Origin of the sequence: Paracoccus sigandri (assembly GCF_003709565.1) — a bacterium.
GTDB classification, from domain to species: Bacteria; Pseudomonadota; Alphaproteobacteria; order Rhodobacterales; family Rhodobacteraceae; genus Paracoccus; species Paracoccus siganidrum.
Window position 1 is genome coordinate 56,929 of sequence record NZ_QNRC01000011.1, and the last position, 55,942, is coordinate 112,870.

At 67.6% G+C, this 55,942-nt stretch carries 51 protein-coding genes and 2 pseudogenes (2 of these 53 running past the window's edge); 22 read left to right on the forward strand and 31 right to left on the reverse strand.

Annotated features, from left to right (window positions below; translation table 11 throughout):
• The 3 genes in view from tkt to C9E82_RS11810 are tightly spaced (at most 20 nt apart) and all read right to left on the reverse strand, a layout consistent with a single transcriptional unit that may run on beyond the window.
• Positions 1-1,059 carry the 5' portion of a transketolase gene (gene tkt / locus C9E82_RS11800; protein ID WP_205962162.1) on the reverse strand. It extends 948 nt beyond the left edge of the window, so 1,059 of the gene's 2,007 nt are visible here — the first part of the coding sequence; it begins with the start codon at positions 1,057-1,059; its stop codon lies beyond the left edge, outside the window.
• 20 nt (positions 1,060-1,079) lie between these two features.
• Positions 1,080-1,958 carry a phosphoribulokinase gene (locus C9E82_RS11805; protein WP_119897998.1) on the reverse strand — a complete coding sequence of 293 codons (879 nt, stop codon included), beginning with the start codon at positions 1,956-1,958 and terminating at the stop codon, positions 1,080-1,082.
• A gap of 18 nt (positions 1,959-1,976) precedes the next feature.
• Positions 1,977-2,975 carry a class 1 fructose-bisphosphatase gene (locus C9E82_RS11810; RefSeq protein ID WP_119897999.1) on the reverse strand — a complete coding sequence of 333 codons (999 nt, stop codon included), beginning with the start codon at positions 2,973-2,975 and terminating at the stop codon, positions 1,977-1,979.
• A gap of 102 nt (positions 2,976-3,077) precedes the next feature.
• On the opposite strand from C9E82_RS11810, the gene cbbR reads away from it, so the two are divergent.
• Positions 3,078-3,998 (forward strand): LysR family regulator CbbR, encoded by a 921-nt coding sequence (cbbR, locus tag C9E82_RS11815; protein ID WP_119898000.1) that lies wholly within the window; start codon positions 3,078-3,080, stop codon positions 3,996-3,998.
• 43 nt (positions 3,999-4,041) lie between these two features.
• Here cbbR and C9E82_RS11820 read toward each other — a convergent pair whose 3' ends face one another.
• Together C9E82_RS11820 and C9E82_RS11825 are read right to left on the reverse strand one after the other, a co-directional pair.
• The gene (locus C9E82_RS11820) at positions 4,042-4,704 is read right to left on the reverse strand and encodes a flagellar hook capping FlgD N-terminal domain-containing protein (protein ID WP_221035984.1); all 663 of its coding nucleotides are present in this window, start codon (positions 4,702-4,704) and stop codon (positions 4,042-4,044) included.
• An 11-nt stretch (positions 4,705-4,715) separates the two neighbouring features.
• A complete protein-coding gene (locus C9E82_RS11825) occupies positions 4,716-5,756 on the reverse strand; it encodes a flagellar hook-length control protein FliK (protein WP_170162063.1) in 1,041 nt (346 codons plus the stop codon).
• A gap of 104 nt (positions 5,757-5,860) precedes the next feature.
• Between C9E82_RS11825 and C9E82_RS11830 the strand changes: the two genes are divergently transcribed.
• The 6 genes from C9E82_RS11830 to C9E82_RS11855 all read left to right on the forward strand — a co-directional run bounded on the left by C9E82_RS11830 (position 5,861) and on the right by C9E82_RS11855 (position 9,077).
• Positions 5,861-6,109 (forward strand): hypothetical protein, encoded by a 249-nt coding sequence (locus tag C9E82_RS11830; RefSeq protein ID WP_119898003.1) that lies wholly within the window; start codon positions 5,861-5,863, stop codon positions 6,107-6,109.
• Complete coding sequence (locus C9E82_RS11835) at positions 6,109-6,423, forward strand: hypothetical protein (protein ID WP_119898004.1); 315 nt, start codon at positions 6,109-6,111, stop codon at positions 6,421-6,423. Before C9E82_RS11830 ends, C9E82_RS11835 begins: the two co-directional genes overlap by 1 nt.
• A 175-nt stretch (positions 6,424-6,598) precedes the next feature.
• Positions 6,599-7,453: a flagellin N-terminal helical domain-containing protein gene (locus C9E82_RS11840; protein ID WP_119898005.1), complete on the forward strand. Its 855-nt coding sequence runs from the start codon at positions 6,599-6,601 to the stop codon at positions 7,451-7,453.
• A 66-nt stretch (positions 7,454-7,519) separates the two neighbouring features.
• Positions 7,520-7,891, forward strand: a complete 372-nt coding sequence (gene flaF / locus C9E82_RS11845) for a flagellar biosynthesis regulator FlaF (protein ID WP_240643518.1) — start codon at positions 7,520-7,522, stop codon at positions 7,889-7,891.
• Positions 7,888-8,292, forward strand: coding sequence for a flagellar biosynthesis repressor FlbT (gene flbT / locus C9E82_RS11850; protein WP_119898006.1), 405 nt, complete (start codon positions 7,888-7,890; stop codon positions 8,290-8,292). The genes flaF and flbT overlap by 4 nt, the downstream gene beginning before the upstream one ends.
• Entirely contained in the window at positions 8,289-9,077 is a 789-nt protein-coding gene (locus C9E82_RS11855; RefSeq protein WP_119898007.1) for a DUF1217 domain-containing protein, read from the forward strand. The genes flbT and C9E82_RS11855 overlap by 4 nt, the downstream gene beginning before the upstream one ends.
• A gap of 260 nt (positions 9,078-9,337) precedes the next feature.
• Here the strand turns inward: C9E82_RS11855 and C9E82_RS11860 are convergent.
• The 4 genes and pseudogenes from C9E82_RS11860 to C9E82_RS24785 all read right to left on the reverse strand — a co-directional run.
• Positions 9,338-9,457 (reverse strand): annotated as a pseudogene (locus tag C9E82_RS11860) (IS5/IS1182 family transposase); the annotation flags it as partial.
• A gap of 26 nt (positions 9,458-9,483) precedes the next feature.
• Positions 9,484-10,106, reverse strand: a pseudogene (locus tag C9E82_RS11865) (transposase); the annotation flags it as partial.
• Positions 10,107-10,440: 334 nt separating this feature from the next.
• A complete protein-coding gene (locus C9E82_RS11870) occupies positions 10,441-10,905 on the reverse strand; it encodes an META domain-containing protein (RefSeq protein WP_119898008.1) in 465 nt (154 codons plus the stop codon).
• Between the two features lie 18 nt (positions 10,906-10,923).
• Positions 10,924-11,112, reverse strand: a complete 189-nt coding sequence (locus C9E82_RS24785; RefSeq protein ID WP_122449281.1) for a hypothetical protein — start codon at positions 11,110-11,112, stop codon at positions 10,924-10,926.
• Between the two features lie 208 nt (positions 11,113-11,320).
• Here C9E82_RS24785 and C9E82_RS11880 point away from each other — a divergent pair, with 208 nt between their 5' ends.
• The 4 genes from C9E82_RS11880 to C9E82_RS11895 all read left to right on the forward strand — a co-directional run bounded on the left by C9E82_RS11880 (position 11,321) and on the right by C9E82_RS11895 (position 14,413).
• Positions 11,321-11,878 (forward strand): DJ-1/PfpI family protein, encoded by a 558-nt coding sequence (locus tag C9E82_RS11880; protein WP_119898009.1) that lies wholly within the window; start codon positions 11,321-11,323, stop codon positions 11,876-11,878.
• A gap of 25 nt (positions 11,879-11,903) precedes the next feature.
• Entirely contained in the window at positions 11,904-12,266 is a 363-nt protein-coding gene (locus C9E82_RS11885) for a ribbon-helix-helix domain-containing protein (protein ID WP_119898010.1), read from the forward strand.
• A gap of 97 nt (positions 12,267-12,363) precedes the next feature.
• On the forward strand, positions 12,364-13,113 hold the full coding sequence (locus C9E82_RS11890; protein ID WP_119898011.1) for an alpha/beta hydrolase: 750 nt from the start codon (positions 12,364-12,366) through the stop codon (positions 13,111-13,113).
• A 1-nt stretch (position 13,114) separates the two neighbouring features.
• On the forward strand, positions 13,115-14,413 hold the full coding sequence (locus C9E82_RS11895; protein WP_119898012.1) for a glycoside hydrolase family 15 protein: 1,299 nt from the start codon (positions 13,115-13,117) through the stop codon (positions 14,411-14,413).
• Here the strand turns inward: C9E82_RS11895 and C9E82_RS11900 are convergent.
• The 3 genes from C9E82_RS11900 to C9E82_RS11910 are packed head-to-tail and all read right to left on the reverse strand — an operon-like array spanning position 14,389 to position 19,811.
• Positions 14,389-15,645, reverse strand: a complete 1,257-nt coding sequence (locus tag C9E82_RS11900; RefSeq protein WP_119898013.1) for a glucoamylase family protein — start codon at positions 15,643-15,645, stop codon at positions 14,389-14,391. The genes C9E82_RS11895 and C9E82_RS11900 overlap by 25 nt on opposite strands.
• Positions 15,633-17,876: a glycoside hydrolase family 3 N-terminal domain-containing protein gene (locus C9E82_RS11905; RefSeq protein ID WP_119898014.1), complete on the reverse strand. Its 2,244-nt coding sequence runs from the start codon at positions 17,874-17,876 to the stop codon at positions 15,633-15,635. Before C9E82_RS11905 ends, C9E82_RS11900 begins: the two co-directional genes overlap by 13 nt.
• A gap of 24 nt (positions 17,877-17,900) precedes the next feature.
• On the reverse strand, positions 17,901-19,811 hold the full coding sequence (locus C9E82_RS11910; protein WP_119898015.1) for an ATP-binding cassette domain-containing protein: 1,911 nt from the start codon (positions 19,809-19,811) through the stop codon (positions 17,901-17,903).
• Between the two features lie 657 nt (positions 19,812-20,468).
• On the opposite strand from C9E82_RS11910, the gene C9E82_RS11915 reads away from it, so the two are divergent.
• From C9E82_RS11915 to C9E82_RS11925, 3 genes are all read left to right on the forward strand, one after another.
• Positions 20,469-21,515 carry an AI-2E family transporter gene (locus C9E82_RS11915; protein ID WP_119898031.1) on the forward strand — a complete coding sequence of 349 codons (1,047 nt, stop codon included), beginning with the start codon at positions 20,469-20,471 and terminating at the stop codon, positions 21,513-21,515.
• Between the two features lie 134 nt (positions 21,516-21,649).
• Positions 21,650-22,147, forward strand: a complete 498-nt coding sequence (locus C9E82_RS11920) for a peptidase associated/transthyretin-like domain-containing protein (protein ID WP_119898016.1) — start codon at positions 21,650-21,652, stop codon at positions 22,145-22,147.
• Positions 22,148-22,178: 31 nt separating this feature from the next.
• Positions 22,179-22,814, forward strand: coding sequence for a ferric reductase-like transmembrane domain-containing protein (locus C9E82_RS11925; RefSeq protein ID WP_240643519.1), 636 nt, complete (start codon positions 22,179-22,181; stop codon positions 22,812-22,814).
• A gap of 30 nt (positions 22,815-22,844) precedes the next feature.
• Here C9E82_RS11925 and C9E82_RS11930 read toward each other — a convergent pair whose 3' ends face one another.
• The 8 genes from C9E82_RS11930 to ampC all read right to left on the reverse strand — a co-directional run bounded on the left by C9E82_RS11930 (position 22,845) and on the right by ampC (position 31,589).
• Positions 22,845-24,389: an aldehyde dehydrogenase family protein gene (locus C9E82_RS11930; protein WP_119898018.1), complete on the reverse strand. Its 1,545-nt coding sequence runs from the start codon at positions 24,387-24,389 to the stop codon at positions 22,845-22,847.
• A gap of 10 nt (positions 24,390-24,399) precedes the next feature.
• The gene (locus C9E82_RS11935; protein ID WP_119898019.1) at positions 24,400-25,263 is read right to left on the reverse strand and encodes an NAD(P)-dependent oxidoreductase; all 864 of its coding nucleotides are present in this window, start codon (positions 25,261-25,263) and stop codon (positions 24,400-24,402) included.
• A gap of 63 nt (positions 25,264-25,326) precedes the next feature.
• Positions 25,327-26,262: a LysR family transcriptional regulator gene (locus C9E82_RS11940; RefSeq protein ID WP_119898020.1), complete on the reverse strand. Its 936-nt coding sequence runs from the start codon at positions 26,260-26,262 to the stop codon at positions 25,327-25,329.
• A gap of 32 nt (positions 26,263-26,294) precedes the next feature.
• Positions 26,295-27,449, reverse strand: coding sequence for a M20 aminoacylase family protein (locus tag C9E82_RS11945; RefSeq protein WP_119898021.1), 1,155 nt, complete (start codon positions 27,447-27,449; stop codon positions 26,295-26,297).
• The gene (locus C9E82_RS11950; RefSeq protein WP_119898022.1) at positions 27,449-27,946 is read right to left on the reverse strand and encodes a hypothetical protein; all 498 of its coding nucleotides are present in this window, start codon (positions 27,944-27,946) and stop codon (positions 27,449-27,451) included. The genes C9E82_RS11945 and C9E82_RS11950 overlap by 1 nt, the downstream gene beginning before the upstream one ends.
• Positions 27,947-27,950: 4 nt before the next feature.
• Positions 27,951-28,766: a DUF3100 domain-containing protein gene (locus tag C9E82_RS11955; RefSeq protein WP_119898023.1), complete on the reverse strand. Its 816-nt coding sequence runs from the start codon at positions 28,764-28,766 to the stop codon at positions 27,951-27,953.
• 167 nt (positions 28,767-28,933) lie between these two features.
• Positions 28,934-30,010 (reverse strand): ABC transporter substrate-binding protein, encoded by a 1,077-nt coding sequence (locus C9E82_RS11960; protein WP_119898024.1) that lies wholly within the window; start codon positions 30,008-30,010, stop codon positions 28,934-28,936.
• 412 nt (positions 30,011-30,422) lie between these two features.
• Positions 30,423-31,589 (reverse strand): class C beta-lactamase, encoded by a 1,167-nt coding sequence (gene ampC, locus C9E82_RS11965; protein ID WP_240643520.1) that lies wholly within the window; start codon positions 31,587-31,589, stop codon positions 30,423-30,425.
• A 130-nt stretch (positions 31,590-31,719) separates the two neighbouring features.
• Between ampC and C9E82_RS11970 the strand changes: the two genes are divergently transcribed.
• Together C9E82_RS11970 and C9E82_RS11975 are read left to right on the forward strand one after the other, a co-directional pair.
• The gene (locus tag C9E82_RS11970) at positions 31,720-32,622 is read left to right on the forward strand and encodes a LysR family transcriptional regulator (RefSeq protein ID WP_119898026.1); all 903 of its coding nucleotides are present in this window, start codon (positions 31,720-31,722) and stop codon (positions 32,620-32,622) included.
• Between the two features lie 57 nt (positions 32,623-32,679).
• Entirely contained in the window at positions 32,680-34,038 is a 1,359-nt protein-coding gene (locus tag C9E82_RS11975) for an esterase-like activity of phytase family protein (protein ID WP_119898027.1), read from the forward strand.
• 39 nt (positions 34,039-34,077) lie between these two features.
• Here the strand turns inward: C9E82_RS11975 and C9E82_RS11980 are convergent, their stop codons facing one another.
• The gene (locus C9E82_RS11980) at positions 34,078-34,251 is read right to left on the reverse strand and encodes a hypothetical protein (RefSeq protein ID WP_183154069.1); all 174 of its coding nucleotides are present in this window, start codon (positions 34,249-34,251) and stop codon (positions 34,078-34,080) included.
• Positions 34,252-34,419: 168 nt separating this feature from the next.
• On the opposite strand from C9E82_RS11980, the gene C9E82_RS25265 reads away from it, so the two are divergent.
• The 3 genes from C9E82_RS25265 (at position 34,420) to C9E82_RS24500 (ending at position 43,755) form a co-directional block, all read left to right on the forward strand.
• Positions 34,420-34,545, forward strand: coding sequence for a hypothetical protein (locus C9E82_RS25265; protein WP_276312091.1), 126 nt, complete (start codon positions 34,420-34,422; stop codon positions 34,543-34,545).
• A 440-nt stretch (positions 34,546-34,985) separates the two neighbouring features.
• On the forward strand, positions 34,986-38,378 hold the full coding sequence (locus tag C9E82_RS11985) for a type 2 periplasmic-binding domain-containing protein (protein ID WP_122449283.1): 3,393 nt from the start codon (positions 34,986-34,988) through the stop codon (positions 38,376-38,378).
• 46 nt (positions 38,379-38,424) lie between these two features.
• The gene (locus tag C9E82_RS24500) at positions 38,425-43,755 is read left to right on the forward strand and encodes a DUF7379 domain-containing protein (RefSeq protein WP_183154070.1); all 5,331 of its coding nucleotides are present in this window, start codon (positions 38,425-38,427) and stop codon (positions 43,753-43,755) included.
• A 28-nt stretch (positions 43,756-43,783) separates the two neighbouring features.
• Here C9E82_RS24500 and C9E82_RS12005 read toward each other — a convergent pair whose 3' ends face one another.
• The 6 genes from C9E82_RS12005 to C9E82_RS12030 all read right to left on the reverse strand — a co-directional run bounded on the left by C9E82_RS12005 (position 43,784) and on the right by C9E82_RS12030 (position 50,720).
• A complete protein-coding gene (locus C9E82_RS12005) occupies positions 43,784-44,809 on the reverse strand; it encodes an ABC transporter ATP-binding protein (RefSeq protein ID WP_119900201.1) in 1,026 nt (341 codons plus the stop codon).
• On the reverse strand, positions 44,806-46,395 hold the full coding sequence (locus C9E82_RS12010) for an ABC transporter permease (protein ID WP_244936019.1): 1,590 nt from the start codon (positions 46,393-46,395) through the stop codon (positions 44,806-44,808). Before C9E82_RS12010 ends, C9E82_RS12005 begins: the two co-directional genes overlap by 4 nt.
• An 82-nt stretch (positions 46,396-46,477) precedes the next feature.
• Entirely contained in the window at positions 46,478-47,464 is a 987-nt protein-coding gene (locus C9E82_RS12015) for an iron ABC transporter substrate-binding protein (protein ID WP_119900203.1), read from the reverse strand.
• Between the two features lie 250 nt (positions 47,465-47,714).
• Complete coding sequence (locus tag C9E82_RS12020) at positions 47,715-48,374, reverse strand: response regulator (RefSeq protein WP_119900204.1); 660 nt, start codon at positions 48,372-48,374, stop codon at positions 47,715-47,717.
• Positions 48,371-49,741 carry an ATP-binding protein gene (locus C9E82_RS12025; RefSeq protein ID WP_119900205.1) on the reverse strand — a complete coding sequence of 457 codons (1,371 nt, stop codon included), beginning with the start codon at positions 49,739-49,741 and terminating at the stop codon, positions 48,371-48,373. The genes C9E82_RS12020 and C9E82_RS12025 overlap by 4 nt, the downstream gene beginning before the upstream one ends.
• Positions 49,742-49,919: 178 nt before the next feature.
• Positions 49,920-50,720: a crotonase/enoyl-CoA hydratase family protein gene (locus tag C9E82_RS12030; protein WP_119900206.1), complete on the reverse strand. Its 801-nt coding sequence runs from the start codon at positions 50,718-50,720 to the stop codon at positions 49,920-49,922.
• Between C9E82_RS12030 and C9E82_RS24995 the strand changes: the two genes are divergently transcribed.
• Positions 50,697-51,344, forward strand: a complete 648-nt coding sequence (locus tag C9E82_RS24995) for a DUF6636 domain-containing protein (protein ID WP_244936020.1) — start codon at positions 50,697-50,699, stop codon at positions 51,342-51,344. The two genes, C9E82_RS12030 and C9E82_RS24995, sit on opposite strands and share 24 nt — an antisense overlap.
• A gap of 60 nt (positions 51,345-51,404) precedes the next feature.
• Here the strand turns inward: C9E82_RS24995 and dapD are convergent, their stop codons facing one another.
• The gene (gene dapD, locus C9E82_RS12040) at positions 51,405-52,226 is read right to left on the reverse strand and encodes a 2,3,4,5-tetrahydropyridine-2,6-dicarboxylate N-succinyltransferase (protein WP_119900208.1); all 822 of its coding nucleotides are present in this window, start codon (positions 52,224-52,226) and stop codon (positions 51,405-51,407) included.
• Positions 52,227-52,340: 114 nt separating this feature from the next.
• Here dapD and C9E82_RS12045 point away from each other — a divergent pair, with 114 nt between their 5' ends.
• Positions 52,341-53,165 (forward strand): LOG family protein, encoded by an 825-nt coding sequence (locus C9E82_RS12045; RefSeq protein ID WP_119900209.1) that lies wholly within the window; start codon positions 52,341-52,343, stop codon positions 53,163-53,165.
• Positions 53,166-53,222: 57 nt separating this feature from the next.
• Here C9E82_RS12045 and C9E82_RS24095 read toward each other — a convergent pair whose 3' ends face one another.
• A complete protein-coding gene (locus C9E82_RS24095) occupies positions 53,223-53,531 on the reverse strand; it encodes a hypothetical protein (RefSeq protein ID WP_147393128.1) in 309 nt (102 codons plus the stop codon).
• A gap of 400 nt (positions 53,532-53,931) precedes the next feature.
• On the opposite strand from C9E82_RS24095, the gene C9E82_RS12050 reads away from it, so the two are divergent.
• On the forward strand, positions 53,932-54,381 hold the full coding sequence (locus C9E82_RS12050) for an energy transducer TonB (RefSeq protein WP_119900210.1): 450 nt from the start codon (positions 53,932-53,934) through the stop codon (positions 54,379-54,381).
• A 147-nt stretch (positions 54,382-54,528) separates the two neighbouring features.
• Here the strand turns inward: C9E82_RS12050 and rlmN are convergent, their stop codons facing one another.
• Together rlmN and C9E82_RS12060 are read right to left on the reverse strand one after the other, a co-directional pair.
• Positions 54,529-55,701, reverse strand: coding sequence for a dual-specificity RNA methyltransferase RlmN (gene rlmN / locus C9E82_RS12055; RefSeq protein ID WP_119900211.1), 1,173 nt, complete (start codon positions 55,699-55,701; stop codon positions 54,529-54,531).
• A gap of 152 nt (positions 55,702-55,853) precedes the next feature.
• Positions 55,854-55,942: the 3' end of an invasion associated locus B family protein gene (locus C9E82_RS12060; protein WP_119900212.1), read on the reverse strand. 433 nt of this gene lie beyond the right edge of the window; only the last 89 of its 522 coding nucleotides appear in the window; its start codon lies beyond the right edge, outside the window — the gene reads right to left on this strand; the stop codon is at positions 55,854-55,856.

Below are 55,942 nucleotides of genomic sequence, written 5' to 3' on the forward strand. Positions count from 1 at the left end.
GGCGAGGCCGGGGCGTTCGGCGGCGATCTTCGCGCAATGATTGGCGATGGCGCTGCGCAGCGCGCCTGCGTCGGGACGGTCCTGCGCCTTGAGGAAGGCGGTGCGATGGTCCGAGCCGTCCAGCCGCGCCTGCCATTCGGCCCGCGCCTGCGCGCCGCGCCGGGCGATGGCGGCCCAGGCGGCGCTGACATCCTCGGGCAGGGTGAAGGGGTCGTAGGGCCAGTCCAGCGCCTTGCGCGCGGCGGCGATCTCTTCCGGCCCCAGCGGCGCGCCATGCACGTCATGGCTGCCCTGCTTGGTCGGCGCGCCGAAACCGATGACGGTCTTGCAGGCGATCAGCGAGGGGCGGTCGTCGGCGCGCGCCGCCTGAATGGCCGCCGCCACCGCCTCGCGGTCATGGCCGTCCACCGCCTGCACATGCCAGCCGGCGGCGGCGAAGCGCGCCTTCTGGTCGGTCGAGCTGGACAGCTCGGTGCCGCCGTCGATGGTGATGCCGTTGTCGTCCCACATGACGACCAGCCGGCCCAGGCGCAGATGGCCGGCGATGTCGATGGCCTCGTGGCTGATGCCCTCCATCAGGCAGCCGTCGCCGGCGATCACATAGGTCCAGTGATCGACCAGATCATCGCCCCAGCGGGCATTGGCCATGCGCTCGGCCAGCGCCATGCCGACGGCGGTGGTGATGCCCTGACCCAGCGGGCCGGTCGTGGTCTCGATCCCCTGCGCATGGCCATATTCGGGATGGCCCGCCGTGCGCGACCCCAGCTGGCGGAAGCGGCGCAGCTGGTCCATGTCCATGTCGCCGTAGCCCAGCAGGTGATTGATCGCATAGACCAGCATCGAGCCATGCCCCGCCGACATCACGAAACGGTCGCGGTCGGGCCAGCGGTGATCGGCCGGGTCCAGCCGCATGAAGCGGTGAAACAGCACCGTCGCCACGTCGGCCATGCCCATCGGCGCGCCGGGATGGCCGGATTTCGCAGCCTCGACCGCGTCCATGGCCAGCGCGCGGATGGCATTGGCCATGCGGGTCTCCAGCGCGGGGTCGATTCGTGTCATCTGGTTCATCTGTTCCTCCGTCAGGCGCGTTTCGATTCGCTGACCAGCCGGTTCACCATCGGGGTCAGGATCAACTGCATCGCCAGGTCCATCTTCGGGCCCGGAATGACGATCGAATTGGCGCGGCTCATCCACGAGCCGTCGATCATCGCGGTCAGGTAGGGAAAATCGATGCCGCGCGGATTGCGGAAGCGGATCACCACCAGGCTTTCGTCCGGCGTCGGTATCCAGCGGGCGATGAACGGGTTCGAGGTGTCGACCACCGGGACGCGCTGGAAATTGATGTCGGTTTCGGTGAATTGCGGGCAGATCACATGGGTATAGGCATGCATCCGGCGCAGGATCGTGTCGGTGACCGCCTCGGTCGAATAGCCGCGCGCGGCCTTGTCGCGATGGATCTTCTGGATCCATTCCAGGTTGATGACCGGCACGACGCCGATCTTCAGGTCGGCATGGCGCGCGATGTCGATGCCGCTGGCCGGGTCCGCCACCGCGCCGTGCAGCCCCTCGTAGAACAGCAGGTCCGAGCCGTCCTCGAAGGCCTGCCAGGGCGTGAAGGTGCCGGGGGCGGCGCCCCATCTCTCGGCCTCCTGCTCGTCATGGACATAGTGGCGGGTCTCGCCGCTGCCGGTCTCGCCATAGATGCGGAAGACCTCTTCCAGCTTGGCCAGCTCGTTCGCGTCGATGCTGAAATGGCTGAAGGTGTGGTCGCCCGCCTCTTGCCGGCGGGCCAGTTCGGCCTTCATGGCGGCGCGGTCGAAGCGGTGGAAGGCGTCGCCCTCGATGCTGACCGCGCTGATCCCCTCGCGCCGGAAGATCTGGTCGAAGGTGTTCTTGATCGTGGTCGTGCCCGCGCCGGAACTGCCGGTGACCGAAATGATGGGGTGTTTCTTGCTCATGTCGCTTTTCCGAAAGATTCAGGCGCGGAACAGGCCGCGATTGCCGAAAAGGGCCGAGACCTCGCCCTCGGGCAGGTCGTGATAGGCGGCGACGCGGTCGACCTTCTCGGAGGATCCGAAGACCAGCGGCGTGCGCCCGTGCAGCTGCGTGATCGTCGCGTCCAGGATCGGCAGCGCCCCGTCGGTCGCGCGGCCGCCCGCCTGCTCGATCAGCATGGCGATGGGCGCGCATTCATAGAGCATCCGCAGCCGGCCGCGCTCGTATCCCTTCCGGGCGTCGGCGGGATAGAGGAAGATCCCGCCGCGCATCAGGATCCGATGCGCCTCGGCCACCAGCGAGGCGATCCAGCGCATGTTGAAATTATGCGCGCGCGGCCCGTCCAGCCCGGCCAGGCAATCGTCGATATAGGCCCGGATCGGGCGCGGCCAGTGGCGGTAGTTCGAGGCGTTGATGGCGAATTCGAAGGAACAGTCGGGCAGGGTGACGCGCGGATCGGTCAGGTCAAAACAGCCGGTATCGGGGTTCAGCGTGTAGAATTGCGTGCCCTCGCCGAAGCTGACCACCAGGCAGCAGCGCGGCCCGTAGATGATATAGCCCGCCGCCAGGATGTCGCGGGCGGGGCGCAGGAAGCTGGCCTCGGCCGGGCCGCTTTCGGCGGGATAGACGGCGAAGATCGTGCCGACCGAGACGTTGGTATCGATGTTGGACGAGCCGTCCAGCGGGTCGATGGCCAGGGCCATGGTCCCTTCGTCCTGCATCGGGACGGGATCTTCCTGCTCCTCGCTGGCATACCAGCGCAGGCCTGCGCCTTTCAGCGCATCCCGGAACAGGGCATCGGCCTGGACGTCCAGCCTCTTCTGGCCGTCGCCGTCGCTGTTCGTGCCGACCTCCGCGCCCAGATTCGCCCCGCCGCGGCGGATCACCGAGGCCAGGGCGGCACCGCCGCGGGCCAGCGCCAGCATCAGCGGATGGAAATCCCGCGGGATATGCATGGTATCGATGCCTGGCACGCTCATCGGTCCCTCCCCTGGCGACAGCACGGCTTGAGAGGGACCTTGACAGGTGAGGCGCTTCGATAAAATTTAATAATCTGAAAATGAAATTCAGGAATTCTTAATATGCGTCTGGATGCCCTGACCCTGCGCCAGCTGCGCGCCCTTCGCGCCGTGGCCGATAGCGGCAGCCTGACGGCCGCCGCCGCCACGCTGGGCCTGACGCCGCCGGCGGTTCACGGCCAGCTGAAGGCGCTGGAGGACCTGGCCGGCTGCGCCCTTGTCACGCGGGGCGAGCATGGCGCCTTCCACCCGACCTCGGAAGGCGGGGCGCTGCTGGCCGCCGAGGCGCAGATCCAGACCGCCCTGGCCCGCGCCGGACGCGAGATCCGCGCGCTGCGCCAGGGTCGCATCGGCAATGTGGTCCTGGGGGTGGTCTCGACCGGAAAGTATTTCGCCCCAAGCCTGGTGGCGCGCCTGCTGCGGCGGCTGCCGGATATCGAGGTCACGCTGCGCATCGGCAATCGCGATTCGATCATCTCGGCGCTGGGCGGGGATGAGCTGGACCTGGCGATCATGGGGCGCCCGCCGCGCGAACCGGCGGTGATCGCCGAGCCGATCGGCCCGCATCCGCATATCATCGTCGCCGCGCCCGACCACCCGCTGGCGAAGGCGGATCCGGTCACGCCGGGCGATCTGCTGGAGCAGACCTTCCTGTCGCGCGAGGAGGGATCGGGAACGCGCATCCTGATGACCCGTTTCCTCGACCGCATCGGCGAGGGCATCCCCTGGCGCGCGGTCGAGATGGGCACGAACGAGACGATCAAGCAGGCGGTCATGGCCGGGTTGGGAATCGCGCTGATATCCCAGCACACCGTGACCGAGGAGTTGCGCGCCGGACGGCTGGTGGCGCTGAACGCCATCGGCCTGCCGATCCAGCGCAGCTGGTACCTGATGCACCGCACCGATCGCGAGATGAGCCCCGCGACCGCCCGCATCCATGCCGAGATCCAGTCGATGCGCGGCGCCTTCCTTCCGGTGGCCTGACTGCCCGGTCGGCCCCTTCGCGGCCCATGGCACACCGCCATTCCTATGGCGCCTCGCGCAGGGCCTCGACGGCATTCGCTGCGACCGGAACCCCGCCCTGGAGGATCAGCGTCACGCCATTCGCGCCCGTCTCGGCCTCGGTGATCCGGGAATAGACCCCGACCGCCTGTTCCGAGATCACCTGGCCATTGAAGGAGCTTTCCGTCCGGAAGGAATAGCGCCCGTCGGCAAGCTTTTCGCCATGGGCGTCGCGCCCATACCAGTCGACCTGCCCCGAGCCCGGCCCGATCTCCTCGCGCTTCACCTCCAGACCCGAGGCGTCCAGCGTGACCAGGGTCACGCTGTCGGCGCGGCTGTCCGGGGCGACATCCAGCGTCAGCGCGGCATTCCCGAACCAGACCGGCCCGGATGTCCGGGCTTCCTTGCCGATCCAGTCGGCCACCTGTCCCAGCCCCGAACCGCCAAGCTGCGCAATCATCTCGTTCAGCAGCTTGTTTGTCTGCGCCTGCTGTTCGACGCTGGAAAATGTCGCCAGCTGCACCGCGAATTCCGTGCTTTCCATCGGGTTCAGCGGGTCCTGGTTCTGCATCTGCGTGGTCAGCATGCGCAGAAACGCGTTGAAGTCACTGCTGATTTCCTGCGCCTTTGAAATCGCCCCACTGCCCATGCTGCGGTCCGCCGGGCTGTTTCCAACTGCTGAGATCATCCTGTTGCCTTTCAAACTCTGATATCGATCCGGCGGTCGCCGCCAAGCCGGCCGAAGCCGTCCGCAGAAGCGGTGACGGCGGTAACGATCCGGGGCGGATCGGAGTGTTCCTCGGGTGATTCGGAGGCCTGGGACGGGTTTGCCTCGTCCTGCGGGCCGTCGCTCGTGAAGGTCAGCGAAGGCGACCCCGTTCCTTCCTCGCCGAAATATTCCAGCAGAAGATCGGCGTTGCGGCGCATCAGCTCCAGCACTTCCGGGCGTTCCGCCCAGACCAGGATATGCGGCGCGCCGTTCTGGCGGCTCAGGACCAGGCGCAGGCGCCCCAGCTCCTCTGGCGAGAGCGCGATTTCCAGCCGGTCGCCCTGCATCCTGACCAGTGCCTCGGCGACCTGCTGAATCGCGGCGGTTCCCTGCTGCGCGGGCAGCCGATTCGCGAGAGAATGCTCCGCGATCGCGGTCGAATCGCGAGCGGCTGTCTGGAGATGGATTTGCTGCGACGATTCGGCACCCTCGACGACAGGGCCATCGGTCCCCATCGTCGCCTGCAACGGAATGTCCTTTGGAATCGGGGCAGGTTCTTCTACACCGACAGATGCCATCCGCGTCATCGTCGGCGATCCGGGCGCTTCCCTCGCGGCCTCGATCCCGGTTGCGGTGGCCCTGCGCGCCGTCTCTCCGTCCAGGATGCTGCCGTCAGCCTCCTCTTCCGGCAGCGCGCCGGAAATTCCGGTCCAGGCCTCCATGATGTCGGCGAGGGGATCCTTCACCGCACCGTCCCCGGAAGGCCGCGGTTCTTCGATATCGATTCGGATCGACCCATCTTCAACGAGAAGGGGCAGCTCCTGGTGTCCCTCATGGACGAGCTGTGCCTCAAGGCTGTCGCTCTCACGAGAAAACGCGTCACCGGCATCACTCGCGACGCGCTGCGTTTCTTCGGAGGCATTGTGATCCGGGGTGTTGCGGCTGGGCATATGGCCACGGCCTGCCCCGTTCGAGGCAGCCACGTCCCGGCCGGTTTCGGGAAAGCCAAAGAAAGCATGAACCGAACTCATGATCGCTCCTGTCGACATGCTTCATGATTAGCCTTTAATCCTTACCAATTATTTACTGATAACATGTATGAGTGAATTATTCCCATCCGATTGGAGAAAATTCTATGCAAATCGCGAAACTGCATCCGGGATTGGTCCAGCCACATCCGGATCGCGCCGCCATCGCCCAGCTGGAACAGGCGTTTCTGGAGGAAATGCTGAAATATTGCGGCCCGAAACCGATGGCCGGCGCCTTTTCGGGGGGCGCAGGCGAGGATCATTTCGGCAGCTTTCTGGTCCAGCACCAGGCGGCGATCCTGTCCAGCGCGATCGATTTCGGACTGGCAGCACGGCTGGATGGAGGGAGAGGATGATGGACAGGATCATGCGGAATCTGGAGGATGCGAAAGCGGCGGTCATGTGCGCGAATCCATCTGATGCCACTGTTCATATTGAGAAAATGGTGGAAAACCTGGAGCGCGAAGGCCTTTCGCCCGCGCAGCGGGAGCGCCTGGAGCCGCGCCTGGCCGAACTGCGCGAGCTTGCCGTGGCGGCATTGTCGGGCGCGAAGCAGGCCGTCGATCATGTTCAGGCTGTCCTCGAGGCGGCGAGATCGCTGCAGACTTATGACAGCGACGGGCGGCGGCATGTTGCACCCGTAACGGATCGAGAGCCCAGGCGCTTTTGAATAAAATCTTACAAGAGGAATGTTTGGCAGGAATCACCTCGTTCAGTATTTGTCAATTGCCTGCCGATAGGAAGGTGATCGCACCAGACGGTGCACGGGACGGAAACGTTCCGGGGGGTCAGAAGGCCGATCTTTGCAAACGCGGGCGCAAAGCGCCCATTCACAGGAGGACAATATGTCCAGCATTCTGACCAATAACAGCGCGCTTGTCGCCCTGCAGACCCTGAAGTCCATCAACTCGAACCTGGCCAAGACCCAGAACGAGATCTCCACCGGCAAGTCGATTGCCACGGCCAAGGACAACGCGGCCATCTGGGCGATCTCGAAGGTGATGGAAACCGACCAGTCGGCCTTCAAGACGATCCAAAGCAACCTGAACGTCGCGGATGCGGTTGTCGAAACCGCGCGCAGGGGTGCCGAAGATATCACCAAGCTGCTGCAGGAGATGAAAGATCTGGCGCTTGGCGCGACCAGCGACACCGCGGATTACGCCACGATCTGGGACGACATCGCCCACAAGAGGGACCAGATCACGTCGATCATCAATGCTTCCCAGATCAATGGCGTCAATCTGCTGAGGACCAACGTGGTCGGTACCGAAACCGATTTCGTGGTGCTTGCGTCGCTCGATCGCACCTTCGGGGCTCATCAGACCGACAAGACCAATACGATTACGGTCGCATCGGTGGATTTCGAGGCTGGACTGCAGGCGGATCTTGCCGCCCTCACCCAGTTCACGGATCGGAGCGAGGTGACCGCTTTCATCACCTCCATCGAGGATGCGATCGACGAGGCGACTGCAGGAGCGGCCACGCTGGGTGCTGCCGGGAAACGGATCACCGACCAGGCGAACTTTGTCTCGAAACTGGCGGATTCGCTGACCAGCGGCATCGGTGCGATGGTCGACGCCGACATGGAGGCCGCTTCGGCGCGCCTTCAGGCGCTGCAAACCCAGCAGCAGCTGGGTATTCAGTCGCTGTCGATTGCGAACCAGGCCCCCGCCGCGATCCTGTCGCTGTTCCGCAACTGATAACGGTTTGGGGCACCTTCTGGTGCCCCTTTCCACCCCTCATCCCAGCAGAATAGATCGGGAATCATGACCTTGAACGCGGTTACACCTTTTTCCGAGCGTGCTTATGGAAGCAACGCGTTGCGTAGCGCTCGGGACACCGAGTATGATGTCTTCTCGCGCGTAACTCGCCTCTTGCGAGAGGCCAGCCGCGATGGTCGAGGTCGGGATACGATCTTTGCGGTCTACAAGAACAACGAATTGTGGACCATTCTCGCCACGGACCTGGCCGACCCGGCCAATGCGCTTCCCGGGGAAGTCAAGGCGGGTCTCATTTCGCTCGCCATCTTTTCCTTGAGGCATGGCAAGGCGGTGTTGGCGGGCGACGCGACGATCGATGCGCTGATCGAAGTCAATATCGCCGTCATGAAAGGGCTTCGCGGAGAGGGTGCGAAATGACCGGGCTTGTCTTGAAGCTTGCGCCGAAGGAACGCATCCTGATCAACGGAGCTGTCATCGAAAATGGTGAACGGCGTTCGAAGATCTCGATCAAGACCCCCAACGTCAACGTGCTGCGCCTGAAAGACGCGATTCATCCTGATCATGCCATCACGCCTGTCTCGCGTGCCTGCTACATTGCGCAGCTTATCCTGTCGGGTGATGCGGATGTCACGGAAGGTCGTCGCCAACTGTTGCATGCGGTGGAGCAGCTGAGCCAGGTATTCGACGATCGCGATAGCCGTGCGATCCTGAATGCGGCGAGTGAGCATGTCATTGAAGGAAGCCCATACCAAGCGCTGCGTCGCTTAAGGGAGTTGCTTCCGCGAGAGGCCAGGATACTTGCGGTGCAACGCCAATGATCGGGAAAATCCACATAGGCGCGAGCGGCATTGCGGGATGGAATATCCTGAAGCGGAATGAGGCGCGTCATCTGGAAATTGTTGCAAGAGATCCGCAGGTAACGCGCAGCACGCAATATTTTTGCGACAACATATCGTCTGCTGAAACAGCTGACCAACTTGTAGGCGACTACCGAATGCTCTCCGTGGCGCTTGGCGCATTTGGACTGGAAGCCGATATCGGGAACAAGGCGTTTATCAGGAAGGTGCTGGAATCCGACCTGTCCGATAAAGGCTCTCTTGCCAACCGTTTGGGAGATAAGCGATATCTGCGCCTTGCGGAGGCATTTGGCTATGGTGCGTCGAGTGATGCGCGGAGTTTCGAAGAAGGTTTCGGTGACAGAATATCTCAAGACTATCTGCAGCGAGAGTTTGAGCGACGTGTCGGCGAAGGAGACGAAAATCTGCGCCTGGCATTGAATGCAAGGCGGGAGCTTGAAATATTGCGACAACGTGACTCGAGTGACAAGACTCTCTGGTATGAAGTCCTTGGAAATGCTCCGCTACGCTCGGTGTTCGAAGGCGCGTTCGGCTTCGGGCCGAGCTACGCGAAACTCCCGATAGATCGTCAGCATGCCGAGTTCTCGGCATATTCCAAGAGATTGATTGGAAGCGACTCGTTTTCGGACATTGGTCGTTTGGAAAGCGCTGAAAAGATCATTCGGAACTTTCTTCTCAAGTCGGAAGCCGCAGCTTCTTCGAGTTTTAACAGATTTAGTGCGGCACTGTCTCTGCTGACGAGATAAGAGAGAGGGGGCTTCTTCGATTGGCCTGACGCGGCTTCAGATCTCGGATTATTGCCATGTTGGTTCACTTCAATTGAGATTAACGCAGCGCCCTGTGTTGGGAAGTTGATTTCCTTTTCTTGGTTGGGTTCGTGCGTGGGATTGATCTTGATACGACTGAAGCCGTGGTGTTCGGGAATTTCAAGGCGTGAGCCTGAAAACGATCACATTCTGACCAACTTGTAAGAATGCCGATGCGATCCAGATCCTGCCTTCATGACCGTAACCTGCCCAGCGGTGACGAACAGGCCGATCGGGCGCTCTTGGCTGTCGCAGATGGCGTGAAGCTTGGTGTTCATTCCGCCTTTGGTTCGACCGATCAGGCGACCACGCCCCCCTCGGGATGGGACGGTTCGTTGGCTCCAAGGTCGGTCGGCATTGAGGGTGGCGGATTGCCGGAACCATCCTCATCGTCAGGTGGGGCCGTCTCCGGCTTCGTTCGGAAGCTTTTTCGTGGAAGCCCAGGCCTTGACCAGTGTGCCATCCACCGAGAAGTGATCATCCGACATGAGCGGCGCGACCTCGCGATGGGCCAGGATCGCTGCCATCACCTTGCGCGACATCTCTGTCGTCAGCAACCGGTCGCGGTTCTTGGTGAAAACAGTGGGCCTTCGGCCCGGGGCTTCGTCCGTTCAGGGCTGAAATCCGTCCCCCGGACGGATTTTCCGGGCGCCCTTCACCCCAGACAGGATCATCAATCCCGAGGCCGACGAACCAGCGAAACAGCAGATTATACTGCATCTGTTCCATCAACTGCCGCTCGGATCGGATCGAGAACAGGATTTGCAGCAGGCTGGCCCGGATCAGACGTTCGGGGGCGATCGAGGGGCGACCGCCCAGGGCATAGAGCGGATCGAATTCCCCATCGAGGCTGGCAAGCGCTTCATTCACCACCTGCTTGATCTTGCGAAACGGGTGCCCGGACGGGATGCGTTGCTCAAGGTCTACATAGCTGAAGAGCGACCCGCTCGCCTCGTCCGATCCCCGTATCCACTTTCCCTCTCGCCTTGCAGGGATCGTGAACCATGTTCTGCCCGAACGTCGAGACCGGCGTTTTCAGCGACGTGCTAAAGGCAAACGACGGCGCACCGGTCATAGCGGGTCGCGGCGTCGAGCCATCGAGGCGCCATCGGTTCGAGCCCGATGGCGAGGGCCTGTCCTCGAGCCTGCTCATGGCACAGTCTCCTCGCGGAGCCTGAAACATGCCGATGCGGCAGGATCGATGGGTCCGGACCTTGCTCTTGGGAAAGCAGCTTCCTCGCGCTTGGCGGGAAGTGTCGCCACCGCTGGGGGCATTTGGGCGTGAAGCCTCGATGACGCCGAATTACTGGCTGCCCCGTGCTGCGTCCAGCGCGCTGACGCCGCTGTCTGCTCGGACACCATATTCGAAGATCAGCCAGGTGGAGGGAGATTTCACTTTCAGCACGCCGCCGTAATATTCCATCTCGGTCGCCGATTGCAGCACCGACAGGAAGCGATTCTCGAGCCGGGAATCCTTGCATGCCATCTCTGTCGACACGATCGGCGACAACGACACCTGTGGCAAGTCCACATTGTTTTGGGCCGAATAACTGTTGCAGGGTCCCTGGCCAGAGATCCGATACTCCTCGACCAGCATCGTGACATTGCGCAGGGGAACGGTCCCGCCGTCCATTCCCACCAGAACGTAATTGCCGCCGGGAATGAAACCGCGATCCTCTCCTGGCGGCGCGGCGGGTTCACATGCCGCAAGTGCGAGGATTGCAGCCGCGGGCGAAGCGGCAAACCCGAAGCGGTAGGGACCGGGCATGGAAGTCTCCCTGAACGATCAATCCAACGGGAACGCCGGAAATCCGGATTGGTTCCGCGTGCCCGCCGTCATCCCTGCCCCGTGCGTCGCCGCATCCGCCGGGTTGCCGGACCAGCGCGAGATCTCGATCGCCAGCCGCACTCTTTCAGCGAGGTTCCCGGCCCGGCTGGCGCTGGGATGCGTCGATACGAAATCGGGAACCATCATGCGGACCGCCAATCCCCTCGCCGACGGGGGCAGGATCGACCGCAGGCAGGCGACGCGATCGGGGTGCCCGAGGGGATACAGGCCGTGCCGGGCGGTCGAAAAGGACGATACGGCGTCCGATCTTGGCAAGCGTAGTATCCGGCTAACACCCGTTTCCGGCCTTCTTGGCCTAGGCTTCGGATATACCCATCGGCAAGGAGGATGCGAGATGGCGAAGATCCTGATGATCACCGGCGACTTCACCGAGGATTACGAGACGATGGTCCCGTTCCAGACGCTTCTGGCCTGCGGCCACAGCGTCGACGCGGTCTGCCCCGGCAAGGCGGCGGGCGATACGGTCAAGACCGCGATCCACGATTTCGAGGGCGACCAGACCTATTCCGAAAAGCCCGGCCACAATTTCGCGCTGAACGCGGATTTCGACGCGGTGGACGCCGCCGGATACGACGCGCTGGTGGTGCCCGGCGGCCGGGCGCCCGAATATCTGCGCATGAATCCGGACGTGCTGGCGAAGGTGCGCCACTTCTTCGAGGCGGGCAAACCCGTCGCCGCGATCTGCCACGGCGCGCAGCTTCTGGCCGCCGCCGGGGTGCTGGAGGGGCGGACCTGCTCGGCCTATCCGGCCTGCGCCCATGAGGTGACGGCCTCGGGCGGGACCTTCGCCGATATTGCGGTGACAGAGGCGGTGACCGATGGCAATCTGGTCACCGCGCCCGCCTGGCCCGCCCATCCGGCCTGGCTGAAGCAGTTCATGGCGCTCATCTGACATCAACGGGAAGGGAGGCCCCGCGATGTGCGAACTCTTCATCAAGGCCGATGCCGCGCAATGGCAGAGCCGCACCCACAGCCTGCGCATCGACGGGGTCGCCACCTCGATCCGGATCGAGAACCATTTCTGGGACACGCTGGCCGAGATCGGCGCCCGCGACGGCATGACCGTCGCGCAGCTGATCACCCGGCTGTGGCACGAGGCGATGGATGCCGATCACGACCTGGGCAATTTCACCTCGTTCCTGCGGGTCTGCTGCGCGCGCTATCACGCGCTGATGGCAGCGGGCGAGATCTCCGCCGATCCGCATGTGCCGATCGCCGGCCATCCCGCGCAGGAGATCCTTGCCCGCGAGGGGGTCAGGCGCAGGCTGCGGATGAACTGACATGGCGCCTCTTGCCTGGGTGCCGCGGGCCGGAAATCTTCGCGCCTTCATGCAGGTGACGGCTGGACCCGGCCCCGGATCGGGGTAGAACAGGGGCATGACACAGTCGCGAAACATCTGGACCGATGCTGCCCGGCGCCTTGGCGTTCCGGCCGCCACCGGTCCCATTCCGATGGTCGTGGCCGAGCCGGAGGGCCGGCCGAAGGGCACGGTGCTGCTGGTTCACGGCCGGAACGGCGCGCCGGGGCAGCCGCAGATCGCCGAGATCGCCGAGGCCTATCTGGCGCGGGGCTGGCGGGTGGCTGCGCCGGAGCTGCCGCATTCGGCGGCCCTGCCCGAATCCGGCCCGCCCGAGCAGGTGACATTTGCCGGCCATACCCGTGCCGCGGCCGAGGCCTGGGCCTGGGTCGCGCGGCAATGGCCCGATGGGGCGCGGGCGCTTGCCGGGCACAGCCTGGGCGCCTACGCGATCGCCCATCTTGCCGCCGGGTCGCCGGATGCGCATCACGTCCTTGCCGTCTCGCCGCCCATGTCGGGCCGGGTCCTGCTTCTGGCCCGCGAGGCGATGGGACCCGCCGCGATCGAGGCCATCAGGCGCGACGCGCCGGCCTATCTTGCCGAGAGCCCGACGGCGGATGCCGAACCCGCGCTGAACCGGATGGCGGCGCCCCTGGCCGTCGTGACCGGCGCGGCCGACGGGCTGATCCCGCTGAAGGATGCCCGCGCCTATTTCGCGGCGGCCCCGAATGCGCGCTTCTTCGCCGCCCTGCCGGACGAGCATCACTGCCCGGCCGGCGCGGCCTGCGGCCATATGCTGGCCGCCGCTCTTTCGGCGCTTGGCGCCTAGGGTGAGCGTGCCCGATCCGGGCTGGATCGAGGCGCAGCGGCTGGGCTGTGCGCGTGCCATGCGCAACGCCTGCTCGGCCAGGCATCTGATCCGCCGCCGCGAGGGCTTCGGCTGGACCGTCCGGCCCGCTGCCGGGTCGATCCTCGCCTCGCCGCGCGTGGCGGGCTGGGACCCCGAGCCGGATTACTTCCACCACTGGATCCGCGATTCCGCCATCGTCCTGCGCGCGGTGCCGCTGGCGATCCGCGCGGATCCGGGGTCGCGCCCGTTCTGGCTGCGCTTCGTCGCCGATTTCATCGGCTTTTCGCTGTCCATCTCGGACCCGGATCGCCGCGGACCGGCGACCAATCCGCTGCGCGCCTCGACCCGGCCGGACCACGGGAAATTCCTGCGCCCCGATGCGGAACTGGCCGCCCTGTCGGGCGATGCGTGGCAGCAGGAGCCGCGGGTGGCGGCGGATGGATCGCCCGACCTCGAGCGCTGGAGCCGGCCGCAGGACGATGGTCCCGCCCTCAGGGCCTCGGCGGTGATGGCGGTGCTCAAGGACCTGCCCGAGACCGCTTCCCGGCAGGCCGAGGTCCTGATCGCCCGCGACCTTGCGCATGTCCTGCAGGTCGCCGGCCGACCCTGCATCGGCCCCTGGGAGGAAGACCCGCCGCGCCGCGCCAGCTTTACCCTGCTGGTGCAATGGGATGCGCTGGATCGCGGCAGCGCCCGCTCATCGCCCCCGGATCGCCGGATGCGGGAGGCCGCCGACCGGCTGGCCGCGCTGATCGAGACGGCGCGGGACGGCACCACCGGCGGCTGGCGCGAAAGCATCGAGGCGCCCGAGGGCCGGCTGGACAGCGCCACCTGCCTGGCCCTGTTGCACGCCCGGCGCAGGCATGGCCCCTTCGCGCTGACCGCCCCGCGAACCCGCGCGACGGCGGCGGCGCTGGAGGAAACCTTTGCCGGGCTCTACCCGATCAACCGCGGAAGACGCGCGCCCGCCATCGGGCGTTGGGCCGCGGACGCCTATTTCGGCGGCAATCCCTGGTATCCGGCGACGCTTGGCTTTGCCGAGCTGCATTATCGGATCGCGGCGGAAACCGGCGACACGGACGCCTTCGCCAAGGCCGAGGCATGGATGCAGCTGATCGAAACGGTCGCGCCCCGGCCCGCCGGCCCGCTGCCCGAGCAGTTCGACCGCAGCACGGGCGCGCCGGTCTCTTGCCTGGACCTGACCTGGTCGGCAGCCGCCTTCCTGGAGGCCGCCGCGGCGCGGGACGCGGCGCTTCAGGCGCTGGCGGGCGCCAGGTAGGGGGCGGTGAAGCCGAGGGCGCGCAAGCCGCGCTGCACCTCGGGCCGGTTCGAGACCAGCCGCCAGATCAGCCCCGAGCGGTGGTTTTCCAGCCCGATGACGATGGGCGCCTGGTCGATGGCCAGCCGGCTTTCGGCCGCCCAGTCCTGCGCCGGGCAGAAGGCATCGACGAAGCCCGCCTCGCCCCAGATCCAGCCGCCCAGATCGTCATGCAGGTGGCGCAGCACCGGCATCGCCTCGTCCGGCGCGAAGGGAATAGAGCCGAGCGCGGCGGTGGGGGTGATGGTGCCGGTATCCTCGGTCGGCGAATGCGCGACATAGCCGGCCGGATCGTCGCTGGCGGTCAGGCCCCAGCAATCCGGGCCGTAGCCCTTCCAGCCATGCGGATTGCGCAGGCAATGGTGGCGGTTGACCAGCGCATGGGCGCGGGCCTGCGCGCCATAATCGGCATGGGCGTCGCGCAGCCCGCGCGGGTCGATGCCCAGGAACGGATATTGCGACAGAAACAGCGGCCCGCCCCAGTCGGGGCCAAGTGGCGGGGTCGTTCCGCCATAGCTGCGGCCGTTGCGGAAGGTCGGCGTCCGCGCCCAGCTGTCGTGATAGGGCGCGGCCGGGATCGGATGGCTGCGCGAACCGGCGGCAAGGACGAAGACCGGAAAGGCCTCGTTCCAGCCGCGGATCGGCAATGCATCGGGCCGCCACGGGCGGTCGGGGTGGCGATGCCACATGAGCGCGCCGTCGCCCCGCAGATGCGCGGCCCAGTTCACGGCGTCAAACAGCGCCTCGATCCGGGCGACCAGCCAGGGCTCGTCGCCGAAAAAGGCGGCGGCGCCCAGCAGGCCCAGCATCAGGAAGGCGGTCTCGACCAGGTCGCCGCCATCGTCGCCGGGCATGAAGGGCAGCACGCAGCCGGTCGTGCCGTTCATGAAATGCGGGAACACGCCCTCGAAGCGGTCGGCGCGCTCCAGGAAACCCACCAGCCGCTCGGTCCGGTCCAGGATCTCGCGCCGCGGCCGCCAGCCGCGTTCGGCGGCGACGATCTGCGCCAGCAGGCCGAAGCCGGTGCCGCCGGTGCAGACGGTTTCCGCGACGTCATAGCCGAAGGCGCCGGCGCTGCGTTCGCGCGCCATGCCGCTGACCGGGTGGCTCCAATCGAGGAAATAGAGCGCCGTGGCCTGCGCCACCCGGTCGCGCAAGGCGGCATCGTCGAGGCCCCGGATCAGTCCAGCCATGTCAGTTCCACCATCTGGGTGTCGCGGCTGTTCGGGCCGACATGCAGCTGGATCAGGCCCGGATCGCGCAGCCATTCGGCATCCTCCAGCGAGGGGGCCAGCGGATAGCGGAACTGGTCGGCGGTGACCTGGAACGCGACCTCGCGGCTTTCGCCGGGGGCAAGCGCCACCTGCGCGAAATCGATCAGCTTGCGGGCCGGCCGCGTGACGCGGGCCACGGGGTCGCCGGCATAGAGCTGGACGGTCTCGATGGCCGGGTGGGGGCCGGTATTCTTCAGCGTGATCCGCAGCTGGACGGCCTGGCCGGCATGGGCCGCGTCATGGGACAGGCCGGGCGCGGCGTAATGGACCCGGCCATAGCCCAGGCCGAAGCCGAAGGGAAAGCGCGGCGCGTCGTCGGGCAGGTCCAGCCAGCCGGTGCGGAACTTGGCGAAGCCTCCGGGGAAGGGCCGGCCGGTCGGGTCGCTGGCATGGGACAGCGGCACCTCGCCCGGATGCGCGGGCAGCGAGACCGCAAGCCGCCCGGCAGGCTGGGCCGCCCCGAAGATCAGATCCGCCACGCCCTCGGGCCCCGCCACGCCGCCATGCCAGGCATAGAGCAGCGCATCGGCCTGCCCCGCAACCTCGCCGATCGCCAGCGGGCGCCCGGCAAAGACCACCACCAGCACGGGCTTGCCCGTCGCCGCCAGGGCGGCCAGCAGCCGGCGTTGCGGGGCCGGCAGGTCCGGCGACAGGCGCGAGGAGGATTCGCCCGCATGTTCCTTCGCCTCGCCCAGGGCCGTGATCACCACATCCGCCGCGGCGGCCATCGCCACGGCCTCGGCCAGCAGTTCGGCCTCGGGGCGAGGATCGCGGGTCACGGTCACGCCATGGACGTTCAGGCGCCGCTCCAGCCATGGCTCGTCGACGATATTCGCGCCCCAGGCAAGCGCCGGGGCGCGGCCGGTCAGCGCGGCCACGGCCTCGTTCAGCGGCACGACATCCTCGGCCCGGCCCGCCACGGACCATGTGCCCAGCATGTTCGACCGGTCGGCGGCGAAGGGACCGACCAGCGCGACCCTTGCATCGCGGGCAAGCGGCAGCAGCCCGTCATTCTTCAGCAGCACGGCGGATCGCGCGGCGGCCTGTCGCGCCAGCTTGCGCCCATCCTGCCGCGACGGCGCGCGAGCCGTGCCCTTTAGCCCCCGGAAGGGATCGTCCAGCAGGCCCAGCCGCGCCTTGAAGTCCAGCACCCGGCGGCAGGCGCTATCCACCAGTTGCGCGATCTGCGGCGCGGCAAGGGAAATCCCGGCCTCGGGCGCCTGCAGCCCGTCGCGGGCCAGCGCGGGCAGTTCGCGCAGGTAATCCTCGCCCACCATGTCCATGTCCACGCCGGCATGAAGCGCCCGCGCGACCGAAACCGCGGCCGGGCCCAGCCCGTGCGACACCAGCTCTCTCACGCCGGTATAGTCGGAAACCACCAGCCCGTCAAAACCCTGCCGGCCGCGCAGCCAGCCCTGGATCAGCGGGCCGTTCGCATGCATCGGCAGCCGGTTCACCGCGTTGAAGCCCACCATCAGGCTGGCCGCGCCCGCCTCCAGCCCGGCGGCGAACGGGGGGAGGTAGGTTTCCAGCAGATCCTCCCAGGCGAGGCTGGCATTGTCATAGTCCCGGCCGCTTTGCGGCGCGCCATAGGCCACGAAATGCTTGAGGCAGGCCGCGACGCGGCCGGGATGGCCCAGGCCCGGCCCCTGGAACCCGCGCACCATTGCCGCCGCGATGCGTGCGGCCAGCAGGGGATCCTCGCCGGGACCTTCGGCGACGCGGCCCCAGCGGGCATCGCGGCTGATGTCGATCATCGGCGCATAGACCTGATGCAGCCCCTCGGCCGCGGCCTCGGCGGCGGCGAAACCGGCCGTCTGTTCGATCAGTTCCATGTCCCAGCTGCAGGCCAGCGCGATGTTCAGGGGAAAGACCGTGCGATGCCCGTGAATGACATCCTCGGCGAAGAACAGCGGGATGCCCAGCCGCGATCCGGCCAGGGCGCGTTCCTGCATGGCGCGGGCCGTCGCCAGGGACTTGGTGCCGAAGATGGCGCCGACCTGTCCCGCCTCCAGCCGCCGGGACAGCAGGCTGGGCTGCCTTGCGCCGGTCAGCAGCCCCTCGCCAGCCGCCAGCAGGTTCAGCTGCCCGATCCGTTCCTCCAGCGTCATCCGCGACATCAGATCATCGACGGCCGCGTGGCTTTCCATGCGCTTCCTCCTGTCGCAGCAGGCCTATTGCGCGGCGTGGCGGACGGCATCCAGGTCGCCCGGCAGGACCGGGCGCAGCTGGCCGACGCCGTTGCGGATGTCGAGCACGGAAGAATAGAACGGCTCTCCATCCGGGTCATGAGGCGCGGATTCGCCATGCAGCACCGCCAGGACCGCGGTCCGGGGCAAGAACTCGCACAGGGTCATGTGGAAGTCCACGACGGCATCGACATCCAGCGCGGCCGTCGCCTCGTCCAGCAAGAGGATATCCGGCTTGGCCAGCAGGATGCGCGCCAGGACCAGCCGCTGCTTCTGCCCGCCCGACAGGACGTTGCGCCAGTTCTTGCCCTGGTAGAGATCGTCCTCGAGGCAATGGATGAAGGCGCCCAGGCCGACCGAGGACAGCGCGGCGGCGGCGGCGATGTCGGAATGCTGCTCGGGCAGGTCGGGATAGGTCACCAGCGCCTTCAGCGACAGCCGGTCGGGCAGGTCGGGCTCTTGCCCGGCGAAGAACAGCCGCGCCCCCTGGCGCATCGCGACGCGCCCCTCGCCATAGGGCCAGATCCCCGCCACGGCCTTCAGCAGGCTGCTTTTTCCGCAGCCGTTCTGGCCGTTCAGATAGATCCGGTCGCCGGGATAGAGCCGCAGCCGCGGCACCGCCAGGAAGGCCGGCGTATCATGGCCGCGATGGTGCAGGCGCAGATCCTCCAGCGCCAGCACCGGCCCCTTCGGGCTGCGGAGATGCTGGAAGCGGCTGATGCCGGTTTCGGCATAGAAGGCCTGCCGTTCGCGCACGCGTTCGATCGCGCCGGCAAGCTCGGTCAGGCGGCGGGCATTGGCCTTCAGCGTGGCGATGGCCGGCATCACGTTGATGAACCAGGACACGTCGCCGATCAGCTCTGCCGTCAGCTCGCTGCTGGCCACGAAATCGCGGAAGTTCAGGTTGCCCGCCATATAGGCCGGCAGCGCGGGCAGATAGGCCAGCAGGCGGGTGGACAGGAAATTGTAGAGATTGGTGAACAGCATCATCCCCGATGTCAGCCAGTTCTGCTTGCCCCAGGTCCGGTCCAGCCCGGCATAGAGCTGCCCGTTGATCCGGCTCTGGGCGCGTTCGCCGCGGGCGGCGGCCAGCTGGCTGACCCTGTTCAGCATCACCCCCCATTCGCCGCGCCAGGCGCCGTCGCGGCGCTGGCGCTGGATGCTCAGCCGCTCGATGATCCGCCCCAGCTTCCAGGCCAGGAAGGTGATGGCCGGGACATAGACGACGATCAGCGTCAGGCTGAGCAGGGCCGAGCCGTAGACGCCGGGCACCAGGTCGACCGGGATGCCCGCGCGGGCCATCGCCTCGTTCGCCTGCGCGCCCCAGCGATCCAGGAACGGCACCGCCTGGCTGCGTTCCAGCAGGGCGGCGAAGACGAAATAGATCGAGGTGATCGCCCCCCACAGCCCCATCGCCAGCCCGATGATGCCGCCATAAAGGCTGGCGGAACATTCGTCCACGCGCTGGTCGATGGCATCCGGCATCCGCGAGGTCCCCCCGGCCTCGGAGCGGTCGCTCATCAGGTCCAGGGCGACGCGCTCGTCGGCCAGGATCGCGTCGTTGAACTGCCCGACCAGCCATCCCCGCGCCCGGCGATGCAGCGTGGCCGAGATATAGTGCCGGACCGCCACGCCGGTGGACCGGCCCAGGAAGATGGCCAGATAGGCGGCGGCGGCCAGCAGCACGGTGCGCCCCGGATCGGCCCCGGCCTCGGGGGAATGGAAATTCACCAGGGACGCCAGGAAGTCGGCGCTGGCGATGGCGACCCAGACGCTTGCCTTGCTGAGCAGCGTGGTCATCGCAAGGACGACCACGGTCAGCAGCCATGCCTCCCGCCAGCGTTCCGATGTCCAGTACGCGAACAGAAGTCCCCAGAAACCACTCAGACGTTTCACACGCGCTGCCTCTTGGGTGCCGAGACACGGTCATCCTGTCCCCTGGCGACGCGCGGTCGCCATGGGCCGGTTTCGGCACATTTTCGTAATTTTTCCGGCCGCTCCGCCCGACACTTCCGCCTTGCGGCCTGTCTGTCCGAAAAGCATAACAAACATGCATATAGGCGGTAAACCGCCGATATGCCTTCGATGGTTGTATTATTGGCTAGGTGATCATCCGACGGTGATTCGCCGCCCCCCACCCGGCGGGCGACCTGGCCATGCCCTCGATCCGGCAGGCCACCTGCCGAGCGGGGCCGAGCCCCCGCGCCGCGGCCAGGCATTTGCGGCAAGCGTCTCATAGCGAACTGGAATATCTGAAAAAGCTCGGGTTTCCCCGGCCGCGCCCCTGTCGCCGGATCGCGGCGCGTTGGGCGAAGGCACGAGCGGGGCCAGGCCCCGCCATGGCCGTTTCGCGGCCGCGCGCCGCCTGGCCTCCGGGGCGCCGGGGCTGTTGCGCTTGTGCCCCAGTCGGGCCGGAAACCGCGCCATCACGGCATTTTAATCTTCCAGGCCGCCGCCGCCGACGGCCGCGGAGGGGTCGCGCCGCACCTGCCGGTCGCGGATGCGATCTGATAGAGAGGGCGGGCGACGGGATGCCAGGGGGACATGCGGCGGATGAAAAAGCGGACGATTCAAGAGGTCAGCCTTGTCACGCTTCTTCTGCTGACGACCGTCGCGCTGGTCTGGGTGGTGCTGCCCTTCTATGGCGGCGTGCTGTGGGCGATCATCCTGGCGATCCTGTTCAGCCCGCTGCACGACCGGCTGGAGCATCTGCTGGGCGGACGGCGCAACCTGGCCTCGCTGCTCAGCGTCTTGGCCTGCATCTTCATCGTCGTCCTCCCCGCCACGCTGATCCTGGGGGCGCTGGCCCGGCAGGCGACGGGCGTCTACCAGAGCATCAGCTCGCAGGAACTGGACCTGGCGGCGATGATGGACCAGTTCCGCGGCGCCATGCCCGCCTTCGTGCTGGACGCGCTGTCGGCGATGAACCTGGGCAGCTTCGAGGAGATCCAGTCCCGGCTGGTGTCCTTCGTCGGCCAGGCGGCGCAGTTCATCGCGTCGCGGGCGATGGTGATCGGGCAGGGGGCGGCGCAGTTCTCGATCGGCCTCGGCGTGATGCTCTACGTGCTGTTCTTCCTGTTTCGCGACGGCCGGGAACTTGCGCAGTCGATCGGCACCGCCAGCCCGCTGAGCGCGCCGCATACCCGGCACATCATGCAGAAATTCGTCGACGAGGTGAAGGCGACCGTTACCGGCAACGTGATCATCGCGACCATCCAGGGCACCATCGGCGGCGTGACCTTCTGGCTGGTCGGGATCGAGGCCGCGCTGCTGTGCGGCGTGATCATGGGCGTGCTGTCGCTGCTGCCGGCGGTGGGCGCGTTCCTGGTCTGGCTGCCCTTCGCGGTCTTCTACCTGGTCACCGGGGAATACCTGAAGGGCCTGGTCATCATGGGGGTCGGGGTGTTCATCATCAGCACCATCGACAACCTGCTGCGCCCGCCGCTGGTCGGCAGGCGCAGCCGGTTGCCGGATTACGTCGTCCTGGTCTCGACCCTTGGCGGGATTTCGCAGATGGGGATGAACGGCTTCGTCGTCGGCCCCCTTGTCGCGGCGCTGTTCATCGCGGTCTGGAGCCTGTTTCGCGACGAACAATCCTAGGGTTCTGCCTGCGGGGGACGGCCCCGCCGCCCGGTCGCGGCCCCCCAGTCACGGCATTGTGCAACGCTTCGTTTCTTCCGATGCGGGCTTTGCGTGTAAGCTTCGGGATGCGCGAATGGCAAAGGAGAGCGGAGATGCAGTCCCCTTTCTACAACCGTCGTCTCTTCCTCGCGGCGGCCGGCGTCACCGGCGCGGCGACCTTGTTGCAGGGGCCGCTGGGGGCCCTGTCGCCGGCGCTTGCACAGGGTCTTGCGCCGACCCCGTCGATGCGCGGCGGAAGCAACAACTACATGCCCCGTGCGCCGCTGGTCGAGCGTCTGGGATCGGGCTTCTGGGTGACGGGCAGGGTGCGCCGGGCGGGCGACGGGGCGCCGTTGCAGGGCGTCCGCATCCAGATCTGGGCCGCGACCACCCTCGGGGGCGAGCGCGAGCCACGCAACCACGGCAGCGTGCTGACCGGTGCCGATGGCAGCTTCCGGCTGGAGATGGAGCAGATCGTGCCGAATTTCGGCCAGCCCCATGCGCATCTGGCCTATGACGACGGGACCTATCAGACGGTGTTCCTCCGGCCGGTGATGCCAAGCGCGCAGGACCGCTCGGTCAGCGCCGATTTCGTGCTTGCACCGGCCTGAGCGGGGCGTTCGGCAGGGCATGGCCTCCCCGGTGCCGCGCCTCCCGGCCCTTCTGATCCGCGGCGGGCTGCTGGCCGCCATGGCCGCGCCGGTTCTGATCGCCGCGACCAGCCCCTATCTTGCCTATCGCAGCCTTGCCTATGTCATCGGCGGCTTCGCGGGCATCCTCTGCCTGTCGCTGCTGCTGATCCAGCCGCTGCTGGCGGCGGGATACCTGCCCGGACTGGTCTGCGCCCGGTCGCGCCGGTGGCATCGCCGGATCGGCACGGCGATCCTCGCCTGCGTCGCGGTCCATGTGGGCGGCCTCTATCTGACCAGCCCGCCGGATACGCTGGATGCGCTGCTGCTGGTCTCGCCCACGCCGTTCTCGGTCTATGGCGTGCTGGCGATGTGGGGCATCGCGGCGACCGCCCTGCTGGTGGCGCTGCGCCGCCGGCTGGGGCTGCGCTATTCGACCTGGTTCCTTGTCCACAACCTGCTGGCGCTTGTCGTCGTGATCGCCACGGTGATCCACGCCCTGCAGATCGAGGGCGCGATGGAGATCCGGTCGAAATGGGCGATCTGCCTGGCCGTCCTGGCGGCGACGGCGGTGGTGCTGCTGGACCTGCGGGTGATCCGGCCCCTGCTGCGGCGGCGCGGGACGGCCGCAGGGCCGGGCCCGGATTGAGACCGGCCCCGGCCGCCCGCCTTTGTGCGGTCAGCCGGGTGCGTAGCCGAAGCCGACGGGCGGGTCGGCGGCGGTCTCGACCCAGACGCTTTTCGTCTGGGTATAGGCCAGCAGCGCCTCCTGCCCCGAAGAGCGGCCATAGCCCGAGCGCCCGAACCCCCCGAAGGGCGAGCAGACATTGATCGTCTTGTAGCCGTTCACCCAGAAGGTGCCGGCGCGGACCGCCGCCGCCATGCGATGCGCCCGGCCGACATCGGCGGTCCAGACCGCCCCGGCCAGGCCATAGGGATTGTCATTGGCCAGCGCCACGGCCTCTTCCTCGGTCTCGAAGCTCAGGACCGAGACGACGGGGCCGAAGATTTCCTCTTGCGCGACGCTCATCCGCGGGGTCACGTCGTCGAGGATCGTCGGGGCGAAGTAGAAGCCGCCGGTAGCCTCCAGCGCGGCGGGTCGGTCGCCGCCGGCGGCGATGCGGGCGCCTTCGGCCAGGCCGGCGCCGACCATCTGGCGGATCTTCTGCCATTGCCGGTGGTTGTTGATCGGCCCGACATGGGTGGCCTCGTCGAAGGGATGGCCCAGGGCGATGCGCCCGGCCGCCTCGGCATAGGCGGCGACGAAACGTTCCTTGATGCTGCGATGCACCAGCAGGCGCGATCCCGCGACGCAGCTCTGGCCGGCCCCGGCGAAGATCGCCGCCTGCGCGCCGATGATCGCGCGCGGCAGGTCGGCGTCGGGAAAGACGATATTGGCCGACTTGCCGCCCAGTTCCAGCACGCAGGGCACGGTGTTCCTTGCCGCCGCCGCCGCGATGGCCGAACCCGCCTGCGCCGAGCCGACGAAGACCACCAGCCCCGTCGTCGGATGGGTGACGCCGGCCTGTCCCGCCGTCGGCCCGGCCCCGGCGATCACGTTGACCAGCCCGCGCGGCGCGCCGCCCATCTCACACATCCGGCCCAGGATCAGCGTGGACAGCGGCGTCAGTTCCGAGGGCTTGATGACCACGCCATTGCCCGCGCAGATGGCCGGCGCGATCTGCCAGCCGCCGGTGAACAGCGGCGCGTTCCAGGGGGTGATCTGCATGACCACGCCGATCGGCTCGTGCCGGGTATAGTTCAGGTGGCTGGACGGCACCGCGATCACGTCGCCATGAAGCTTGTCGCACCAGCCGGCGTAATATTCGAACATCTCGGCCACGCGCAGCGCCTCGCCGCGGATGTCGCGGATCGGGCGCCCGGCCGAGCGGCTTTCGATCTCGGCGATCAGCGGGGCATGGGCGCGGATCCGGCCGGCGATGGCCCACATGATCCGGCCGCGCGCGGCGGCGGGCATCGCCATCCATTCGCGTTGCGCCCGCGCCGCCGCACCCATGGCGGCGTCGATCTCGGCCGGGCCGGCATCTGCGTAGCGCGCGAAGACCTGGCCCGAGGCCGGGTCGGTCAGGTCCAGCTGCGCGCCCGAGCCCGGCAGGATCTCTCCGCCGATCAGGCTGCCGATGTCGGCGCCGGGAAAGATCTCGCGATACAGCGCCAGGATCCGGTCGGCCTGTTCGGCGGCGTCGATTGTCGTCACGTTCATGTCCCTTGCCTCATTTCGCCCGGAAATCGCCCATGCGGGTAAAATCGTCGCCGCCCCGATAGGGCGCATCGGCCCAGAGCTGCGCGGCCTTTTCGGTCAGCGGCAGCCGGGCGTCGCATTCTTCGGCCAGTTGCCGCGCCAGCCGCACGTCCTTCTGCATCAGCGCCATGGTGAAGCCGCTGTCGAAGGCGCCGTTCATCACCCAGCTGGGGAAATGCACCTCGCTGAGCATGGACCTGCCCGAGGCCGCGTTCAGCACCTCCAGCACCGATTGCGCGGGAATGCCCGCCGCCTCGGCCAGGCGCAGGCCCTCGGCCGTGGTCAGCATATGGGCGGCGCAGAGCAGGTTGTTGACCAGCTTGGCCACATTGCCGGCGCCGCTGTCGCCGACATGGATCGCCCTGCCCGACAGCGCCTCGATGACCGGGCGGGCGTCGGCCAGATCGGCGGCGGAACCGCCGATCATCATGGTCAGCGCCCCCTTGGCCGCCCCCGCCGGCCCGCCCGAGACCGGCGCGTCCAGAAAGCCGTGCCCCATTGCCGCCAGCCGTGCCGCCAGCGCCCGCGACACCGCCGGCTCCGAGGTCGAGGTGTCGATGACCACGATCCGCGAGCGGCCCTCCAGAACCCCGGCGACCCGGTCGATGACGCCCTCGACATCGCGCGCCGTCGGCAGCGAGAAGACGACGCGATCGGCCGCGAAGACCTGGGCCAGATCGTCCACCGGCTCGACGCCCTCGGCGCGGGCCTGCGCGGAGCGTTCGGGGGACAGGTCGAATCCCAGGCTGCGGAAACCGGCCCGGACGGCAGAGGCCGCCATGCCAAGGCCCATCGCGCCCAGGCCCACGATGCCGACGGTGGATGTTTCTGTCATGTGATCCTCTCCTGTTGATGCCCGACAATTCCCGCAACCGGCAGGTCGGCGCTAGCGGTCGGATCACGAACGAGGTGTTGCACCCTGCGCAACATCGGCAAAGCTGGCCATGCTGCGTTCCAGGTGACCGGCCAGTTGCGCCACCGAGGCCGGCAGCCGCCGCCGCGCCCGCACCATCAGATGCGCCGTCGCCCCCAGCAGCGCCAGGTCGGCCAGTTCGCGCACCACCGCCGCGCCCTCGGCCAGGTCCATGGCGACCGAGGCGCGGGGCAGGAAGGCAAGCCCCAGCCCGGCGGTCACGAAGCGGCGCAGCGCGTCTATCGAGGTGGTCATCAGCTGCGGCGCCAGCGCCAGCCCGCTGTCCGAGGCGACCCGCGCCAGAAGATCGGTGGTGCCATGCCCGCGCGGCAGCAGCGCCAGGGGATGGGCCAGGCAATCAGCCAGCCGGACCTGCCGCAGATCGGCCAGCGGATGGCCGGGCGGCATCACCACGCAGAGCGGATGGACCGCCGAAACGATGCTGCGCACCGATCCCGTCACCGGTGGGTTGTAGGCGATGCCGATGTCGCTTTCGCCATTGGCCAGCGCCGCGACGACCGTGTCGGTCGAGCCGATCAGCAGCTCGTAGCGCACATGCGGGCTGTCCGCGATGAACCCGGCCAGGCCGTTGCGGATGAAATCCGCCAGGAATCCCTCGCCGCAATGGATGCGGATGTTGCGCTGCTGGATGCCGCGCAGGTCGGCCAGCTGTTCCTGCAGAAAGCCCGCCTCCTCGACGACATGGCGGGCATGTTCCAGCACCAGGTTGCCGGCATCGGTCAGGCGCACGCCCTTCGAGCTGCGCTCGAACAGGGTCACGCCCAGCTGCGCCTCCAGATCGGCGATCTGCCGCGACACGACCGAGGGTGCCAGTCCAAGCTGGTCGCTGGCCGCGCGGATCGAGCCGTAGCGATGCACGGCCAGATAGATGCGGATGTCACGGCGGTCGAGGGTCGTCATCGCCTCACGATGAGGACCGCCGCCGACGTGTGTCAAGGCGCCCGCAGCTCGGCCAGGGCCAGATCCAGCCAGAAGCCGACGGCCAGCGGGATCAGCGCATCGTTGAAGTCGAAGCGCGGCGAATGCAGGCCCGGATTGTCGCCGGTTTCGCGGCCCGCGCCCATCCAGAAATAGCAGCCGGGCACCTCGTTCAGCATGAAGGCGAAATCCTCGGCCGCCATGCTGGGCGGGGCATCGACGACCGAAAACCCGCCCGCCGCCGCCACCCTGCGCACCAGGGCGGCGTTCTCGGGCGTGTTCAGGGTCGAGGGATAGCGCCGTTCATAGACGATCTCGGCCGTGCAGCCGAAACCGTCGGCGACCGATGCGGCCAGCTTGCGCAGCCGCGTCTCGATCAGATCGCCGATGGCCGGATCGAACCAGCGGGTCGTGCCGCGGATGACGGCCGTCTCGGGCAGGACGTTCCAGGCGTCGCCGCCATGGATCTGGGTCACCGAGACGACGGCGCTTGCCAGCGGGCTGACATTGCGCGAGGTGATCGATTGCAGCGCCGATACCAGTTGCGAGACGGCAAGCAGCGTGTCCGCCCCCTCATGCGGCATGGCGCCATGCGCGCCCTGGCCGATGACCCGGATCTCGAAGGTGCCGAAGGCCGCCATCATCTCTCGGTCGCGCGCGACCAGCGTGCCGGGCGGCAGGCCCGGCCAGTTGTGCAGCGCATAGACCGCATCGACCGGGCAGTCGGCAAACAGGCCATCCTCGACCATCGCCCGCCCGCCGCCCTCGTTTTCCTCGGCGGGCTGGAAGATGAAGCGCACGGTGCCGTCGAAGGGGGTGTCGGCCAGCAGCCGGGCCGCGGCCAGCGCCACGGCGGTATGGCCGTCGTGGCCGCAGGCATGGGCCTTGCCGGGATTGCCCGAGGCCCATTCGGCGCCGCTGGCCTCGGTGATCGGCAGGGCGTCGATATCGGCGCGGATGCCGATGGCGCGATTGCCGCTGCCTTTCGTCAGGCTGCCGACCACCCCGGTCCGGCCGAGGCCGCGCCGGACCTCATAGCCGAATTCCGCCAGCCTTGCGGCGATGAAATCGGCGGTCTGGTGTTCCTGGAAGCCCAGTTCGGGATTGCGGTGCAGCTGCCTGCGCCATTCGACCGCCTGGGCGATCAGCGGTGCCGGAAGGTCGCGCATCAGAAGAACCTCAGCGCCAGGTCGGCGATCACGACCGAGCCCAGATAGGTGCCCAGCATGACGCAGATGGCGACGATGACGATCTTCCAGCCCGATTTCCGCGCGATGGCGAACTCCTTGGCCGACAGCGCCAGGCCGCCATAGGCCAGCGCGGGGGTGGCCAGCGACAGGAAGTTGATCTTGTCGGCCTGTTCCACCACCCATTCCGAGCCCGGAACGCCGGGGATCGTCGCGATGATGGCGATCAGCGACACCCAGGCCACCGCCGGCAGGTAGAAGGGCACGAAGCGGGCCAGCATCAGCCCGATGACCGAGCAGACATAGAGGATGGCCATCCCCGGCAGCGCCTCGAAGGCGCCGATGCCGGTCGAGACATAGTTCGAAATCGTCCCGATCACGCAGGCGATCAGCAGCAGGATCGCGGTTTCGCCGACGCGGATCCGGCGCTCGTCCAGTTCCTCGTTGCCCAGGGGCAGGTTTTCAGCGGTCTTGCTCATGGTCTTACCCCAGTTTGTACAGCTCGGGCCGGGCCTTGCGGAACAGCCATTCGGTCAGCGGCAGGGCGACGAACATGCCGACGTAGAGCCCGGTCGCATAGGTCAGCACGTTCGAGGCGCCGGCAAGGCCCAGGATCAGGTCCTTCTGCTCGGGGATCAGCGTGACCAGCGCGCCGGTGCAGGCCGCCAGCATCGAGCCCGAGCCGACGCCGCAGGACATGGCCAGGGCGCGGATGTCGAAGACGCCGAGCGCATGGATCAGCGGCGGCATCAGCGCGAAGACGAAGGTGCCGATCAGCGTGCCGGTGGCATAGACGCCCATGACGCCGGCGCCCTCGGGGCTGTCGAGGCCGTATTTCTCGGCGATCAGCGCCAGGTTCGGCTCTCGGTCGATGGAATAGACCGCGCCGACGGTCTCGCGCCCCATGCCCAGCAGGAAGACGGCGATCGGGAAGGCGACGACGATGGTGCCCAGGTTGCCGATCTCTTGCAGGATCAGGGCGGGGCCGGCGTCGATGATGGGCTGGATCTGCGGCCCGACCGTGGTGCCGAACTTGGCGACGAAGGGGGTGATCGCGATGGTGATCATGCCGCCCGCGAATTTCTGCACGCCGGGGGTCAGGAACCGGCCCGTCGCGCGGGTGATGTTGGGGTTCAGCGCGATCCCCATGGCAAAGGCATAGAGCATCGGCAGCAGGATGATCGCGGCGATGCCGATGGGCAGCCGCAGGACGCCGATCATCTCGGCGATGCAGACGATCATCAGCACGATCGCGTGCAGCGCCAGGGTTCCCGAGCCGAAGGCAGGAGTATCCCGCATGAATGTTCCTCTCTGTTGCGTCGGTTTTTCGACGGACTATGAGATTTCCGCGAAAGATCGACCAGCCATGCAACTGGAACATCGTGTTGCCCGGATGGCAACGGCGGGCCGAGGCGCGGCCCGCCTTGTATCCGCCCCGCAAGGCTTGCGCCAGCCCCGATCCGGGGTCAGCGGGCGGCAAGCCAGGCGCTGAAGCGCTCCGTCAGCTCGGCCTCGCGGTCGACCCAGAAATCATAGGACGAGGCAAGGGCGTTTCGCATGTTTTCGGGGCTGGTCGGCATATGCGGGCCCATCTCGGTCCTGCCGTCCTGATAGAGCCCGACCAGCCCGGCCGAGGATCGCCGGGCGGGGCCATAGCTGATCCATTTCGCCTGGTCCGCCAGCCGCTGGGTGTCGGTGGCGAACTTGATGAATTCCAGCGCGGCCTCCTGGTTCGGCGCGCCCCTGGGAATGGCGAAGAGGTTGTATTCGTAGACCTGCCCGTCCCAGACCATCTCGAAGGGCTTGCCCTCGGACACGGCGGCGGTGAAGATCCGGCCGTTATAGGCGGTGGTCATCGCCACCTCGCCATCGGCCAGAAGCTGCGGCGGCTGGGCGCCGGTCTCCCACCAGACGACATGCCGCTTTATGCTGTCCAGCTTGGCGAAGGCCCGGTCGATGCCCTCGTCGGTCGACAGCAGCGCATAGACCTCGTCCGCCGGCACGCCATCGGCCATCAGCGCCATTTCCAGCAGCGCCTTGGGGGCCTTCTTCAAGCCGCGCTTGCCGGGAAATGTCTCGATGTCGAAGAAATCCGCCATGCTCTGCGGCGCCTCGTCCGGGAAGCGGGTCGAATCATAGGCGAAGATCGTCGAGAAGACGATCGAGCCCACCGCGCAGTCGTTCAGCCCCTGCGGCAGGAAATCCTCGGTCGCGGGCGTGCCGTCCGGGGCGGGCGGCAGGATTGCCGGGTCGATTTCTTCCAGCATGCCCTCGTCGCACAGGCGGATCGCGTCGGCATATTCGATATCGACCACATCGGTGGTGACATTGCCCGCCTCGACCTGCGCCTTGATCGGGATCGCCGGATTGTCGCTGTCCACATTGATGACGGAGATGCCGGTCTGGGCGGTGAAGGGCTTGTGATAGGCCTCGATCTGGCTCTGGCTGTAGGTGCCGCCCCAGGACATGACGGTGATCTGCTGGGCCGCGCCGGCGCCGGCCAGCAGCGTCAGGGCCGTGGCGAGGCTGAGAAGTTTCTTCATGGTTCCGTTTCCCGTGTTGGAGGTTCTGGCTTGTCATCGGCCGCAGGAATTGCGGCAGGCGGCCCTTCTGCGGGGCCGTTTGGTCACGGCGCGCGCTGGCGCCGGCCGGGATATCGGCCGGCGCGGGTCGCCTTGGCGGTCATGCGGGCCGGGTCGGCGCGGCCTGCGGGCCATCGCCGGGGACATCCCGCGACTGCTGTCCTGTGGTCTTGCCCGGATCGATCCCGGCTGCCCCGAGACTCCCCCGGAAGCGCCGCCCTGTCAAAAGATGGTTTCTCAAGCGAACGTGAGAGAAACTCATGTGAGAATGGCGCCCCCTGCCGCCCCTAAGGATGGCTGGGGCGCGAAGGCGCGGCGGAACCTTCCGCGCCCTCGGCAAGGGGATGCAGATTTTCTCAACCGTCTGACGGGTTCAGAGCCCGCCAGCCTCCAGCAGTTGTTCCGCCATCCGCAGGCTGGCCTCGACGCGGGCGGGCACGGGATAGTTGCGATTGGCCAGCACGACGATGCCGAAATCCCGGTCCGGTATCAGCGCCGCATAGCCGCCGAAGCCGTTGGTCGAGCCGGTCTTGCCCAGCAGGACGCCCTCGCCCGCGGTGGTGGGGGTGTCCAGCCGCCGGGCCGGCTGGCTCTCCATCACCATCGCGGCGCCATTGCCCGCCAGCACCGTCTGGCGGTCGGCGGGCCAGTCGTAGCGCTCCCAGATCATGGCCTGGTCGAAATGCGCGGTGCGGGTGCGCCCGGCATGGGTGATCGCGATCGCATGGCGCAGGTCGTCGGGCAGGTCGGCATGGCCAAGCGCCGCGTCCAGAAACAGCAGCATGTCCGCGGCGCTGGACTTGATGCCATAGGCCTCGGCATCCAGCATCCCCGGATTGACGCGGATCGGCCGGTCGCCGTCGCGGGAATAGCCATAGGCATAGCGCGGCCGGGCCTCGGGCGGGACATCGACATGGGTGTCGCGAAGCCCCAGCGGTGCAAGCAGATGCTGCCGCAGCGCCTCGGCATAGCCCTGCCCGAAGGCCCGGCCCGAGATGCGGCCCAGCAAGCCGACGCTGATATTGGAATAGGACCGCTCGTGGCCCGGCTCGGTCGCGGGCTGCCAGCCGGCCAGCCATTCGGTCAGCTCCGCATCGGTCGAGAGGCCGTCGGGGACCTGCAGCGGCAGGCCGCCGGTCTGGTGCGTCGCAAGATCCATCAGCCCCAGCGCGCCGAAGGCGCTGCCCTCGAGGGCGGGCAGATGCGCCGACACCCTGTCCTCCAGCGACAGCAGCCCGCGCTCTTGCGCCAGGGCGGCCAGCGTGGCGTTGAAGGTCTTGCTGATCGAGCCCAGTTCGAACAGCGTCCCGGCCTCGACCGGCGCGCCGGTTTCGCGATTGGCCAGCCCGGCGGTATGGACGAAATGCCGGCCGTTCATCGTCACCCCGATCGCCATGCCGGGGATGGCATGTTCGGCCATCACCGGCCCGAAGACCTGGTCGGCGATGGCGTGGAATTCGTCCTCGGTCATCGCCATGGCCTGAAGCGGCGCGAAAAGACTTGCCGCGATCAAGCCGAGGCTTGCGCATCCATGATTCATCTTCATGCTTTCCTTGGTGGTTCTGGGACAGGCCGGAAGAAATCCCGGCGATTCATGGATAGACGCAAGCGTGGCAAAGGCTCAAACGATGTTACTTCACCTTTGCCATTACGAAATCTAATATCGTTCCATGGACCGTCCGCAGCTTCCCCTGAATGCCCTGCGCGCCTTCGAGGCCGCCGCGCGCCACCTGAACCTGACCCGCGCCGCGGTCGAGCTGTGCGTGACCCAGGCGGCGCTGAGCCATCAGATCCGGCGGCTGGAGGAACGGCTTGGCGTGGCGCTGTTTCGCCGCGTGCCGCGCGGGCTGGTGCTGACCGACGAGGGAGCCGCGCTGGTGCCGGTGCTGACCCGCGCCTTCGACGGCATGTCCGACATGCTGGACCGCTTCAGCCGCGGGCAATATCGCGAAACGGTCAACCTGGGCGTTGTCGGCAGCTTCGCGACGGAATGGCTGATGCCGCGGCTGGAGGATTTCCACGGTCGCCACCCCTCGGTCGACCTGCGGATCCGCGCCAACAACAACCGCGTCGACCTGGCGGGCGAGGGGCTGGACCTGGCGATCCGCTTCGGCGACGGCAGCTGGCACGGCATCGCCGCGACGCCGCTGATGCCGGCGCCGATGACGGTGATGGCCGCGCCGGACTGGGCGGGGCGGCTGCGCGCGCCCGAGGATCTTGCCCATGCGCCGCTGCTGCGCTCCTATCGGGCCGGGGAATGGAAGCAATGGTTCGAGGCGCAGGGCATGATCTGCCCGCCGCTGCGCGGCCCGGTCTTCGACAATTCGCTGGCCATCGCGGAAATGGCGGCGCGCGGGCAGGGCGCCGGCCTGCTGCCGCTGCCGCTGTTCGGGCACTGGATCGCCTCGGGGCGGCTGATCCAGCCCTTCGCCGCGCGGCTCGAGGCGGGATCCTATTGGCTGACCCGGCTGCATTCCACGCCCGAGACGCCGGGCCAGCACGCCCTGCGCCTCTGGCTGGCCGGACAGGCGCGGGAACAGGCGTCACATTACCTTCAGCCGCCTGCAACATGACCGTCAGGGACGGGCGCTAACAGACCCGCATCACTCATCCCCGAAGAGGAGCATTCGATGCGCCGTTCCCCTTGTCCCGTCGCGCTGTCCGTGCTGGCCGCGATCGTCGCCGCCCCCGCCGCCGCCGAGGAGCTGTTCCCCGCCACGCTGGCCGGGCACGCCTTCCTGCCCGCCTTCACGCTGGTCGCGCCGCCGGCCGATGCGCCGCGCGACCTGTGGATCTCGGGCAAGTTCACCGGCGAGGGCCGCAACGACCAGCCGATGAGCGTCATGGGCAATGTGGGCGCGGCCTATGGCGGGCATGACACCGGCATCTCGCTGCCCTTCATCGGCCAGCCGGTGCAGGGGATGTCGGGCTTCGCGATGAACCGCGCCGAGGACGGCAGCTGGTTCACGCTGACCGACAACGGCTTCGGCAGCAAGCTGAACAGCCCCGACGCGATGCTGTTCTTCCACCGCATGGCGCCGGATTTCGACAGCGGCCGGGTCGAGCGGCTGGAGACCGTCTTCCTGCGCGACCCCGACCGCAAGGTGCCGTTCCGCATCGCCAACGAGGGGACCGAGAGCCGCTATCTGACCGGCGCCGATTTCGACCCCGAAAGCATCCAGTATCTGGATGGCGAAATCTGGATCGGCGACGAATTCGGCCCCTGGATCCTGCGCGCCGCCGCCGATGGCCGGGTGATCTCGGTCCATCCGACGCTGCTGGATGGCGCGTTGCTGACCGGGCCCGACACGCCGGGCACCGTGGTTCCTGCCGTGCCCGGCACGGATTTCCGCGTCCAGCGATCGGGCGGCTATGAAGGGATGGGCCTGCAGCCCGGCACCGGCCTGCTGTGGGCGATGCTGGAAAAGCCGCTGCTGGTCGAGGGCGGCGAGACCGAGGGCGATTTCCTGCGCGTGATGACCTTCGACACCGCCACCGCCGACTGGACCGGCGACAGCTATCGCTTCCGGCTGTCCGAGGGCGCGGCGGCGATCGGCGATTTCAACTTCATCGACGACAGCCGCGCGCTGGTGATCGAGCGCGACAATGGCGAGGGCGATGCGGCGCTGGCCTGCGCGGCGGATGCGGCCGACCCGTCGGACTGCTTTCCCAATCCGGCCCGCGTGAAGAACGTCGTGCTGATCGACACGGCCAGCGTGGACGAGGAGGGCTATCTGCGCCGGATCGGCCATGTCGACCTTCTGGACATCGCCGATCCCGACGGCAAGGCGTTGGAGGGGATGCGCCCGGCGGAAGGCAATTTCAGCTTCCCCTTCTTCACCATCGAGGACGTCGCCCGCGTGGACGACACCCATATCATGGTCGCCAACGACAACAACCTGCCCTTCTCGGGCGGCCGCGAGATCGGCGCGGCGGCGCATAACGAGTTCATCCTGCTGTCCGTGCCGGAATTGCTGGAGGCGCGCTAGGCGGCGCGGTCGAAAGGCGCGGGCCGGGTCCCGCGCCTTTCAGGCAAGGCCGTATTGCCGCGCCTTCATCTTCAGGAAGCCCAGCCCGTCGGTCAGCACCTCCTCGCGCGAGGGGGCGACGTCGCGCCAGACCGACAGGGCCTCGGCGATCTGCGGCGGGACGGTGATGAAGCTCTCCATCGCGGTATGCACGCCAAAGCTGCTGACACCCATGTCACGGTCCTTTCCGGTTCAAGCAAGAGGGATGCCGCGCTAGCGCCGCATCCGCAGGATCAGGTTGCCCCACAGGGCACGCGCGACCATCCGCAGCATTTCAGGGATATCCGCGTCGCCTGTTTCGACCGGGATCCCTTCGCCTCCTGCCTGCCGATGCGGACCATCATGCTGCGCCAGAATGTTGAGGAACTGATCGGCCGCTGCTTCGAATGGTTCGTCGCCGGCGAGGACCGGAAGGGAGAGGTCGTGCTGGTCCCGCCGCGGCTTCCGGTCAATGCGCCCGTGCCGTGACGCTGCCGGGTCAAGCCGCTGGCGCGCCGCCTGTTTCCGGCCCGAGGGATTTCACACGGTTGCCTCATGAATGCCGGCGGAAGATCGGCAGGAAAACCCCTCGATAAAGCAATCGCGGCGGCTGTGAATATCGCAGGAAGAACCCAATTTATTCCAAAAGCCGGCTGAATGAAACGAATCAATTTATTTGTCCGATATTCATGTTATGTTAATCAGCGTTAACGGTATGGAGAATCGAAATGAGAATCCTTGTTTTTGTGCTTGCCGTTCTCTGCACGCAGATGCCGCTTGCCGGTATCTCGGGTCTTGCCATGGCCGGGCCGTGCAATCCGAATGTGCAGCGATGCTGATCTGAAAACAGCTCCGGCGCGACCTGTTCCGGATGGGCGGTCGGCCGGGGGCGCTTGTCACCAGTTGTTGTCTTCCGTTTCGGGGGTTTCATGGAAAATCCGTGGCCTGCCGGGGTTCCGGGGTCCCTGTGGACCTATAACCAGCTTACCGCCGAAGAGCTGGCCCAGCTTCCCATGATGGGAATCAGTTTCGCCTCCGGCTTTTTATATGCTTTTGCTTTCGGCTGCATTTTCGTCCTGGTTTTCGCATGGCAGCGGTTTCGCCAGAAGGCCGAGGTGGTCTCGGCCTCGCGCGCGCTGACCCATCTCAGCCCCAGCGATCTGGGCGGGCGCAATGCGCTGATCCGGGCCTATCTGATTTATGCCGGCTCGATCCTCTTGCTTTATGTCTCGCTGACATTCTTCGGCCAGCTGATGCTGCAATCGATGAACATGACCCAGGTCGCGGGGATCGAGATCGACGTGAACCAGCTGGATTTCGACAGCCCGCAATGGCCGCTGCTTCTGGCCTTCGCGGTGGCGGGGATCTCGCAGATGCTGCCGCCGGTCGCGACGATCGAGGGCTGGCTGCGCGACCGCGCCTACCGCGCCGCCGGCATCCCGGTCCGGCTGGAGCTGACGATGCGCAACCTGATCGTGACGCTGGAACAGGTCTCGTCGGGGCAGACCGGGGCCGGCAGCAAGCTGCAAGAGCGTCTTCTGATCTATCGCAAGCAATGGGAGGAGGCGATCGCCGGTCATGACTGGGCGCGCGAGGCCGCCCGGCAGCGGCCGCCGCGCCATGCCGAGCTGATCTCGCTTCTGGCGCAGCTGGAGCTTCTGGTCTTCTGGGCCAGGACCGCGCGTGGCAACTGGCCGGGGCACGAAGTCTCTCAGCAGGTGCGCGCGGAAGAGGAGAATTTCGTGAAGGAGGCCGAGGCCCTGCTGAACGATTTCCGGCACCGGCTGTCCGAAAAGCCCCCGAAAGAGGACGAGCCCGACACACCCACGCGCAAGCAGCGCTTCAACGACCATGTTTCCGAAGTCATCGAGACCGCGCGGAATCTGCGCTTCGACCTTGTCGGCATTCTGGCGATTTTCCTGGAACGCGACGTGAACAGCCCGGATCTGGACGACCCGAATGAGCGGGCGAAGAACGATCCGAGCCTCTACCAGCTGCTGGAACGGACCGAGCGCCCCGATTCCGCCGGCACCGGCCCCGAGACGGGGCTGTTCTTCGCCGCCATCGCCGTCTTCGTCATCTATGCGACCGCGATCTGGCGCGACGTGCACGACCCGATCAACCTCTATATCGAACGCGACAATCTGCATGGCGTCCTGGCCAGCGCGCTGGTCGAGACCCTGACGCTTGCCGCGCTGACCTGGCTGCCGCTGCTGGCGGCGTTCTCGTTGCGGCAATATCTGTGGGACACGACGGGGGATTGGGCCAAGGCGCACAGGTCGCAGCACCCCAACAGCTATGTCTCACAGATCCTGGTCTGCATGTGCCTGGGCCTGACCGCCTCGCTGATCGGCCTGGTCGGCGTGGCCATGCTGCATGCTTTCTTCGTGGCGCAGAACGGGGTGCATTTCAGCAGCCTGCTGGTTCAGGGCAACTCGCCCTTCCTGCTGTATTATCCGACCCAGGCCATCGTGGTGTTCGCGCTGGTGCCGCTGTGCATCCTGTCGGCCGACCTGCGAGAGCGCGCCGCGATGCGGCTGTGGTATGGGGTGTTCTGCGCGCTGGCGGTGGGGTTCCTGTCCATGCGGCACACCTATTTCTTCGATCCGACCCTGACCACGCCGCAGCATTGCCCCGGCCTTGCGGTGATCGGCAACAGCGACTGCGCTGGGCGCTTCGATCTGGTTGGTCATCTGCTGCTGATGGTGCTGGCCTTCCTGGCCGCCGGCGTCTTCGGCGACCTGCCCGAGCGGACGCGCGCGATGCTGTCGAAGCTGCCGACCCACGCTGCGACGACGGCGGTGCTGCTGGCGCTGATGCCGCTGTCGGGGGCATGGGCGCAGGAGGGGGCGCAGGAGGGGGACGGAACACCCACCATCGTCACCATCGGCTTTCGCGACGACACGCCGCCCTTCTCCTTCAGGGACGACGATCCTGCCTCGCTGCGCCCCTTCAGCGGCTATCTGGCCGACCTGTGCTTCGACATCTTCGCGGGATCGACGCAATACCAGGTCAAGGTCGTTCCGGTCACGGCAAAGGACCGCTTCGAGCGGCTGCGCCTGCCGGATCAGCCGCGGGCCCAGGAAAGCGCTGCGGGGAACGGGGAGCCCGAAGGAACTGTTGCGGATACGGCGGCAGGAACCGGACAGACGGGGGAAACCCCAAGGAGGGCGGCTCAATCCGAGCCTATCGACATTCTCTGCGACGCGGTGACGATGCGTTTCTCGGATCAGGAGCGGTCCCGCAACGGGATCTATTCCCCCATCGTCTTCGCCTCGGGCGTCTCGTTCCTGGAAACCCAGACCCGGTCCATGGGCGGCGTCACCATCGGCTTCGTGCAGAACACCACGGCCCGCGAGGTCGCGCGCAAGCTGTGCGAGATCGACTATTTCAAGATCATGCTGCCATCGCAGAAGACCGCCCTGTTCGAGCGTTGCCACCTGCGCTGGCGCGAGGCGGTGGTGCGCGAGCGGTTGCTGCGGATCGGATACGAGCCGCCGGATCCGAAGGATGGCGCGGGCTCCGGGCAGGGCGACGCTTCGAATGGCAACGCGACATCTGGAACCGTGCGAGGGGCAGGTGAGAATACGGCCGGCTGGCTGATCGAGGAGGAAGATAAGATAAGCCTGAAGGATGAACTGACACTACTGATCGCGGCGGCCACGCGCCTGACCGAGGCCGTAAGCGCCGAACAGCGCGTGAAACTGTCGCAGGATCTCCAGAACCGGATGACTTGGCTGACTGACAAGGACGCTACGCAACTGGATTGCATCCTGTCGACTCCCATATCGAAAGAGTGTCACGCCGCCCTTGCAAGGTTCAAGGATCCGGTCTGCGAGTTGCGCCCGGCCGAGCAGAGAGAGACCGACCCGTTCGAGCAACGGCCATGGCCGGACTACCATTTCTGTCCCATGCCCAGCCATGACGATCTGGTCAGCTGGTTCTGCGCGACCCCGAACGACCGGCACCGCGTCTATATGGGCGACCGCGAGCTGATCCTGGCCAAGCGGGCCGCTTGGGTGAAGGCGAACGGCCCGTGCCGGGTCGCCCGGCCGGATGGGGCGGAATATCTGTCCTATGAGCCCTATGCCTTCCTGATCTCGATGCAGGATCCCCGGCTGGTCCAGTTCGTCCAGCACCGGATCCACCAGCTGTTTTCGGAGCGCGCCCGGATGACCAGCCGCTTCGCCGCAAGTTTTCCCGGCCACCAGATGTCCCCCGCGCTGGCCTATCTGTTCCTGCTGAACGGGGTCGAGAACGAACAGGACTTCACCCCCAGCCTGCCCGCCGCGGATTCCACGTCGCAGGCGGGCGGCGGCTGACCCCTCAACCCCGGCCCGGATCGCGGGCAGCGAAAGGATCGATGCGATGAAGATCCAGGTTCACGGCGAGAAACTGACCCTGCCCGCCGAGGCGGCCGAGCAGGAGGGGCCGGTCAGCATCCGGGTCCGGGAGGCCGTCCGCGTCGCCTCGACACGGGCCGAGGGCGCGCCGGTGGAGCTGGAACTGGCGGCGGGTGACCTCTTGGAGCTTGAGCTGGATACCGAGGGCGAGGAGGGCGAACGCCCGCTGCTGTGGCTGCGCGCCGACGAGGTGCAGGACCTGCTGGGCCCAAGCGCGGTCCTCGACCGTTCGCAGGCGGATGGCGATCGGCTGATCCTGTCGCAGGTGCTGCGGCTTCGTCCGCTGCCGCACCAGGTCGCGACGCGCGGGCTCAGCGACTGGCGCCTGGCCAGGCTGTCGGTGCTGCAGGTCGAGGGCGATGCCCGCAGCGCCGCACGCGCCTATGAGGACCAGCAGGGCGGCAAGGGTCTGTTCGGCTGGGCCGAGAACGGCACGCTGGCGCCGGTGGCCTTCCCCGAAAAGCCGGGGGCGGACCTGCCCTGGCTCTTGTTCATCCACGGCACGGCCTCCAGCACGCGTGGCTCTTTCGGCAAGATCGCGGAATGCCAGCCGCGCATCTGGGCGCGGCTTCACGCCATGTATCCGGGGCGGGTGATCGCCTTCGAACATCGCACGCTGACCGAGGATCCGGTGCAGAACGCGCTGGAGCTGCTGGCGGCCCTGCCCCGGGGGATCCAGCTTCACGTCGTCAGCCACAGCCGGGGCGGGCTGGTCGGCGAATTGCTGGTGCGCCCGCAGCTGGTCGCGGCGGTGGGCGACACGGTCTTCGACGCCGACGACCTGGCGCATTTCGACGGCGATCCGGGGCAAGAGGCGCTGAAGGCGCTTGGCACGGCGCTGGCGGGCAGGGGGGTCCGCGTCACCCGCTTCGTCCGCGTGGCCTGCCCGGCGCGCGGCACCAGCCTGGCGGGCGGGCGGCTGGACCGCTGGCTGAACCTGCTCTTCGACCTGATCCGGCTGGGCGGGGTCTGGCTGGGCGAGGACCATCGCCGGCAGGTCGAGCAGCTGCGCCGCTTCGCGCTGGCCGCGTCCGCCTCGGCCGAGAACCCCGAGGCGCTGCCGGGGATCGCCGCCATGTCGCCCGACCACGCGCCGCTGCTGAGGCTGCTGGACCGGCAGCAGGCGGGGGGCGGCGCCGACGGGCTGGTGGTGATCGGCGGCGACAGCGAACCGGCAGGCATCCGGCGCAAGCTGATGCTGTGGTTCGCTGACGCGTTCTTCGGCCGCGACAACGACCTGGTCGTCGATACCGCCTCGATGGATGGCGGGATGCGGCGCGCCCGGATGGCGCCGGTGCTGATCGACCGGGGCCGGCATGTCGATCACTTCAGCTATTTCGCCAACCAGACGACGGCGGAATTCATGCTGCAGGGGCTGCGCGATCCCTTGCGGCTGCCGACGGGGACCCGCACCGCGACCCAGCGGCTCTGCGAGACCGAGACGCCCGAGATCACGCGGGGCGAGGACGGCGCGGCGATCCGCGCGCCCGCCGCTCCCGCGATCCTGCGCGGCCGGGGCGCGCCGCTGGCGGTGATCCTGCCGGGCATCGCGGGCAGCCATCTTTACGCGGACGACCGGCATGTCTGGCTGAACCCGGCGGGGATCTGCACGCGCGGGGTGCGCGCGCTGGCCTATTCCCGGCCCCGGATCCGCCCGACCGTCACCATCCAGACCTATTACGCCGGGCTGCGCCGCCATCTTGAACGCACCCATACCGTCAAGGCGCTGGCCTATGACTGGCGCCTGCCGATCCAGCGGACCGGGGCGCATCTGGCCCAGATGATGCAGGGATGGATGGCCGAGGACGACCAGCGCCCGGTCCATGTCGTGGCCCATTCCATGGGCGGGCTGGTGGCGCGGATGGCCTTCGTCCATGCGCCGAAGCTGATGCAGGGCTTCCTGGCCCACCGCGATTCGCGGCTGCTGATGCTGGGCACGCCGAATGGCGGATCGCTCGCCATGGCGCTGACGCTGTTGGGGATCGGCACGACGATCAAGGCGGCGGCGGCGCTGAGCCCGCGCGAAAGCGTGGCCGACATCGCCGCGATCATGCGGGCCTGGCCGGGGGCGATCCAGCTTCTGCCGCGCGACATGCTGAACCCCGCCGCCTGGGCCAACCTTGCCGGCGCCGCCCCGCCCGACCCCCAGGCCATGGCCGAGGCGCGCCGCTTCTGGGACCTGATGAAGGGCGATGCCGGCATTCCCAGGGGGCGCTGCCTCTACCTGGCCGGCGCGGGCGAGACCTGCGACCGGATCTTCACAGTTCAGGGCCGCAAGGGGCCGGAATTGCGGCTGTCCAAGACCTCGGACGGCGACGGCACGGTGTTGTGGTCCACCGGCATCCCCGATGGCGTCCAGGCGTGGTATTCGCGGTCGGAACATGGCGACCTGGCCAAGGACCGCTACCTGCATCCGGCGATCGCCGAATTGCTGCTGACCGGCACCACCCGGCAGCTGCCGACGCGGCCGCGCCCGCGCGGCGCCGAGGATGTCGCGCCTCTGCGCCGGACGATGGCCGAGGAACCCCTGCCGATGATCCCGTCGCCGCCGCAGATGCTGGCCCTGGCCATGGGCGCGCGCTCGCCCGCCATCAGCGATGACGAGGAGCTTGCCGACACGATCCGGGTCCGCGTCGTGCATGGCGACCTGAGGCGCGCGCGCTATCCGATCCTGGTTGGGCATTACCTGGGCGATCCGATCATGGGGGCCGAGGCGGCGCTGGACCGGATGCTGGGCAATCGCCTGTCGCGCCGCAATGCGCGCGGGTTGCATCCGGGGCTGATCGGGACCTGGGACGTGCAGATCACCCCCGATTGCGAGACCGGGCAGGCAGCGCCGGTGGCGCTGAAGGGCGGCGTGACGGTCGGGCTGGGTGTCGTCTCGGACCTGACGACGGGCGGGCTGATCGAAACGCTGCGCAGCGGGCTGATGGCCTTTGCCGATACCGCCCAGCAGCTGGGCTGGGACAGGCAGCAGCCGCTGGCGATCTCGCTGGTGCTGGTGGGTTGCGGCGCCGGGGTCGTCGCGGTCTCGGACAGCGTCGCGGCGATCCTGACCGCCATCGCCCAGGCGAACCGCCTGCTGGGCGAGGATTCTCCGCGCCCCGGCCAGAGCCTGCGCTTCGGCGAGGTCGAGATCATCGAGGGGGTCGAGCAGACCGCGATCACCGCATGGCACGCCGTCCGCAACCGGACCCAGCGCCTGGCGGAACGTTTCGAGCTGGCGGGGCGGCTGGAACAGGGGCAGGGCGGCTGGCGGCGCACCGGGCCCGAGATCGATCCCGACTGGTGGATGGAGGTCACGATCACCTCGCCCGATCCGGCGGGCCATCATCCCGGTTTGCCACATCCTGCTTGGCCGCAGCGCGACGCGCCGCTGCGCTATCTGCTGGTCGACGGCCGCGCGCGGGTCGAGGCCGAGGTGGTGGCGACCAGCCGCCGCCTGGTCAGCCACTATATCGCGCAGATCCCGGCGGAAAGCGGCCTTGCGGATGTGTCCGGCCTGTCGCCGGGCCGCACCCTGTTCGAGCTGCTCTGGCCCGCCAAGCTGAAGGAACACAGCCTGGAGGACCGCAACCTGCGGCTGGTGCTGGACCGGCGCAGCGCCGCGATCCCGTGGGAGATGCTGGACGACCGCCGCCCCGGCCAGGACGCCTTCGACGAGGGCGTGCTGATGGCCACGAAGCCGCCGGCGGTCCGCTATGGCGTGCTGCGGCAGCTGATTTCCCAGCGGCAGCGCCCCGCCCGGCCGCGTCGCGGCGGCGGCCGTTTCGCGCTGGTCATCGGCGATCCGCGCGGCGGCGGCAGCCCGCTTGCGCCCCTGCCCGGCGCCGAGCGCGAGGCCGAGGCGGTGGCCGCGCTGCTGGAGGAGGCCGGATACAGCGTCATGCGGCTGATCGGCGAGGCGGCGCGGCCGCAGGATGTCGTCTCGGCGATGTATTCGCGCAGCTGGGACGTGATCCATGTCGCGGGCCATGGCGTCGCCGACTGGGCGCCCACCCCCGCCGATCCGCCGCGCACCGGCATCGTGCTGGGCGCCCCGCCCCTGGACGTGCTGGAGGCGGAACTGCTGGCGCAGCTGCCCTCGGCCCCGGACTTCGTGTTCCTGAACTGCTGCTATCTGGGCCAGATCGGCCCGCGCGACCAGCATCTCTTGCAGGATCGCCCCGGCCTTGCGGCAAGCCTTGCCGTCGAGCTGATCGAAAGCGGCTGCTCGGCCGTGGTGGCCTGCGGCTGGGCGGTGGATGACGGCGCGGCGCTGAATTTCGCCAGGACGCTTTACGCCGAACTGTGCGGCGGCACGAATTTCGGCCAGTCCGTCCGCCGCGCGCGCGAGGCGACCCATGCGGCAAGCACCGGCGCGGGCTTCATGGACAGCACCTGGGGGGCCTATCAATGCTATGGCCATCCGGGCTTTGCCCTGGCCTCTAACGGCGGCGCGCAAGGCGCGGCCGAGCCCGAGCCCGCCTCGCCCGGCGAGGCCATCGCGATCCTGCAGTCGATCCGGTCGCGGGCCGAGGCCGACCCGGATGCCGACCCTGATGCCGCCCTGGCGCGGCTTGCCGCGATCGAGGAGGACCTGCGCCTTTGCGGCTGGGACGGGCATTCCGACGTGGCCAGCGCGCTTGGCGACGCCTGGCTGGCTTGCGGGCGGCTGGACAAGGCGATCGCGGCCTACCAGCGCGCCGCGATGGCCGAGAATCTGTCGCTGCCGGTGCGGGCGCTGCAGGATTGCTTCGGCCTGCCGCTGCGGCTGCGGGGCGCGGCCACCGATGTCGCGGGGCTGAAGGACGCGGTCACGATCCTTGCCGCGCTGAACATGGCCTGCGGCGCCAGCGTCCAGCGGCTGGACCTGATCGCCGCCATCCACCAGCGGATCGCCGCGCTGTCCGCCTCGGGCGGCTGGACGCAGCCGGTGAAGGCGATGCAGGCTGCGCTGGCCGAGGCGATCCGGCTGGCCCAGGAACGCGGGCAGCAGGAACCTTTCGATCTGCAACTGCGCGCGGCGCTGGCGGGTTTCCTGCTGGACCCGAAGGGCGACCATGGCGCGACCGTGGCGGGGATCAGGCAGCGGCTGGCGCCGGCGGTGCCGCCGCTGCTGGAACTGGTCGAGGCGCTGCTGGCCGGCGATGGCGAGGGGCTGGACCGGCTGGCGCAATCCGCCGCCGTTGCCCCGCCCGACGATCTGTGGGCGCTGGCCGAGGCGGTCGATCTGGCCCGCAACTGCCTGCCCGCCCGATCGGCGCTGCAAAAGCACCTCAAGGCGCTGTCGGCGGCGATCGAGCAGCTGTCCTGACGGCGGCGGGCCGGTTCAGTCCCCCGGTTCAGTCCTGTGGCGCCAGCGGCATCCCCGAGCCGGTGACATGCAGCATCACGCTTGCGCCCTCGGGCAGGCGGGGGCCGTGCATCGCGTCGACCTGGATGTCGGTGCCGCCGCAATCGACCCAATAGGTCATGTCGTGGCCCTTGAACTCGACCCCGGTGATCCGGCCGACGGCATCGGCATCCCGCGCGGCAAGGCTGATCGTCAGGCTTTCGGGCCGCAATGAGATCCGCACCGGCCCGCTGGCCCGCTGCGCCAGCGGCACCCGGCCAAGCGGGGTCGCGCATTCCGCGCCGTCGGCGACGCCCTCCAGCAGGTTGGTCCGGCCCAGGAAACCGGCGACGAAGGCATCGGCGGGGCGGTCATAGACCTCGGCCGCGGGGCCGATCTGCAGCAGCCGCCCGTCGCGCATGACGGCGACGCGGTCGGCGAAGCTCAGCGCCTCTTCCTGGTCGTGGGTGACGAAGACCACGCCGATGCCGGTGGCCTTCAGCAGCCGCCGGATCTCTCGGCGGGCGGCGCTGCGCAGCGCGGCGTCGAGATTCGAGAAGGGCTCGTCCAGCAGGATCAGCCGCGGCTGGGCGGCGAAGCTGCGGGCCAGCGCCACGCGCTGCTGCTGGCCGCCCGACAGATGGTCGGGATAGCGGTCGCCGAAGCCCTGCAGATCGACCAGCGACAGATGGCGCGACAGACTGGCCGCATCCTTCTGCCGGGCGCCGAACAGCACGTTCTGCGCCACGGTCATGTGCGGAAACAGCGCATAGTCCTGAAACACCATGCCGATGCCGCGCTTCTCGGCCGGGATGCGGGTGGCATCGGCGCCCTCGACCAGGACGCGGCCGGAATCGGGCTCCTCGAACCCCGCGATCATCCGCAGCGTCGTGGTCTTGCCGCAGCCCGAGGGACCGATCAGCGCCAGGATCTCGGCCGGCGCCAGGTCGAAGGACAGGTCCTGGACCGCGGCCGGGCCGCCCGGCTGATAGCGGCGCGACAGGTTGCGCAGGGATAGAAGCGGGGTGGGTGTCATGCCTGCCTCGTGCTGGGCCCGGTATCGGGTCCCGTGGTGGGCCGCTCGTCGGGCGCATCCGCGCCGCGGCTTTCGTAGCGAAGGATCAGCCCGACGAACAGGCTGGAAAACAGGATGATGCTCAGCGCATAGGGGGCGGCCTCGCGCATCATGCCCTCGTTCGTGCGGGCGAAGACGTTCAGCGCCAGCGTGCCGTATCCGGTCGGCGCCAGGATGTAGGTGATCGGCAGCTCCTTCACCACCATGATGAAGACCAAGAGCCCCCCCGCCACCATCGGCCGGCGCAGCCGGGGCAGCACGACGCGGGCGAAGGCGCGGGCCGGGCTGGCGCCCAGGGCGCGGGCGGCCTCTTCCTGCCGGGTGCCGATCTGCAGCAGCGCCAGCCGGATCGGGCCAAGCGCCAGGGCCATGAAGCTCATGACATAGGCGAAGATCAGCAGGGCGAAGCTCTGATAGAGGAACGGCGCGGTCTGCAACGCGAAGAACACCATGGCCAGCGCGAAGGCCAGCGAGGGCGTCGCATAGCCCAGATAGGCCAGCCGGTCGATCAGCGCCGTCCAGCGTCGCGGCCAGCGCAGCACCAGCAACACCACCGGCAGGGCCAGCGCCACGGCCGTAAGCGCGGCGGGCGTGGCGACCATCAGCGTGCCAAGCGCGGTGCGGCCAAGCTGGGCCCAGTCCATCTGCGGCAGGCCCAGCCGCATCCAGTGGCCCAGCACCATCAGCGGCAGCCCCAGCGAGGCCAGCGCGACCAGCGCGACGAAGATCCAGGCCAGCGGGCGCCAGCGGCCAAGCGGCACCGGGCGGGCGCGGCGGGCGGCGCCGGTGCCGGTCCGCGCCAGCCGCCGGTTGCGGGTGACGGCGCGCTGCGCGATCAGCGCGCTGACCGTCAGCGCCAGCAGCATCAGCGACAGCCAGGCCGCATAGGTCCGGTCGAAGGCCCCCACATATTGCGTATAGATCGCATAGCTGAACACCTCGTAGCGCATCAGCGCGATGGCGCCGAAATCGCCGATCACATACAGGCCCACGATCAGCCAGCTTGCCACCAGAGCCGGCCACAGCTGCGGCAGCACGACATGGCGGAACACCGCCAGCCGCGACTTGCCCAGGCTGCGGGCGGTTTCCTCCAACGCGGGGTCCATGCCCATGAAGGCGGCGCGCAGGTTCAGGAACAGATAGGGGAAGGTATAGAGCGACAGCGCCAGCGTCGCCCCCCACAGCCCCTGCATCCCCGGCAGCGAGACCCCGAACCAGTGCCGCGCAAAGCCGTAATAGCCCGACAGGCCCAGCAGCGCATAGGCCATCACATAGCCGGGCACGGCCAGCGGCAGCGCCATCAGATAGGACAGCAATCCCTTGGCGCGGATGTCGCTGCGGGTCAGCAGCCAGGCCATCGGCAGCGCGATCAGCGTGTCCAGCGCCAGCACCAGCGCGACCAGCTTCAGCGTGTTCAGCAGCAGATAGAGGTTGCGCTGGCGAAAGACGATTTCCGTCAGCTGCGCGGGATCGGCGTCGAAGGCGCGCAGCAGCAGATAGGCGGCGGGCAGGCAGGTGCCGATCGCGACCACCAGCGCCGGCAGCACAAGAAGCAGAGGGGGGCGCGGCCTGCGGCCCGCCCCCGTCCGGGATCGCATGAAGGATGCGACCGATGCCGTCATGGCCGGGTCACAGCAGGCCGGCCTCGCGCAGCAGCGCCAGCGTGCCTTCCAGGTCGCCCAGCTCGTTCACGTCGACATCGGGGCTGATCTCGCTGACGGTTTCCAGCGATTCCAGCGTCGCCGCGGGGATGACGCCTTCGCGGACCGGATATTCGTTGCCCTGCAGGCTGATGAATTGCTGGGCCGCGGGCGACAGCAGGAAGTCGATGAATTTCTGCGCGTTTTCCTTGTTGTCGCTGGCCTCGATGATGCCGGCGCCGGCGACCAGGACCAGGTTGCCGATGTTGCCGGCTTCGAAATGGGTCTGCGCGACGGGGAATTCCTCGTCCTGCGCGACATAGCGGCCCAGGTAGTAGTTGTTCACCAGCCCGAAATCGACCTCGCCATTGGCGATCGCCTCGATCTGGGTGCCGTTGTTGGAATAGACCTTGGCCTCGTTGGCGACCATGCCGTCCAGCCATTCCTTGGCGGCCTCGTCGCCCTCGGCCAGGCGGAAGGCGGTCAGGAAGGCCTGGAAGGAACCGTTGGTCGGCGCGAAGGCGACGCGGCCGCGGTAATCCTCGCCGGTCAGCTCCTGGATGGTGGCGGGCAGGGCGGCTTCCTCGACGCGCTCGGTCGAATAGGTCAGGACCCGCGTCCGGCCCGAGGTCGGGACCCATTTGTTGGCCTTGTCGCGGAACACTTCCAGGACGGTTTCGTTCACCTCGGCCGGAAGCTCGGCGAATTGCGGCGACAGGGCGCCAAGCGCGCCGGCGTCCTGCGCCCAGAACACGTCGGCGGGGGTGTTGTCGCCCTCTTCCAGCAGCAGCGTCGCCATTTCGGACGTGCCGCCATAGCGGACTTCGGCGGTGATGCCGGTCTCGGCCTCGAACTGCTTGATCAGCGGCCCGATCAGCGCCTCGCCCCGGCCGGAATAGATGGTGACCGTGTCCGCGGTCGCGGCCGAGGCCATGGCGACCGCAAGCCCGAGGCCCGCCAGCAGTGACTTCTTCATCCCGTTTCCTTCCCTTTGTCCCGCGCCGGTCGCGCCGGCGCCGTTGTTTGGCCGTGTCGCCCTGCGCAACCGGCAGGGACGCTGGCGCAAGCGGGTCTGGCCGCGACTGCCGCAGGGGCCGGCCCCGGCCGGTGCGGCGCAGCCATCGCGGCGCGACAGCCCGACAGGAGGATTCAATAGTCGACAAAAGTTCTAGGTAAAACCGACCTAGGACCATTGCCCATGGGTGTAGGTCTTTGGGTCTAGGTCCTCAGCCGCGTTTCTGGTCCTGGCGCAGGACCATGGCGGCCTCGGTCCGGTTGCGCACATGCAGTTTCTGCAGGATCCGCGACATGTGATGCTTGACGGTCTTTTCCTGCATGTCCTTCTGCCGCGCGATTTCCTTGTTGGAATAGCCCGCCGCGACCAGTTCCAGCACCTCCTCCTCGCGCGGGGTCAGCTGCGCCAGCAGGCTGGCGGGCGCCGCCGCGTCGGGGGTGGGGGCGGCCGCCGCCTCGATCCGCATCTCGGTCAGGATGCGGGCGGCCAGGGTCGGGGCGACATAGCCCTCGCCGCGCGCCAGGTCGCGCACCGCCTCGATCAGGCTGCGGCTACCGACGCCCTTCAGCACATAGCCGCGCGCGCCGTGGCGCAGCGCCTCAAGGACGTCCTCGCCATCCTCGGAGGCGGTCAGGACGGCCACCGCCAGGTCGGGCTGCCGGTCGTGGATGCGCCGCAGCGCGTTCAGCCCGCCGCCCGGCATCGACAGGTCCAGAAGCACCACGTCGGGCTGCAATTCCTGCGCCAGGTCCACGGCCTCGTCCGCCGTGCCGCCTTCGCCGCAGACCTGCAGGTCGCCGGCCTCGGCCAGCGCCATGGCCAGCCCGCGCCGGAAGATGGAGTGGTCGTCCACGATCAGGACCCGTATCATGGCAGTTCCCCCTCGGGCCGCGGCGGCAGGCGCATGACCACGCGCGTGCCGCGGCCCGGCTGCGCGTGCAGCTCGAATTCCCCCTTGATCCCGGCCACGCGCTCGCGCAGCCCGGCAAGGCCCAGCCCGTCGCAATCCGCGCCGGGCCGGAAGCCGGGACCGTCGTCGCTGACCTCTATCTCCATAGCGCCATCGCGCAGGCGCACAAACAGTTTCGGCGCCGCCCCCGCGGCATGTTTCGCGTTGTTGTTCAGCGTTTCCTGGATGAAGCGATAGATGCAGCTCTTGGCGGCCAGCGGCAGCTCGGGCAGGTCGGGGGCCAGGTCCAGCGCGACCGGCGTGCCGGTGCGGCTTTCATGCATCGAGGCCAGGCGCCGGGCGATGGTCGCGACGGACCAGTCCTCCATCTCGGGCAGGGCGAGGCCGCGGCAGATATAGCGGATCTCCTGCATGGCGTCGGTGACGGCCTGGCGGACCTGTTCCTGCCGGGGCGTCTGCGGCTGGTCCAGGTGCAGCGCCGCGAAGGCCAGCAGCTGCGCCGGCCCGTCATGCAGCTCGGCCGAGATCCGGCGCAGGTTCCGTTCGTTCAGATGGGCGATGCGGTGATTGGCCTGTTCCACCCGCTGCCGCAGGGCCTGGTTCTTTTCCAGCAGGGCCGACAGCTGGGCGATCTGGTCGTCCAGCGCGTGCCGCTGGCGGCGGATCGTCCGGTTGCCGCGCGCGAAGACGACATAGAGCAGCGAGAACATGCCAAGCGCCACCCCGCCCACCACCAGCCAGCTTTCGCGCCGGGCATCGGCCAGGTCCTGCCGGAAGCCGCCGGCATCGGTATAGAATTCCGCCACCCCCACCAGATCGCCGCTCAGCGGAGAGCGGACCGGGCTGTAGACCTCCAGCAGCGGCTGCGCCGGGTCCGCGCCGCCATTGCCGTGGCTGTGGCGGTCGAAATCGGCATGGACCCGGCCCTCCAGCGCCTCGGACAGGCCGGCATTGGGGGCGAAGACCCGGCCGATCAGCGCCGGGTTGTCGCTGTAGACGATCCGGCCCTGCCGGTCCCACAGCTTGAAGGCCGAGATCTCGTTGCGCAATTCGCCCCGCTGCAGCAGCGTCTGCAGCGCCGCGCGCGTGCCGGGATCCAGCGCGCCGCCTTGGGGGATGTCCTGCAGGACCGGGGCGATGATCGCATCGACGTAAAGCGCGGTCATCGCGGCGGCATTGTTCATCACCCCGCGCTCGATCTTCGAGGCGACCCAGAAGCCGATCACCAGCATCCCGCTGACCAGGGTCACGCTGGCGGCCAGCACGAATTGCGTGGCCAGGCTCATCGGGCGGCGGGTTGCGGAGGGGCGGTCGGTCGGGACGGGCATCGGCTTCTGGGTCCATCCTGTTGCGGTTGCTTGTGCCGGGCCGGGTCATCCTACCGGCGCGGGGGCGCTGCGAAAACCGTCCTGCCGGTGAGGGGGTGCGGTCGGTCCGGCCATCGAGGCCGGGCCGACCGCCGCCGCGGCGCCGGCCTCGATGGCCGGCACCGTGGCGAGCCCTCGGTCAGCCCTGCGGCACGATCTTGTTCGCCGTGCCGCTGGCGAAGGCCTCCAGCCGCGCCTTCGCGGCCTCCTGCGTGTTCACCACCCCGGCCACCACCGCCTCGGCATAGGCGGCGTCCAGCGCGCTCATGTTCTGCATGTGGCTGATCGCCGAGCAGATCGCGAAATTCGACAGCGGCGGATTCTGTGCCGCGTTGCGGGCGATTTCCCGCGCCTTCGCTTCGGCATCCTCGACCAGATACTGGCAGAGGCCGACATCCACCGCCTCCTGGCCGCGATAGAGCCGCCCCGACAGCATCATGTCGATCATCCGCGCCTTGCCGATCAGGTCGGCCACCCGGATCGTCGCGCCGCCGCCGGTGAACAGCCCGCGCTGGCCCTCGGGCAGGCCGAAATAGGTGTCCGGCCCCGCCACCCGGATATGCGCGGCCGAAGCCAGCTCCAGCCCGCCGCCGACCACCGCGCCCTTCAGAACGGCGATGATCGGCACGCCGCCATATTCCATCTTGTTGAACGCCTCGTGCCAGCGCAGGCAGACATGCATGAAGTCCGAGGCGCTGCGGTTCTCGCGGTGATGCTCGACCAGGTCCAGCCCGGCGCTGAAGTGATCGCCATTGGCCTTCAGGATCGCCGCCCTCACGCCGGCGCGGGGCAGGGTGGAGAAGATCTCGACCAGTTCGTCGATGGTCGTCAGATCCAGCGCGTTGCGCTTCTCGGGGCGATCCAGCACCACCGTGGCGATGCCTTCCTCGTCCAGGTCAAGCTGGATATTCCTCAGTTGCAGATCGGCGATGTCGCGCATGTTCCCCTCCCGGCTGGCGTCCTGGCATCGGGCATAGCGCCGCGCGCGCGCGGGGTCGAGTCCGTGGGTATTTGGACAACGAAGAAGCAGCGGGAGCGCGCGGGGGGGGCGGGGGGCAGGATCGAGATGCCCCGACATGCCTGCGCGATGTCGCGAATGCTTGACAGGAGGCGGGCATGGCGCAACGCTGTGAGGGTCAGGGGTTGCGGGGGGCGAGAGATGTTGCGCGCGGTTGTCGTCTGCCTGTTGATGGCCATGCCCGCCGTCGCGGATGTCTTCACCTTCGAAACCCCGTCGGGCAATGTCGATTGCTCGGTCGGGATGGAGGCGGACGGGGCCGACATCATCTGCGTGATCCATGATCGCCACGGCCCGCCCGCCTTGCCCCGCCCCGCCGGTTGCAATGCGGCATGGGGGCATGTCTTCATGATGCGCGACCGGGGGCCGGTACAGATGGCGTGCCGGGATCCGGGGCCGAATGTGCAGTTTTTCGAACAGGCGCCCTATGGCGTCACCGGCGAATTCGGCGGCTTTACCTGCCATTCCTCGCAGCAGGGCCTTGAATGCCGCAATCAGGACGGGCGCGGATTCTTTCTGTCGCGCGCCGTCCAGCGGGTTTTCTGACGGCACGAGGGCGTGCGGCGAAGGCGGCCCGGAAGGGGCCGCCCTGCCCCGGCGCGCCGGTCAGTCGCGCAGCAATTCGTTGACCGAGGTCTTGGCGCGGGTCTTCGCGTCCACGCGCTTGACGATCACCGCGCAATAGAGGTTCACGCCGTTCTTCGAGGGCATCGAGCCCGCCACGACCACCGATCCCGCCGGGACCTCGCCATACATGACCTCGCCCGTCTCGCGGTCGACGATCTTGGTGGACTGGCCGATGAAGACGCCCATGCCCAGCACCGAGCCCTCGCGGACGATGCAGCCCTCGACCACCTCGGAGCGGGCGCCGATGAAGCAGTCGTCCTCGATGATGGTCGGGCCGGCCTGCAAGGGTTCCAGCACGCCGCCGATGCCGACGCCGCCCGACAGGTGGACGTTCCTGCCGATCTGCGCGCAGGAGCCGACCGTGGCCCAGGTATCGACCATCGTGCCCTCGCCCACATGGGCGCCCAGGTTGACGAAGGAGGGCATCAGCACCGCGCCCTTGCCGATGAAGGCCGAGCGGCGCACGATCGCGCCCGGCACCGCGCGGAAGCCGGCCGCCGCCCACTGGCTGGCGCCCCAGCCCTTGAACTTGGTGTCGACCTTGTCCCACCAGCTGGCGCCCTGCGGCGCGCCCGGCATTTCCTCCATGTCGTTCAGGCGGAAGGACAGCAGCACCGCCTTCTTGGCCCACTGGTTCACATGCCAGTCCTGGCCGCGCTTCTCGGCGACGCGCAGCGCGCCGGTATCCAGGCGGTTCAGCGCCTCTTCCACGGCCTCGCGTGCCTCGCCCTTCGTGGCGCTGGTGATCTCGGCGCGGTGTTCCCACGCGGCCTCGATGGCGGTCTCTAGAGCTTGGGTCATGGCGGCCTCTCCTCGATCTGTCATGCGCCTTGGGTGGAAACTGTCGGCTCTGGGCTATAAGCCTGTGGAAAAGGCCGCGCAATCCGCCCGGCCCCGAAAATGCCCGAGGCTTCGATGAGCGAACTGGAAGACCGCGCCCACCCCCTGCCGCACAGCACCGAGGACGCCGTCCGCGCCGAACACGGCCCCGATACCGAGCAGACCAGTTCCTCCTCCTACCGGCTGGCCTTCACCGACCGCGATTTCCTGCTGCGCGAGGAGCTGCGCCCGGTGCGGCTGCAGCTGGAGCTGCTGAAGCCGCAGATGCTGATGGACGAGGCCGGGATCGAATCGACCGTGGTCATGTTCGGCGGCGCCCGCATTCCCGCCCCCGCCGACGCAGGCCTGGCCCGGACGCCCGCGCTTGCGGCGCTGTCGCGCTATTACGAGGAGGCGCGGCTTTTCGCGCAGGTGATGACCCGGCGGTCGCTGGAGACGGATGGCCGCGATTTCGTGATCTGCACCGGCGGCGGTCCCGGCGTGATGGAGGCCGGCAACCTGGGGGCGCTTGAGGCGGGCGGCAAGTCCATCGGCCTGGGCATCGTGCTGCCGCACGAGCAGGCGCCGAACCGCTATGTCTCGCCCGACCTGTGCTTCAACTTCCACTATTTCGCCATCCGCAAGATGCATTTCCTGATGCGCGCGCGGGCGATCGTGATCTTTCCCGGCGGCTTCGGCACGATGGACGAGCTGTTCGAGACGCTGACCCTGATCCAGACCGGCCGCATGGCCCAGGTGCCGCTGCTGCTGTTCGGCCGCGAATTCTGGGACCGGATCATCGACTGGCGCGCATTGGCCGAGGCCGGCACGATCAGCGACGAGGACCTGGAGCTGTTCCACTATGCCGAAACCGCCGAGGAAGCGGTGGCGATCATCGATGGCTGGGGGAAGCCAGGCTGAGCGTTGGCGGTTGGTTTGGAGCCCACACCGGACGTTCATGGATCCCGACGACGTCGTCTACCTGACCTTAACGACAACGAGTTTTTGGTAGGTTTCTTCTGCTTCAGGATGCACGATTGTTTCGACTTCGAACCTGCGCTGTCTCGGATCGAAGCAGCCTTCTCCGATGTAAGCACCGCCTTGGGAGGTCGTTAGCAGGAAGAAATCCTCCTCGGAACCATCCAGGACAACAAGGCCCGTTTCCAGCTCCCCGACATATCTGTTCTTTTTGACCTTGAAGCCAAACGGCTCAACAAAATCTGCTGTAAATGTATATTCAGGGACAAGGCATACGGCGTCTATATCTCCAAAGACTTCTGTCAGCATCTTTCCATCTGCTGCACTAAGCAACTCTGGCAATCATTGCCCGTTGGACGATGGAGCATTTCGCGATTGAGGCAGCACACAGAATCAGAACTGCACAGAAAATCCTCCCTCCGAGCCTCATTCTTCTACTGCCTCTTCTGAACAGTTACTCTGGTATTTTGTCCAGTCTCCGCACAGGTTTTGGCAGATGACTAACGGCCGTGCATGCCCAGTATAGACACCTCGAGCCTGGTGTCACCTTTCTTGCTGAACGTCCGCTTCGTCCGCTTTGCGGCCGTTCGCTTCGGGGATAGGCGAGCATCAATTAGTGCTTTGACGTTCTCCTGTGCTGGTGCCAGGATCGGGGCAGGAAATTGGGCCATGGGTAGATAGCGATGTTTCCCACCAGACGGAGGTTTCAATGAAGTTTATTCTGCCCGTGCTGATTGCCTTCAGCTTTGCAGGCTCTGGCAACGCCGAGCCGAGGCTGGCGAAATCGGAAAAGGTCCTGGCCGCTCAGGACGAGGCGGGGCGAACCATGATCATCGTCGGAAATAAGGCAGATTGGCTCGCGATGATCGGTTCCTATATGTCAAGGGCCGTAAGGATACCCACGGAACTTCGAGAGAACGGTCCTTGGGGTGACTTCATGGTGAAGATCAAGTTCATGGTCAATCCTGACGGCGAGGTGAGCGGTGCGCAGATCGAGGAGAGCTCCGGCAACCCGCAAGTCGACGCGCATGCCCTGAACGCCATCAGAACTTTGAAGCTTTTCCCCTTTACCAGCGATATGGGAGAGGAAGAGCTGGCGTTCGCTCTGCCCATCAACATCAAGAACGACCGGCCGGTGACCCCCGCCGAAGCAGAGTGATCGCGACCAGTCCGGGTTCTCATCTTGCTCCAGGTCGGTCAGTTCGAACTTGTCCTCAAGCGTCCGCATCGTCCCGAAAACGGCCATCAAGATGGATAAGCCTCGAAGTCCTTCTGGCGCACGACATGTACACCCGGATCAGGGCCGCTACCCCGCCGCCTCGGCCGCGATCTGCGCCTTCGACTTCCGTCCCCGCTCGGTCGCCGATTTCAGCTGGCCGCAGGCGGCCATGATGTCCTCGCCGCGGGGGGTGCGGATCGGGCTGGCATAGCCGGCTTTGTGGACGATGTCGGCGAAGGCCTCGATCCGCTCCCAGCTTGACCGCTTGTAGGGCGCGCCCGGCCATTCGTTGAAGGGGATCAGGTTGATCTTGGCCGGAATGCCGCGGATCAGCTGCACCAGCCGCCGCGCATCGGCATCGCTGTCGTTCACCCCGTCCAGCATCACGTATTCGAAGGTGATCCGCTCGCTGTTCGACAGCCGGGGATAGTCGCGCAGGGCGGCCAGCAGCGTCTCGATGTTCCAGCGCCGGTTGATCGGCACCAGCCGGTCGCGCACCTCGTCAGTGGTGGCGTGGAAGCTGACCGCCAGCAGGCAGCCGATCTCCTCGGCGGTCCGGGCGATCTCGGGGACGACGCCGCTGGTCGACAGGGTGATGCGGCGGCGCGACAGGCTCAGCCCCTCCCCATCCATGACGACCTTCATCGCATCGCGGACCGCCTCGAAATTGTAAAGCGGCTCGCCCATGCCCATCAGCACCACGTTGCTGACCAGCCGCGTCTCGTCCTTGGGCGCGCCGGGCACCGGCCATTCGCCCAGGTCGTCGCGGGCCAGCATCAGCTGGCCGACGATCTCTCCCGCGGTGAGGTTGCGCACCAGCTTCTGGGTGCCGGTATGGCAGAAGGAACAGGTCAGCGTGCAGCCCACCTGGCTGGAAACGCACAGCGTGCCGCGCCCCTCCTCGGGAATATAGACCGCCTCGACCTCATGGCCGCCGGCGATGCGCAGCAGGTATTTGCGCGTCCCGTCGGCGCTGACCTGGCGCGTGACGATCTCGGGCAGGGCAATCTCGAACCGCTCGGCCAGCAGGGCGCGGTAATCCTTGGCCAGGTTGGTCATCAGGGCGAAATCGCGCACCCCCCAGTGATAGATCCATTGCCAGATCTGCCCCACGCGCATCTTCGCCTGCTTCTCGGGCGTGCCCGCCGCGATCAGCGCCTCGCGCAGCTGCTCGCGCGTCAGCCCGACAAGATTCGTCCGGCCGCCCTCGGGCAGTTTGCGTGGAATGGTCAGGACATCCTGCGTGATGGGGGCGGACATGGGGCTACCGAGGATTTGCAAGAAAGCCCTGCAGATAAGCGAAACGGGCCGGCAGTTCAACCGACCCTTTCATCTTGGCCCAAATATCCCGGGGGGAGTCACCGCAAGGTGACGGGGGGCAGCGCCCCCCTTCCTTCCGGCCTCGTGCCGGATTACTGGCAGCGCGACCGCGCGGTATTCGTCGCGGCGGTGATGCCCATCAGGCTGAACGTGTCCTTGGTGGTGGTGCCGCGCGCCGAGC

Coding starts and splice junctions, on each gene's coding strand:
- C9E82_RS11840 (WP_119898005.1), top strand. CDS start 6,599: ATGTCCAGCATTCTGACCAATAACAGCGCGCTTGTCGCCCTGCAGACC.
- C9E82_RS12045 (WP_119900209.1), top strand. CDS start 52,341: ATGAGCGAACTGGAAGACCGCGCCCACCCCCTGCCGCACAGCACCGAG.
- C9E82_RS11975 (WP_119898027.1), top strand. CDS start 32,680: ATGCGCCGTTCCCCTTGTCCCGTCGCGCTGTCCGTGCTGGCCGCGATC.
- C9E82_RS11900 (WP_119898013.1), bottom strand. CDS start 15,645: ATGGCTGGACTGATCCGGGGCCTCGACGATGCCGCCTTGCGCGACCGG.
- C9E82_RS11810 (WP_119897999.1), bottom strand. CDS start 2,975: ATGAGCGTGCCAGGCATCGATACCATGCATATCCCGCGGGATTTCCAT.
- C9E82_RS11915 (WP_119898031.1), top strand. CDS start 20,469: ATGAAAAAGCGGACGATTCAAGAGGTCAGCCTTGTCACGCTTCTTCTG.
- C9E82_RS24785 (WP_122449281.1), bottom strand. CDS start 11,112: ATGATGGTTCCCGATTTCGTATCGACGCATCCCAGCGCCAGCCGGGCC.
- C9E82_RS11985 (WP_122449283.1), top strand. CDS start 34,986: ATGGAAAATCCGTGGCCTGCCGGGGTTCCGGGGTCCCTGTGGACCTAT.
- C9E82_RS11945 (WP_119898021.1), bottom strand. CDS start 27,449: ATGCGCGACCTTCCGGCACCGCTGATCGCCCAGGCGGTCGAATGGCGC.
- C9E82_RS12020 (WP_119900204.1), bottom strand. CDS start 48,374: ATGATACGGGTCCTGATCGTGGACGACCACTCCATCTTCCGGCGCGGG.
- ampC (WP_240643520.1), bottom strand. CDS start 31,589: ATGAATCATGGATGCGCAAGCCTCGGCTTGATCGCGGCAAGTCTTTTC.
- cbbR (WP_119898000.1), top strand. CDS start 3,078: ATGCGTCTGGATGCCCTGACCCTGCGCCAGCTGCGCGCCCTTCGCGCC.
- C9E82_RS12015 (WP_119900203.1), bottom strand. CDS start 47,464: ATGAAGAAGTCACTGCTGGCGGGCCTCGGGCTTGCGGTCGCCATGGCC.
- C9E82_RS11885 (WP_119898010.1), top strand. CDS start 11,904: ATGTGCGAACTCTTCATCAAGGCCGATGCCGCGCAATGGCAGAGCCGC.
- C9E82_RS11880 (WP_119898009.1), top strand. CDS start 11,321: ATGGCGAAGATCCTGATGATCACCGGCGACTTCACCGAGGATTACGAG.
- rlmN (WP_119900211.1), bottom strand. CDS start 55,701: ATGTCCGCCCCCATCACGCAGGATGTCCTGACCATTCCACGCAAACTG.
- C9E82_RS11920 (WP_119898016.1), top strand. CDS start 21,650: ATGCAGTCCCCTTTCTACAACCGTCGTCTCTTCCTCGCGGCGGCCGGC.
- C9E82_RS25265 (WP_276312091.1), top strand. CDS start 34,420: ATGCTGCGCCAGAATGTTGAGGAACTGATCGGCCGCTGCTTCGAATGG.
- C9E82_RS11960 (WP_119898024.1), bottom strand. CDS start 30,010: ATGAAGAAACTTCTCAGCCTCGCCACGGCCCTGACGCTGCTGGCCGGC.
- C9E82_RS11820 (WP_221035984.1), bottom strand. CDS start 4,704: ATGATCTCAGCAGTTGGAAACAGCCCGGCGGACCGCAGCATGGGCAGT.
- C9E82_RS11950 (WP_119898022.1), bottom strand. CDS start 27,946: ATGAGCAAGACCGCTGAAAACCTGCCCCTGGGCAACGAGGAACTGGAC.
- flaF (WP_240643518.1), top strand. CDS start 7,520: ATGACCTTGAACGCGGTTACACCTTTTTCCGAGCGTGCTTATGGAAGC.
- C9E82_RS24500 (WP_183154070.1), top strand. CDS start 38,425: ATGAAGATCCAGGTTCACGGCGAGAAACTGACCCTGCCCGCCGAGGCG.
- C9E82_RS11890 (WP_119898011.1), top strand. CDS start 12,364: ATGACACAGTCGCGAAACATCTGGACCGATGCTGCCCGGCGCCTTGGC.
- C9E82_RS11955 (WP_119898023.1), bottom strand. CDS start 28,766: ATGCGGGATACTCCTGCCTTCGGCTCGGGAACCCTGGCGCTGCACGCG.
- C9E82_RS11905 (WP_119898014.1), bottom strand. CDS start 17,876: ATGGAAAGCCACGCGGCCGTCGATGATCTGATGTCGCGGATGACGCTG.
- C9E82_RS11930 (WP_119898018.1), bottom strand. CDS start 24,389: ATGAACGTGACGACAATCGACGCCGCCGAACAGGCCGACCGGATCCTG.
- C9E82_RS11870 (WP_119898008.1), bottom strand. CDS start 10,905: ATGCCCGGTCCCTACCGCTTCGGGTTTGCCGCTTCGCCCGCGGCTGCA.
- flbT (WP_119898006.1), top strand. CDS start 7,888: ATGACCGGGCTTGTCTTGAAGCTTGCGCCGAAGGAACGCATCCTGATC.
- C9E82_RS11935 (WP_119898019.1), bottom strand. CDS start 25,263: ATGACAGAAACATCCACCGTCGGCATCGTGGGCCTGGGCGCGATGGGC.
- C9E82_RS24095 (WP_147393128.1), bottom strand. CDS start 53,531: ATGCTGACAGAAGTCTTTGGAGATATAGACGCCGTATGCCTTGTCCCT.
- C9E82_RS11835 (WP_119898004.1), top strand. CDS start 6,109: ATGGACAGGATCATGCGGAATCTGGAGGATGCGAAAGCGGCGGTCATG.
- C9E82_RS12030 (WP_119900206.1), bottom strand. CDS start 50,720: ATGCGCGACATCGCCGATCTGCAACTGAGGAATATCCAGCTTGACCTG.
- dapD (WP_119900208.1), bottom strand. CDS start 52,226: ATGACCCAAGCTCTAGAGACCGCCATCGAGGCCGCGTGGGAACACCGC.
- C9E82_RS11855 (WP_119898007.1), top strand. CDS start 8,289: ATGATCGGGAAAATCCACATAGGCGCGAGCGGCATTGCGGGATGGAAT.
- C9E82_RS11830 (WP_119898003.1), top strand. CDS start 5,861: ATGCAAATCGCGAAACTGCATCCGGGATTGGTCCAGCCACATCCGGAT.
- C9E82_RS11825 (WP_170162063.1), bottom strand. CDS start 5,756: ATGAGTTCGGTTCATGCTTTCTTTGGCTTTCCCGAAACCGGCCGGGAC.
- C9E82_RS11980 (WP_183154069.1), bottom strand. CDS start 34,251: ATGGGTGTCAGCAGCTTTGGCGTGCATACCGCGATGGAGAGCTTCATC.
- C9E82_RS11970 (WP_119898026.1), top strand. CDS start 31,720: ATGGACCGTCCGCAGCTTCCCCTGAATGCCCTGCGCGCCTTCGAGGCC.
- C9E82_RS12005 (WP_119900201.1), bottom strand. CDS start 44,809: ATGACACCCACCCCGCTTCTATCCCTGCGCAACCTGTCGCGCCGCTAT.
- C9E82_RS12050 (WP_119900210.1), top strand. CDS start 53,932: ATGAAGTTTATTCTGCCCGTGCTGATTGCCTTCAGCTTTGCAGGCTCT.
- C9E82_RS11940 (WP_119898020.1), bottom strand. CDS start 26,262: ATGACGACCCTCGACCGCCGTGACATCCGCATCTATCTGGCCGTGCAT.
- C9E82_RS11805 (WP_119897998.1), bottom strand. CDS start 1,958: ATGAGCAAGAAACACCCCATCATTTCGGTCACCGGCAGTTCCGGCGCG.
- C9E82_RS12025 (WP_119900205.1), bottom strand. CDS start 49,741: ATGCCCGTCCCGACCGACCGCCCCTCCGCAACCCGCCGCCCGATGAGC.